The organism is Snodgrassella sp. B3882, assembly GCF_026535915.1.
GTDB lineage: Bacteria > Pseudomonadota > Gammaproteobacteria > Burkholderiales > Neisseriaceae > Snodgrassella.
This window is the reverse complement of the sequence record NZ_JAFNPF010000001.1, coordinates 1,418,309-1,475,979: the sequence shown is the minus strand read 5'-3', so window position 1 is coordinate 1,475,979 and position 57,671 is coordinate 1,418,309. Positions and strand designations below refer to the sequence as shown.

Annotated in this window: 49 protein-coding genes, 1 tRNA gene and 3 pseudogenes (2 of these 53 running past the window's edge); 27 read left to right on the top strand and 26 right to left on the bottom strand. The window is 39.3% G+C overall.

Features of this window, described 5'->3' with window-relative positions:
- The 14 genes from J3U68_RS06280 to hfq form a co-directional block, all read left to right on the top strand.
- Positions 1–607, top strand: partial view of a hypothetical protein gene (locus J3U68_RS06280; protein ID WP_267375544.1) — the 3' portion only. The gene continues 113 nt to the left of window position 1, outside the view; the window shows 607 of its 720 coding nt (coding positions 114–720); its start codon lies beyond the left edge, outside the window; the stop codon is at positions 605–607.
- 523 nt (positions 608–1,130) lie between these two features.
- The gene (locus J3U68_RS06275) at positions 1,131–1,742 is read left to right on the top strand and encodes a hypothetical protein (protein ID WP_267375542.1); all 612 of its coding nucleotides are present in this window, start codon (positions 1,131–1,133) and stop codon (positions 1,740–1,742) included.
- 742 nt (positions 1,743–2,484) lie between these two features.
- Positions 2,485–3,207, top strand: coding sequence for a PepSY domain-containing protein (locus J3U68_RS06270; protein WP_267375541.1), 723 nt, complete (start codon positions 2,485–2,487; stop codon positions 3,205–3,207).
- 1,146 nt (positions 3,208–4,353) lie between these two features.
- Positions 4,354–5,034: a (d)CMP kinase gene (gene cmk / locus J3U68_RS06265; protein WP_267375540.1), complete on the top strand. Its 681-nt coding sequence runs from the start codon at positions 4,354–4,356 to the stop codon at positions 5,032–5,034.
- 189 nt (positions 5,035–5,223) lie between these two features.
- Positions 5,224–6,906, top strand: a complete 1,683-nt coding sequence (gene rpsA, locus J3U68_RS06260) for a 30S ribosomal protein S1 (protein WP_267375539.1) — start codon at positions 5,224–5,226, stop codon at positions 6,904–6,906.
- Positions 6,907–6,912: 6 nt separating this feature from the next.
- A complete protein-coding gene (locus tag J3U68_RS06255) occupies positions 6,913–7,230 on the top strand; it encodes an integration host factor subunit beta (RefSeq protein ID WP_267375538.1) in 318 nt (105 codons plus the stop codon).
- Positions 7,231–8,877: 1,647 nt separating this feature from the next.
- Positions 8,878–9,966 (top strand): 23S rRNA (adenine(2503)-C(2))-methyltransferase RlmN, encoded by a 1,089-nt coding sequence (rlmN, locus tag J3U68_RS06250; RefSeq protein ID WP_267375536.1) that lies wholly within the window; start codon positions 8,878–8,880, stop codon positions 9,964–9,966.
- Complete coding sequence (pilW, locus tag J3U68_RS06245) at positions 9,966–10,730, top strand: type IV pilus biogenesis/stability protein PilW (RefSeq protein ID WP_267375535.1); 765 nt, start codon at positions 9,966–9,968, stop codon at positions 10,728–10,730. The genes rlmN and pilW overlap by 1 nt, the downstream gene beginning before the upstream one ends.
- Positions 10,730–11,617, top strand: coding sequence for a helix-turn-helix domain-containing protein (locus J3U68_RS06240; RefSeq protein WP_267375534.1), 888 nt, complete (start codon positions 10,730–10,732; stop codon positions 11,615–11,617). Before pilW ends, J3U68_RS06240 begins: the two co-directional genes overlap by 1 nt.
- A gap of 1 nt (position 11,618) precedes the next feature.
- Entirely contained in the window at positions 11,619–12,887 is a 1,269-nt protein-coding gene (gene ispG, locus J3U68_RS06235; protein ID WP_267375533.1) for a flavodoxin-dependent (E)-4-hydroxy-3-methylbut-2-enyl-diphosphate synthase, read from the top strand.
- A gap of 64 nt (positions 12,888–12,951) precedes the next feature.
- Positions 12,952–14,244, top strand: coding sequence for a histidine--tRNA ligase (hisS, locus tag J3U68_RS06230; RefSeq protein ID WP_267375532.1), 1,293 nt, complete (start codon positions 12,952–12,954; stop codon positions 14,242–14,244).
- A complete protein-coding gene (locus J3U68_RS06225; protein ID WP_267375531.1) occupies positions 14,244–14,870 on the top strand; it encodes a YfgM family protein in 627 nt (208 codons plus the stop codon). The genes hisS and J3U68_RS06225 overlap by 1 nt, the downstream gene beginning before the upstream one ends.
- A gap of 131 nt (positions 14,871–15,001) precedes the next feature.
- A complete protein-coding gene (gene der, locus J3U68_RS06220) occupies positions 15,002–16,453 on the top strand; it encodes a ribosome biogenesis GTPase Der (protein WP_267376224.1) in 1,452 nt (483 codons plus the stop codon).
- An 84-nt stretch (positions 16,454–16,537) separates the two neighbouring features.
- Positions 16,538–16,786 carry an RNA chaperone Hfq gene (gene hfq, locus J3U68_RS06215; protein ID WP_267375530.1) on the top strand — a complete coding sequence of 83 codons (249 nt, stop codon included), beginning with the start codon at positions 16,538–16,540 and terminating at the stop codon, positions 16,784–16,786.
- A gap of 52 nt (positions 16,787–16,838) precedes the next feature.
- Here the strand turns inward: hfq and J3U68_RS06210 are convergent, their stop codons facing one another.
- The 4 genes from J3U68_RS06210 to rnr form a co-directional block, all read right to left on the bottom strand.
- The gene (locus tag J3U68_RS06210) at positions 16,839–17,171 is read right to left on the bottom strand and encodes a DMT family transporter (protein ID WP_267375529.1); all 333 of its coding nucleotides are present in this window, start codon (positions 17,169–17,171) and stop codon (positions 16,839–16,841) included.
- 269 nt (positions 17,172–17,440) lie between these two features.
- On the bottom strand, positions 17,441–18,364 hold the full coding sequence (locus J3U68_RS06205) for an AEC family transporter (RefSeq protein ID WP_267375528.1): 924 nt from the start codon (positions 18,362–18,364) through the stop codon (positions 17,441–17,443).
- Positions 18,365–18,679: 315 nt separating this feature from the next.
- Complete coding sequence (locus tag J3U68_RS06200; protein ID WP_267375527.1) at positions 18,680–19,354, bottom strand: epoxyqueuosine reductase QueH; 675 nt, start codon at positions 19,352–19,354, stop codon at positions 18,680–18,682.
- Positions 19,355–19,648: 294 nt separating this feature from the next.
- A complete protein-coding gene (rnr, locus tag J3U68_RS06195; protein ID WP_267375526.1) occupies positions 19,649–21,910 on the bottom strand; it encodes a ribonuclease R in 2,262 nt (753 codons plus the stop codon).
- Positions 21,911–21,996: 86 nt separating this feature from the next.
- On the opposite strand from rnr, the gene J3U68_RS06190 reads away from it, so the two are divergent.
- A tRNA-Leu gene (locus J3U68_RS06190) sits at positions 21,997–22,084 on the top strand.
- A gap of 389 nt (positions 22,085–22,473) precedes the next feature.
- Here the strand turns inward: J3U68_RS06190 and J3U68_RS06185 are convergent.
- On the bottom strand, positions 22,474–22,629 hold the full coding sequence (locus tag J3U68_RS06185) for a hypothetical protein (RefSeq protein WP_267375524.1): 156 nt from the start codon (positions 22,627–22,629) through the stop codon (positions 22,474–22,476).
- A gap of 807 nt (positions 22,630–23,436) precedes the next feature.
- On the opposite strand from J3U68_RS06185, the gene J3U68_RS06180 reads away from it, so the two are divergent.
- Positions 23,437–24,048, top strand: coding sequence for a hypothetical protein (locus tag J3U68_RS06180; protein WP_267375523.1), 612 nt, complete (start codon positions 23,437–23,439; stop codon positions 24,046–24,048).
- A gap of 778 nt (positions 24,049–24,826) precedes the next feature.
- On the opposite strand, the gene J3U68_RS06175 is transcribed toward J3U68_RS06180, so the two are convergent.
- From J3U68_RS06175 to J3U68_RS06145, 7 genes are all read right to left on the bottom strand, one after another.
- A complete protein-coding gene (locus tag J3U68_RS06175) occupies positions 24,827–26,425 on the bottom strand; it encodes a peptide chain release factor 3 (protein ID WP_267375522.1) in 1,599 nt (532 codons plus the stop codon).
- A 265-nt stretch (positions 26,426–26,690) separates the two neighbouring features.
- Positions 26,691–27,539 (bottom strand): YgfZ/GcvT domain-containing protein, encoded by an 849-nt coding sequence (locus tag J3U68_RS06170; protein WP_267375521.1) that lies wholly within the window; start codon positions 27,537–27,539, stop codon positions 26,691–26,693.
- A 112-nt stretch (positions 27,540–27,651) separates the two neighbouring features.
- Positions 27,652–27,936, bottom strand: a complete 285-nt coding sequence (locus J3U68_RS06165) for a helix-turn-helix domain-containing protein (protein WP_267375520.1) — start codon at positions 27,934–27,936, stop codon at positions 27,652–27,654.
- 357 nt (positions 27,937–28,293) lie between these two features.
- Positions 28,294–29,073 carry a type I methionyl aminopeptidase gene (gene map, locus J3U68_RS06160; RefSeq protein ID WP_267376223.1) on the bottom strand — a complete coding sequence of 260 codons (780 nt, stop codon included), beginning with the start codon at positions 29,071–29,073 and terminating at the stop codon, positions 28,294–28,296.
- Between the two features lie 48 nt (positions 29,074–29,121).
- The gene (trpC, locus tag J3U68_RS06155; RefSeq protein WP_267375519.1) at positions 29,122–29,910 is read right to left on the bottom strand and encodes an indole-3-glycerol phosphate synthase TrpC; all 789 of its coding nucleotides are present in this window, start codon (positions 29,908–29,910) and stop codon (positions 29,122–29,124) included.
- Between the two features lie 112 nt (positions 29,911–30,022).
- The gene (gene yjgA, locus J3U68_RS06150) at positions 30,023–30,547 is read right to left on the bottom strand and encodes a ribosome biogenesis factor YjgA (protein ID WP_267375518.1); all 525 of its coding nucleotides are present in this window, start codon (positions 30,545–30,547) and stop codon (positions 30,023–30,025) included.
- Between the two features lie 484 nt (positions 30,548–31,031).
- A complete protein-coding gene (locus tag J3U68_RS06145) occupies positions 31,032–31,778 on the bottom strand; it encodes a hypothetical protein (RefSeq protein ID WP_267375517.1) in 747 nt (248 codons plus the stop codon).
- A 286-nt stretch (positions 31,779–32,064) separates the two neighbouring features.
- Here J3U68_RS06145 and pmbA point away from each other — a divergent pair, with 286 nt between their 5' ends.
- From pmbA to J3U68_RS06130, 3 genes are all read left to right on the top strand, one after another.
- Positions 32,065–33,393, top strand: a complete 1,329-nt coding sequence (gene pmbA, locus J3U68_RS06140; RefSeq protein ID WP_267375516.1) for a metalloprotease PmbA — start codon at positions 32,065–32,067, stop codon at positions 33,391–33,393.
- Positions 33,394–33,919: 526 nt separating this feature from the next.
- Positions 33,920–34,414, top strand: a complete 495-nt coding sequence (locus J3U68_RS06135) for a disulfide bond formation protein B (RefSeq protein ID WP_267375515.1) — start codon at positions 33,920–33,922, stop codon at positions 34,412–34,414.
- A gap of 422 nt (positions 34,415–34,836) precedes the next feature.
- On the top strand, positions 34,837–36,075 hold the full coding sequence (locus J3U68_RS06130; protein ID WP_267375514.1) for a DUF1615 domain-containing protein: 1,239 nt from the start codon (positions 34,837–34,839) through the stop codon (positions 36,073–36,075).
- A gap of 58 nt (positions 36,076–36,133) precedes the next feature.
- Here the strand turns inward: J3U68_RS06130 and J3U68_RS10680 are convergent.
- The 5 genes and pseudogenes from J3U68_RS10680 to J3U68_RS06115 form a co-directional block, all read right to left on the bottom strand.
- Positions 36,134–36,340: pseudogene (locus tag J3U68_RS10680) on the bottom strand (ABC transporter C-terminal domain-containing protein); the annotation flags it as partial.
- A 348-nt stretch (positions 36,341–36,688) separates the two neighbouring features.
- Positions 36,689–37,000, bottom strand: a pseudogene (locus tag J3U68_RS10675) (ATP-binding cassette domain-containing protein); the annotation flags it as partial.
- A gap of 198 nt (positions 37,001–37,198) precedes the next feature.
- Positions 37,199–38,026 (bottom strand): annotated as a pseudogene (locus tag J3U68_RS10670) (ABC-F family ATP-binding cassette domain-containing protein); the annotation flags it as partial.
- 69 nt (positions 38,027–38,095) lie between these two features.
- A complete protein-coding gene (locus J3U68_RS06120) occupies positions 38,096–38,578 on the bottom strand; it encodes a pilin (protein ID WP_267375512.1) in 483 nt (160 codons plus the stop codon).
- 282 nt (positions 38,579–38,860) lie between these two features.
- Entirely contained in the window at positions 38,861–40,174 is a 1,314-nt protein-coding gene (locus tag J3U68_RS06115; protein WP_267375511.1) for a homoserine dehydrogenase, read from the bottom strand.
- Positions 40,175–40,262: 88 nt separating this feature from the next.
- Here J3U68_RS06115 and J3U68_RS06110 point away from each other — a divergent pair, with 88 nt between their 5' ends.
- Positions 40,263–40,688 (top strand): Mth938-like domain-containing protein, encoded by a 426-nt coding sequence (locus J3U68_RS06110; RefSeq protein WP_267375510.1) that lies wholly within the window; start codon positions 40,263–40,265, stop codon positions 40,686–40,688.
- Positions 40,689–40,817: 129 nt separating this feature from the next.
- Here J3U68_RS06110 and J3U68_RS06105 read toward each other — a convergent pair whose 3' ends face one another.
- Genes J3U68_RS06105 through rlmB form a run of 3 tightly spaced genes read right to left on the bottom strand, consistent with a single transcriptional unit; the run spans position 40,818 to position 43,005 of the window.
- The gene (locus J3U68_RS06105; protein WP_267375508.1) at positions 40,818–41,780 is read right to left on the bottom strand and encodes an SPFH domain-containing protein; all 963 of its coding nucleotides are present in this window, start codon (positions 41,778–41,780) and stop codon (positions 40,818–40,820) included.
- Positions 41,777–42,217 carry an NfeD family protein gene (locus J3U68_RS06100; RefSeq protein ID WP_267375506.1) on the bottom strand — a complete coding sequence of 147 codons (441 nt, stop codon included), beginning with the start codon at positions 42,215–42,217 and terminating at the stop codon, positions 41,777–41,779. The genes J3U68_RS06105 and J3U68_RS06100 overlap by 4 nt, the downstream gene beginning before the upstream one ends.
- 47 nt (positions 42,218–42,264) lie before the next feature.
- Positions 42,265–43,005 (bottom strand): 23S rRNA (guanosine(2251)-2'-O)-methyltransferase RlmB, encoded by a 741-nt coding sequence (gene rlmB, locus J3U68_RS06095; protein WP_267375504.1) that lies wholly within the window; start codon positions 43,003–43,005, stop codon positions 42,265–42,267.
- A gap of 331 nt (positions 43,006–43,336) precedes the next feature.
- On the opposite strand from rlmB, the gene J3U68_RS06090 reads away from it, so the two are divergent.
- A complete protein-coding gene (locus tag J3U68_RS06090; protein WP_267375503.1) occupies positions 43,337–43,990 on the top strand; it encodes a DUF421 domain-containing protein in 654 nt (217 codons plus the stop codon).
- Between the two features lie 14 nt (positions 43,991–44,004).
- Here J3U68_RS06090 and J3U68_RS06085 read toward each other — a convergent pair whose 3' ends face one another.
- Positions 44,005–44,202 carry a hypothetical protein gene (locus tag J3U68_RS06085; protein ID WP_267375501.1) on the bottom strand — a complete coding sequence of 66 codons (198 nt, stop codon included), beginning with the start codon at positions 44,200–44,202 and terminating at the stop codon, positions 44,005–44,007.
- Positions 44,203–44,601: 399 nt separating this feature from the next.
- Between J3U68_RS06085 and J3U68_RS06080 the strand changes: the two genes are divergently transcribed.
- From J3U68_RS06080 to J3U68_RS06060, 5 genes are all read left to right on the top strand, one after another.
- Positions 44,602–45,462, top strand: coding sequence for a YcxB family protein (locus tag J3U68_RS06080; protein WP_267375499.1), 861 nt, complete (start codon positions 44,602–44,604; stop codon positions 45,460–45,462).
- Positions 45,463–46,586: 1,124 nt separating this feature from the next.
- Positions 46,587–47,585 (top strand): ABC transporter substrate-binding protein, encoded by a 999-nt coding sequence (locus tag J3U68_RS06075; RefSeq protein ID WP_416384632.1) that lies wholly within the window; start codon positions 46,587–46,589, stop codon positions 47,583–47,585.
- A 103-nt stretch (positions 47,586–47,688) separates the two neighbouring features.
- The gene (locus tag J3U68_RS06070) at positions 47,689–48,591 is read left to right on the top strand and encodes an ABC transporter permease (RefSeq protein WP_267375497.1); all 903 of its coding nucleotides are present in this window, start codon (positions 47,689–47,691) and stop codon (positions 48,589–48,591) included.
- Positions 48,588–49,382, top strand: coding sequence for an ABC transporter ATP-binding protein (locus J3U68_RS06065; protein WP_267375496.1), 795 nt, complete (start codon positions 48,588–48,590; stop codon positions 49,380–49,382). Before J3U68_RS06070 ends, J3U68_RS06065 begins: the two co-directional genes overlap by 4 nt.
- A gap of 42 nt (positions 49,383–49,424) precedes the next feature.
- Positions 49,425–49,997 carry a pseudouridine synthase gene (locus J3U68_RS06060; RefSeq protein ID WP_267375495.1) on the top strand — a complete coding sequence of 191 codons (573 nt, stop codon included), beginning with the start codon at positions 49,425–49,427 and terminating at the stop codon, positions 49,995–49,997.
- Between the two features lie 488 nt (positions 49,998–50,485).
- Here J3U68_RS06060 and J3U68_RS06055 read toward each other — a convergent pair whose 3' ends face one another.
- From J3U68_RS06055 to J3U68_RS06035, 5 genes are all read right to left on the bottom strand, one after another.
- On the bottom strand, positions 50,486–51,334 hold the full coding sequence (locus J3U68_RS06055) for a MetQ/NlpA family ABC transporter substrate-binding protein (RefSeq protein ID WP_267375494.1): 849 nt from the start codon (positions 51,332–51,334) through the stop codon (positions 50,486–50,488).
- A 489-nt stretch (positions 51,335–51,823) separates the two neighbouring features.
- Entirely contained in the window at positions 51,824–52,276 is a 453-nt protein-coding gene (locus J3U68_RS06050; RefSeq protein ID WP_267375492.1) for a hypothetical protein, read from the bottom strand.
- A 119-nt stretch (positions 52,277–52,395) separates the two neighbouring features.
- Positions 52,396–55,227 (bottom strand): excinuclease ABC subunit UvrA, encoded by a 2,832-nt coding sequence (gene uvrA, locus J3U68_RS06045; protein ID WP_267375491.1) that lies wholly within the window; start codon positions 55,225–55,227, stop codon positions 52,396–52,398.
- A 120-nt stretch (positions 55,228–55,347) separates the two neighbouring features.
- Positions 55,348–56,676, bottom strand: a complete 1,329-nt coding sequence (locus tag J3U68_RS06040; RefSeq protein ID WP_267375490.1) for an MFS transporter — start codon at positions 56,674–56,676, stop codon at positions 55,348–55,350.
- Between the two features lie 35 nt (positions 56,677–56,711).
- Complete coding sequence (locus tag J3U68_RS06035) at positions 56,712–57,038, bottom strand: HLGFF motif protein (protein ID WP_267375488.1); 327 nt, start codon at positions 57,036–57,038, stop codon at positions 56,712–56,714.
- 586 nt (positions 57,039–57,624) lie between these two features.
- Between J3U68_RS06035 and J3U68_RS06030 the strand changes: the two genes are divergently transcribed.
- Positions 57,625–57,671: the beginning of a DMT family transporter gene (locus J3U68_RS06030; protein WP_267375486.1), read on the top strand. Its footprint extends 823 nt past the window's final position; 47 of the gene's 870 nt are visible here — the first part of the coding sequence; it begins with the start codon at positions 57,625–57,627; its stop codon lies off the right edge, out of view.

Here is a 57,671-nt window from a genome sequence, read left to right as displayed (position 1 = left end):
ATTCAATGAAGAAGCGAATGGAAAAAGTGATTATACAATAACCGATGATGAGGGAAATCAAATACAGCAATTTAGAGCTTCTTCCGGCGGCTATGTAAGACGAGTGACTCCAGCAAATTCTAATATAACTTACATTACCACTTTTTACCCAAATGGTAATTTACGATCTAAAGCTAAAGAACTGTTCAGTATGTTTTATGGTCAATCGCCAAACTATGATATTAACGGAAAACTGATTTCAACGGACAACTACGACGAAGGTTATAAGGTAATGATTGAAGAGATCCGGCAAAGAGTACTCAATGAGTTTGGACTGGATATTTTATTAAAAGATTCCAAAACAGATGTTCATAGAAGCAAAAATACTTTTACTTATTTAAAAGTATCCGGTAGAAATTATAATTTATACTGGATAACAGTTCCGGCAGATGAACCGGAGTATTTTTATAGAATAGAAATCGACGCTGATACAGGAGAAGAATTAGGTAGAATACGTTATTGGAGTAATGGAATGGGAGGAAGAGAAGAATATCTAAAACAACTTAATTTATATCGGGAACAGCAAATTAAACAGCAAGGATTGTCTATTTCTAAAGCCGGAGACTAATCATCTTCATTGATGTTTAAAAACATATCAGAGCTGGGCGGCGAACTTACCGGAATGAAAGAACTGCCGAAAGACAGGTAGCAGATATATCAGGGCAAGCCTAGACCAAAGGGGTGTATTCCATCCATGGCTGAAATGGCTCAGCACTTCCTTAGCCGACTGAGAAAAAACTCAACTAATATGAGTAAACTAGGGTTAAGATGATTGAGGATACAATTTGTTCTCATCAATTTCTTATTCAGCTGCCATGAACTAAAAGAATTGAGATTTATCATGATGTCACGTTGACCAGTATAGAGAAGCAAAAATTTGATATTTATGATTAAAGACCTGTGGCTGAATACCGTATTTTCCTCTTTTTTTGTTCGAAAACTGTTTGGCTAATGCACTTGAGGGTCTTATCTTGCAAATAAATCGCCCAGCCTATTTGCAAAGATAGTGTTAATTTTAATGATTTGATGAAGTAAATGATAGTTAGGTTAGCTATAATCAAAAAGTTTGAATATTTTGTTGTAAAGTAAACATGAAACTTAACTTAGAGTGGCGTTGGTCTGTTCGTAGTAGCCTATTTTTACTGATCATCATTGTCGTGCCATTCGTACAAGCATTACATATCGATACCAAATGGGAAAAAATAGTCGAACAAGCACAAACCATTTTTTTATTTGGCAGCTTTGTTTTCACTTTGGTATTGACATTGAAATACCCATTTAACGCGAAGCAGCGCGCATTCTGGTTATGGGCTGCGCTGTGGTGGTTGGTGCTATTAGGGCGCGATCAAAATTGGGGACGACAAATGTGGCCTGGTTATTCTATCGCCGTTTACCATAGCATAGCCGCAGTATTGATATTGGGTTTGGTATTGATGTTGTCATGGCCACAATTACGCCAGGGTATTGGATATTATTCTCGTCGCCCATTTCCAGTGTGGGATTTCATTCTGGCTACAGTGGCCTTTTTATTGGCTGATGCTGTTGAACGTGGGCGTTGGATTGCACAATTTATTTTATATTATCCGCAGTATGATGATTTACTGGAAGAATTATATGAATGTCCGTTTATGTTGGCTCTATTCTCAGTGTCTTGCTATATGCAATGGCAAACAATTAAAGAATTGAAACAAAAAAGAGCTTAATCAGCAGTACCATGGTTGATGAGATTAAGCATGATCTAAACAGACATATTCATGCTAACTCAATATTACAACCACAATTAATATATAGTATGCCAACTTGTATAGTTGGCTTTATTTATGGTTATCACCACTCTTCGATATTCAATCAGTATCTATCATTGATTAAAATCTTTTGAAATTTGTTGGTTGCACAATGTCTGTATTAGTCTATTTATAACGCGACAAAATTTCTATTTCATCATCTATGTCTTTGTACTCAAATTCAACTCTAGAATAATAGACATCATCGTTATCGAAGAAATGGACTAAATCAATATTTAAAACAATACATATACTGCTAAGCTTCCTAACCAGTGGGCAGTAAATAGGTTTGTCGTTGGAAAAAATTAACTGATTGATTTGATGTAATCATGACAGCCCTTAGGTAACAGAACAATACAATATCGGACAGCATTAAACTAATTTTGAAAGCATTTATTACTGCTGAAGTACTATTTGCCCAAAAATTCTTCTTCAATCATCAATGTGCCTTCTCATGAATAATTTAAGGGCTTAGAATTACCCGCTATAGTAATAGTTTTGATGGATAACCGAATGGTGATAAGTTATATATAAGAGAAAAGAGAAATATGATTACAATCCCGATAACACAAATAAAAGTAATATAATTGTAATCAATAGACTAAGTGGCGCTGGTAGATAAAAAATTATTCACCCCAACAGTAATAAGAAGGGCAATAACATGAAACAGATACTTATTATTGGCGTTTTTTGCAGTATATTTTCCTGCAATGCCCAGCTCACCGATTCAACCTTCTTAGATACTGACCGAATAGAATATTTCGATATAAAAAAATTCAATGAAGAAGCGAAGGGAAAAAGTGCTTATACAATAACCGATAATGAGGGAAATCAAATTCAGCAATTTAGAGGTTCTTCTGGCGGCTATGTAAGACGAGTGATTCCAGCAAATTCTAATATAACTTACATTACCACTTTTTACCCGAATGGCAATTTACGATCTAAAGCTAAAGAATTATCCAGTATGTTTTATGGTCAATCACCAAATTATGATATTAACGGAAAACTGATTTCAACGGACAACTATGACAAAGGCTATAAGGTAACGATTGAAGAGATCCGGCAAAGAGTATTAAATGAGTTTGGAGTAGATATTTATGCTAAAAATAATCAACATATCGATGTTAGCCGAAATATAAATATTCCCAGTATACTGAAAATATCCGATAAAACGTATAACTTATACAAAGTAACTATTCCGGCAGATGAGCCGGAGTATTATTACGAAATAGAAATAGATGCCGATACAGGAAAAGAACTGGGTCGGATACGCTATTGGAATTTAGGTATGGCCGGTGCAAATGATTATTTTGAGCAGCTTGATTTATATCATGAACAGCAACGTAAAGAGCAAGGCTTACCAACTTCAAAAGCCGGAGACTAATCATCTTCATTGATGTTTAAAAACCTACCAGAGCTGGGTGGCGAACTTACCGGAATGAAAGAACTGCCGAAAGACACCTAGCAGATTTATCAGGGCAAGCCTAGACCAAAGAAGAGTGGGAACGCTTTAAAATAGTCTATCGTGGTGGAAACGCTGGATTTTAATACAGAGATAAAAAGTTGAATGAATAAAATAAATAACAATGACAAAGCCGATTACCAAAGATGCACTATCACAATACAATATGGGTACAGCATCTACTGACTTAATCCATGCTAGCAAACAATTCATTTCTATCAAAAAATTAATTGCATTAGACGAAACCATTTAGAACTGAATATAAAACCCTGCGGGCAAGATAGCTTTCGATCCCATCCTAGCGAAATTCTGCCTGATATACCCAGTTTTGTTCAAAACAAGGTTTTGCGCTAAAAAATAAAATTAAAGACAAATCAATATCAACATGACGAGGCATTTAAGTTTGTCTTTGCTCGATTGGTGAACTGATTCACCTAAAAGAAAAGGAATAGGGTGGAAAAATCCTTCCAATTGATTTAAAGCTATGGCAAATAACACCTGTATCCTAGATTTTCGCCATTACCTTGTAGCCTATCTACAAGAATAGGGAACTTTTTTCCTCCCTTGTGTAGACTCAACACCAAAGCGAATTCGTGCTATGCAAATACATCAAAGTTGATCTGAGCAAGAAAACTGAGACAATAAAGCATTTATATTTAAATCAAAGCTGTGATGTTAACCAGCAAAACTCGATCGATACATCTTAATTGTCGACTATATAGTGATAATTTAATTACGACGACATGAATATAAAAAAGAAAAACAGCCGGATTAGCTGAATTTATCTATCCTCCGATCACATTGCTGCATGACAAAGATTGGACATTTCATTAATATGTAAAACTTTGTCAGATCGGATTGTACATGACGAATCCATGACAATATTAGGGGCAAATGCCATTTATGATCAATACATTATTCAATTTGATTATTGGCCAAATGAGTACATATGCTAACTGGTCAAACGACGCATTGACGGCATCAATGCATCTAATTTGACTATTGTCTGTTAACAGAATATCGTTTTATTACTTATTGATAATCAACTATTTATAGATAAGGTTAATTATGAATTCTTCACTCTCTCATCAAAGCTCAAAAGTGATTGCTATTGATGGACCGAGTGCTTCAGGTAAGGGAACCATTGCTGAGCGAGTAGCAGCCATACTACATCGTGACTATCTGGATTCAGGTGCGCTGTATCGTTTGACGGCTTTATATGCTCAGCAGTCGCAAATTGATTGGTCAAATGAGGCGGAAATAGCCAGTTTGGCCAGTGCCTTGCCTGTCCAGTTTAGTGAGGGGAAAATATTATTGCATCAGCAAGATGTCACTCAGGCCATACGCGATGAAAAAATTGGCATGGGTGCGTCGCAAATTGCGGCTTTCCCTTCAGTAAGAGTTGCTTTATTACAACGACAGCGCGACTTTTTGACTGAAAGAGGTTTGGTCGCCGATGGCCGCGATATGGCCTCGGTGGTTTTTCCAGATGCAGAGCTTAAAATATTTCTGACGGCGAGTGCTCAGGTACGAGCCAAGCGCAGAGCTTTACAACTTGGATTACCGACCCATGGTGCGTCCTTTGAAAAAATTCTCAATGACATTGAAAAACGTGATGCGGCTGATCAATCCAGAGCGGTCGCACCACTTAAACCTGTAGCTGATGCCTATACACTCGATACCTCGGCACTCAATATTCAGGAAAGTGTGCAAAAAATACTTAATTGGTATCGAATCATAAAAAAATAGGTTACAATACCTAGTTTTATAAAAATTCTTTGGCTTATGCGTATTGGCTGGATATTGGTGTATACAAGATATTCAGCTTCAATAAACATAAATTAATGAATCAGTTAGTATGTCGGCGCAGCCAAGGTGTGCTGACTTCGATAAACCAACCTTCGTATCCCTTGGCGGTACTTGTTTGAGAATATATATATGACTATGGAAAATTTTGCCCAGCTACTGGAAGAAAGCTTCACTTTACAAGAAATGAATCCTGGCGAAGTGATTACTGCAGAAGTTGTTGCCATTGACAACAACTTCGTTACTGTAAACGCTGGCCTGAAATCAGAATCCTTGATCGAAGTAGGCGAATTCAAAAACGTAGCGGGCGAGATTGAAGTAAAAGTTGGCGATTTTGTCACTGTAACCATTGAGTCTGTTGAAAATGGTTTCGGTGAAACAAAACTGTCACGTGAGAAAGCCAAACGTGCAGCTGACTGGATCAAGCTGGAAGAAGCCATGGAAAATGGTGAAATCCTGTCTGGTGTGATTAACGGTAAAGTCAAAGGTGGCTTGACTGTTATGATCAACAGTATTCGTGCCTTCCTGCCTGGTTCATTGGTAGATGTGCGTCCGGTTAAAGATACTTCTCACTTTGAAGGCAAAGAAATTGAATTCAAAGTGATTAAACTGGATAAACGTCGCAATAATGTTGTCGTTTCCCGTCGTGCCGTACTGGAAGAAACATTGGGCGAAGAACGTAAAGCATTGCTGGAAAACCTGCAAGAAGGTTCAGTAGTGAAAGGTATTGTGAAAAACATTACCGATTACGGTGCTTTCGTTGATCTAGGTGGTATCGATGGCTTGCTACATATTACTGATCTGGCATGGCGTCGTGTGAAACACCCAAGCGAAGTGCTGGAAGTGGGTCAGGAAGTTGAAGCAAAAGTTCTGAAATTCGATCAGGAACGCAGCCGCGTTTCTCTGGGTCTGAAACAATTAGGTGAAGATCCTTGGAATGGTCTGGCTCGTCGTTATCCGCAAGGTACTCGTCTGTTCGGTAAAGTAACTAACCTGACTGACTACGGTGCATTTGTAGAAATCGAACAGGGTATCGAAGGTTTGGTACACGTGTCCGAAATGGATTGGACTAATAAGAATGTTCACCCAAGCAAAGTAGTTCAAATGGGTGACGAAGTCGAAGTGATGATCCTTGAAATTGATGAAGATCGTCGTCGTATTTCTTTAGGCATGAAACAATGCCAAGCCAATCCATGGCAAGAGTTCGAGTCTAATCATGAAAAAGGCGAAAAAATCAAAGGTTTAGTGAAATCTATCACTGACTTTGGTGTATTTGTTGGCTTGCCTGGCGGTATTGATGGACTAGTACACTTGTCTGATCTTTCTTGGACAGATGGCGGCGAAGAAGCTGTGCGTCAGTTCAAAAAAGGTGAGGAAGTAGAAGCTGTTGTATTGGCTATTGATGTTGAAAAAGAACGTATTTCTCTAGGCGTAAAACAATTAGCAGGCGATCCGTTCAGCAATTATGTCAGCGTTAATGATAAAGGCAGCATTGTAACGGGTAAAGTTAAATCACTGGACGCCAAAGGTGCAGTAATTGCCTTGGCTGACGATGTGGAAGGTTATCTGCGCGCTTCTGAAGTTTCCAATGATCGCGTTGAAGACATTCGCAACGTCCTAAAAGAAGGTGATGATGTAGAAGCTGTGATTACCACAGTAGATCGTAAGAACCGCAATATTAACCTGTCTATCAAAGCTAAAGATGCACAGGAAAATAATGCAGCATTACGTTCTTTGTCTGCAAATAACTCATCTGCTGGTACAACCAGTTTGGGTGACTTGTTGAAAGCCAAATTATCTGGTGAAAGTGAATAAGTAGTTATGACGAAGTCAGAATTAATGATTCGTTTAGCAGAGATTTATACTGCTAATAACGATAGTACTATTTTGAATGCTAAAGATGTTGAACAGAGTGTTAAGATTATTGTTGATACAATGACTCGCGCTTTAGCTAAGGGGCAAAGAATTGAAATCCGTGGTTTCGGTAGTTTTGATTTGAATCATCGTCCCGCACGTCTTGGACGTAATCCTAAAACTGGTGAAAAAGTGGCTGTACCTGAAAAATATGTACCTCACTTCAAACCAGGTAAAGAATTACGTGAACGTGTAGATAAAACATTACTATCTCAGAATCGATAAAATAGTTTCATAGAAGTAATTCACGCCGCATTCACTGCGGCGTATTTTTATGCTTGAACCAGACAAAAAGTTACAGCTACTACAGTCAAGCTAAATCCTGCACAATTTCAAGTTGAGTGGTGGCATACATTTTGCGGCTTATCGTAATGCCATTAAAAGATTAATGATCACTAGTTTATTTTGCAAGCATAATCAAGCAGATAATTTTTTTGTGCAGATCTCGGCTTCAAAGTAACCATCAATACATGACCATTCAGTGTTGATTGACAAGTTGATTTGCTTTCGGCAAGCCGAAGTGAGAGGGAATTTTAGAGTTTGGATAAAAACTATATAACCCATCTTCTTGCGCTTCTATAGTCAAATTTAAGCTGCATGAATTCAACTTAATCTTGATATGGCAAATTCAGTATCTTTAAAAAGGTTCCAATGCATCTAAGATAAAATGATATGCTGCAACGTGGCCTTGAGTCATAACCTTATGGTAGTCATTAGAAAAACTCAAATAGTTACCGCATGATTTGATCATAGCCGTCTATAAGAGAGCATAAACGTAATCTTGAAGTAAACTTGCGTGACGATAAACAGCCAAGCATAGCCATTTTAGCCTGACTGAGAATAACCATGAATCTCAGCGTTTTATCTATACTATGCAATATCGATTTGCTCTCAATCATATAATCTATTTATATTAAAACCTGATTGGATTTCATGATAAAGCTAATACTGCGGCGGTTATATCGACCAAAAAGGCTGTAAAGTTCGACTTTATACAGTATAAGACAGAATTTGGCAGAATAGGGTAAGTGAATAGCTGATTGTCATTTTACAATTAGCCATAATAATCTATAAATTGATAAAAATTTAGTCTATGACTAATAAAAAATGCTTAAAATGGCATAAAATAGCGGTCTGGTGAAAAAAAGTGAATTTTTAAATCCTGATAATATATTAAAAGAAGTAGAAGTTTGCTAAAATAGTTGTACTAATTATGAGTATTTTATAGATTCATTCAAATTGGTTAACAATTGAAAGTTAAGGCTAGATCTGGTTTTTAGAATCGATACCTGCGATAAAAACAGATGCTGCTATAAAAAACTTGATTAGTAAGATGAACAAGTGATTCAAAAATGGCTTGATGAACATCATATCAAGATGAGGTGTTTATGGTTGGGTTGAAGATTTTATGCCGATTATGGATACCTTTGCTTATCAAGTTTTAGTTAAATTTCATAATGGTGATTGATCTAGCTTTTCCCTTGCCGTAAAAGAATCTCTGGATTAAGTGGAGGTCTGGAAAGCGGGGAAAATTTAACGAAGTGGCAAGCTGATAAAATGTTTGTGCATGCGTTAAATCATTAGATGTTGCTGTAGTATGACATGTTGAAAGCAGTAAAATTTTTTCATCAATTTGGTTTATTAAGGCTAAGGAAATTTATTCGTATGGATTTGTGCACTTTGTTAATTGAAGCTGGTGGTATGATGAATTAATTTTGAGCTAAGCTTTTTAATTGACTGAGTATTTTATTTTTCTGCAAATTAAAAATTTAAGAAAAGTATATATAGTTGTTTAAGTTTAAATTTCTTACTTAAAATCGGTTATTTCTATATAATCACCAATAAGAATGTTGTGAATATTGTGCTGTCTAGATGAAAACAAATCTTTTAAATTTTGATTTACCCAGTTTGACTGCTTATTTCGCAGAAATAAGTGAAAAGCCTTTTCGCGCCAAGCAGGTTATGCGGTGGATGCATCTTGGCGGGGTAGATAATTTTGCTCAGATGACTGATCTGGCAAAATCATTGCGAACTAAGCTTCTAGATAAAGCCGAAATTGTGGTTCCTGAATTAATTGTAGAGCAGAAATCTCATGACGGTACGCGCAAATGGTTACTCAATGTGGGTACTGGCAATGGTATCGAAACCGTTTTTATTCCAGAAGATAGCCGTGGAACGTTATGTATTTCTTCTCAAATTGGCTGTGCTTTAGAGTGTATGTTTTGCTCTACTGGTCGGCAAGGCTTCAATCGTAACCTCAGTGTAGCCGAAATAATTGGTCAGCTATGGTGGGCGAACAAAGCATTAGGTGTCACACCTAAAGACGAACGTGTAATCTCAAATGTAGTCATGATGGGCATGGGTGAACCTTTGGCTAATTTTGACAATGTGGTTACTGCTTTGCGCATCATGCTTGATGATCATGGTTATGGCTTATCGCGTCGTCGTGTGACTGTGTCCACTTCAGGAATGATTCCGCAAATGGATCGGTTAAAGGAAGAAGTACCCGTTGCATTAGCCATATCCTTACATGCCTCTAATGATCAAGTACGTGATCGCATTATTCCGTTAAATAAAAAATATCCGCTAAAAGATCTGATGGCTGCATGTCAGCGTTATCTGGTCAAGGCACCACGAGATTTTATTACTTTTGAATATATTATGCTTAAGGACGTTAATGATAAACCTGAGCATGCCCGAGAATTAATTCAATTGGTTAAGGATGTTCCTTGCAAGTTTAATCTCATTCCTTTCAACCCTTTTCCTCATGCTGGATTTGAGCGATCAGATAACAATAGGATCAGGGTTTTTCGTGAAATATTACAGGAAGCAGGTTTCGTCGTCACCGTCAGAAAAACCCGCGGTGATGATATCGACGCGGCATGCGGGCAGCTGGCGGGTAAAGTAAAAGATAAAACCCGACGTCAACAGAAATGGCAACTTGTTCAAGGGGTAAGTTAATGAAAAAATTGTGTTTATTAGTTTTGATGAGTGTTGTATTATCGGCTTGTTCATCTCATGAAAAAGTCAGAAAACCTACAGCAGCAGAGCGTGCTAACGAAATTGCGCAGATTAAAACGCAGCTGGCCATACAATATATGAGTACCAAAAATTATCGTCAGGCAGTAGATGCGATCGATGATGCACTCAAAGCGAACGCTCGATCTACTGACGCATGGATGATTCGGGCGCAAATCTGGCAGTTTCTAAAAGAACCTGCTAAAGCTGAGGAAAGTTTTCAGCGTGCTTTGTCGTTGAATTCAAGTAGCCCTGAAATCAACAATAATTATGGCTGGTTTATTTGTGATGTCAGAAAAAATCCCAATGCGGCGATGGCGTATTTTGACAAAGCCCTGTCAGACCCAACTTATCCTACGCCAGAAGTTGCGCAATTGAATAAAGGTATCTGCAGTCAGCGTATGGGGCAGTACCAGCTAGCTAATAGCTATTTCGAAAGAGCGTTGGCAGCTAATCCTAATTTTATCCCTGCGTTTAAAGAGATGGCGAGAACAGCACTGGAATCTGGTAATTCGGGTGATGCCTTGCATTATTTCAACCAATACCAGAGCCAGATAAATAATCTGTCTGCGGATGACCTATTACTGGGTTGGAGAATTGAGCGCTCGTTGGGTAATACGCAAGCAGCCTTTGAATATGAAGCCCAGTTACGGACTAATTTTCCTTATTCAGATGAATTAGGGAAAATTTCGACAGGAAACTTTTAATGAACGACCAAAGCAAAAATTCTGAAACTACCCAAAATCCAGCAGTTGCTTTAGGCATGTTGCTTAATCAGGCGCGGTTAAAAAAAGGGATGTCACTGGGTGAGGTAGCTGAATGTTTGAAATTGCCCGCACGGCAGATTGAGGCCATTGAAAAGGGTAGTTATGATGGTATGCCGGAAGCCGTTTTTGTTAGAGGGTTTTTGACTAGCTACGCTCGTCTACTGGATATCGATGAAGGTGAACTTAAGCAATATCTGAGTCAAATTTTCCCAATTAAAAAAAATGCATTCATTGATCAAAGTGCCAGTATTCCCGCAGGCGATTTAAATTTTCAGAACAAACCACAGCAAAGACGGTTTCCGCGTTGGATAATCGGCCTAATAGCCATCGCTGTGATTGCTGCCGGAATTTATGCTTGGCAGAGTAAGTCATTTTCAGAAAGTGCTAAGCAGACAGCAAACAGCTCACAAGATATTGCAAGTCAAGCGCCGATGGTTTCTGATGTTGCAGCCAGCAATATACGTATTGTGCCAATGAATGAGAACGATCAGGGAGAATCTACTCAACAACCGCGATCAGATAATCAAATTGCCGCAAGTGATGAAGCTTCTGCTATCAATCAGGTTACTACTGATTCCGCAACTTCTAATCACACCCTAGTCATTAAATTACGACATCAATCTTGGTTACAAGTCAGTGATAAAAATGCTAAAGTATTAATCAGCGACGTGGTTAATGCTGGGACAACACATCAGTTTAAAGGTGCTGCACCATATCGTGTCATTATTGGTTATACCCCCGGAGCTGTCATTCAGCTAGACGGCAAAGATATTCCTATCCCAGACAATAATAAACGAACAGCAGCCTTAACTGTAGGTAATAATTAATATGACTATGGCCGTATTGCGTAGAAAAACACATCTGGTACAAATCGAAAATATCACAGTTGGATCTAATGCACCTATCAGGGTGCAGTCAATGACGAATACTGACACTGCTGATGCTGAAAATACGGCTATTCAGGTTAAAGAACTCGCTGATGCGGGTTCTGAACTAGTTCGTATAACGGTTAATTCTCCCGAAGCAGCTGCTAAAGTGGCCGAGATTCGACAACGCCTCAATGATATGGGCTGCGATGTTCCATTAGTTGGCGACTTTCACTTTAACGGCGATCGTTTACTCAAAGATTATCCTGATTGTGCGCGAGCCCTTGCTAAATATCGGATTAATCCGGGCAATGTTGGTAAGGGGGTAAAAGGCGATGAGAAATTCGCCTTTATGATTTCCACTGCGGCAGAACATAATAAAGCCGTACGTATTGGTGTGAACTGGGGATCGCTGGATCAGGCACTAGCAAAACGCATGATGGATGCCAATCAGCATCTACCCAAGCCTTTAAGCGCCGATGCGGTTATGCAGGAAGCTTTGATTGTATCGGCGCTTGAGTCAGCCCAAAAAGCAGAACAATTAGGACTGCCAGCTGATAAAATTATTTTGTCATGCAAAGTTTCGAATGTACAAGATTTGGTTAAGGTTTATCAGGATTTGGCCGCGCGCTGTGCCTATCCATTACATTTGGGTTTAACTGAGGCCGGTATGGGTAGTAAAGGCATCGTTGCCTCGACTGCGGCTCTGGCTATTCTGCTGCAACAGGGTATTGGCGATACGATTCGTGTTTCTTTGACACCTGAACCTGGCAGCGCGCGCACTAAGGAAGTTGTGGTAGCGCAAGAAATTTTACAGACGATGGGGATGCGTTCATTTACCCCTCATGTCACTGCTTGTCCTGGTTGTGGTCGAACCACCAGTAACGTATTTCAAGAGTTGGCACGAGACATTCAGCAATATTTACGTGAAAAAATGCCCCTATGGCGTTCACAGTACCCTGGCGTGGAAAATTTAAATGTTGCCGTCATGGGTTGTGTGGTGAATGGACCAGGGGAAAGTAAGCTGGCTGATATTGGCATTTCCTTACCTGGAACAGGTGAAACGCCTGTTGCACCGGTATATGTTGACGGAGAGCGCCGCGTTACGCTTAAAGGAGAACATATGGCGCAAGAATTTCTGGCTTTAGTTGAAAACTATATTCATGAAAATTATGGTGAAAATGGTAAAAAACGTCAATCAGCTAAAGTAATTCCCATCACAGTGCAATAAATTCTAAATTGTCATGTTAATATATCAGGCTTAATTTGAAACAAGTATTCAGAATCTAAATTTTATGGGTCAAAAAATCCAAGCTGTAAAAGGCATGAATGATTTGCTGCCGGTTGCTCAGAAAGACTTTAAGTTGACCGCAGCTTTATGGCAAGCATTTGAAGAAGTGGTTGCCGCGTGGACAAAAAGTTACGGCTACAGTCAAATACGCACTCCAATTGTGGAACAAACTGGTTTGTTTGTACGATCAATTGGTGAGGAAACTGATGTGGTCGGAAAAGAGATGTATACCTTTGCTGATTCCAATGACAAACTCAGCTTGAGTTTGCGTCCTGAAGGTACTGCATCTTGCTTGCGCGCAGTGGTTGAACATAATTTGCTGTACAATAATGCGCAGAAATTATGGTATATGGGACCCATGTTTCGACGGGAACGTCCGCAAAAGGGGCGTTATCGGCAGTTTCATCAGGTTGGGGTTGAAGCCTTAGGTTTTGCCGGACCCGATGTGGATGCGGAACTCATCGCCATGAGTGCGGATTTATGGAATCGACTAGGTATTCGCCAATATTTAACTCTTGAAATAAATTCTTTAGGTAACAAAGAAGAACGTATTACTCATCGGGCGGCGTTAGTTGATTATTTACAGCAACATGTCGATATTTTGGATGAGGACAGTAAACGGCGCATGCACACCAATCCCTTACGTGTGCTAGATACCAAAAATCCTGCGCTACAAACCATGGCTGAGGGTGCACCACGTTTGGTTGATTTTCTTGGTGAAGAGTCGTTAAGTCATTATCGTACCTTAAAAGCAATGTTAGATGGACTTGGCATTGCCTATGTAGAAAATCCTCGTCTGGTTCGCGGATTAGATTACTATAATCTGACCGTATTTGAGTGGACTACCGAAAAATTAGGTGCCCAAGCCACAGTATGTGGCGGGGGAAGGTATAATGGACTGATAGAAGAACTAGGTGGTAAACCAACTCCGAGCATCGGATTTGCTTTGGGGATTGAGCGTTTGTTACTGTTAGTGCAGGAATTCGGGCAATTAGCTGTTAACGAAGTGCCAGATGTTTATGTGCTGCATCAAGGAGAAGGCACTAGTCTGACGGCAATGAAGCATGCGGCGAGTTTGCGTGCTAGCGGTCTCAATATCTATGTCCATTGTGGCGATCAGAGCTTAAAGGCACAACTTAAAAAGGCCGATAGCAGTGGAGCTGCAATTGCTATGATTATTGGTGAGCAAGAGCAGTCAGATGAGACGATTACGTTAAAAAATCTGCGTAGCCATGAACAAAAAACTGTTGAGGCTAAAATGGCCTTATCGTTAATTCAAGACTGGAAGAAAGCATAATGGTTGTACATATTCAAGATGAACAAGAAGTAGCCAATTTCAAATTTTTCTGGCAACGTTGGGGGCGCTGGCTTTTTGCAGTATTGGTAATTTTAGCTTTATCTTATCTGGGTTATATTCTTTATCAAGGACATTTGCGCAGTAATAATGAAAAAGCAGCAGGTGTGTTTGAAACTTTTGTTACTCAGGCACAAGAAAATAATCTCGAAGGCAGCAAAAAAGCTTTGATGCAATTGCAAAAAGAGTATCCAGATACCATGAATACCGTTCAAGCAACATTGATGATGGCGGGAACGGCTTTTGATAACGGCAAATATGATGAAGCGATTCAACATTTGCAATGGGTTAAATCCAGACAAGACAGCGAGTTGTTGCAAACTATCGTTGCCCAGCGTCTGGCTACGGTTTATTTACAGCAAAATAAATTTCCAGAGGCGCTAAAGGCACTTGATGTGCAAGTGGATAATCAATATAAACCAACCTTGCTGGAGACCAAAGGCGATATTTTGCAAGCACAAAAGAAAAATGCTGACGCCGTTGCTGCTTATCAGCAAGTACTAAACTTACTGCCAAAAGAAAACGTGCAGCGAGAAATTATTCAGATGAAAATCTATACTCTGAATTAATGCATGGAATTTAGCCTGAATGTTCCTGTCAATATTGTAAAGGACATTCAGGCTTGTGGAGATTTTGAACGGCTTGCCTTGAGCAAGCTCTTGCTGTTTATTGACAGCGTAAAATATTGAAAGTAAAGATGATGAAACCAACAATTGTTTTGGTTGGTCGACCTAATGTGGGTAAGTCTACCTTGTTTAATCGGTTGACTCGTACTAAAGATGCTCTGGTCGCAGACGTGCCAGGTTTGACTCGTGACCGTCACTATGGTCACGGCCGAGTAGGAACTAAGCCTTATTTAGTGGTTGACACTGGTGGTTTTGAACCGGTGGTGGATAGTGGCATTCTGTATGAGATGGCGCGGCATACTTTACAGGCTGTTGATGAAGCAGATGCGATTATTTTTCTGGTAGACGGACGTACCGGATTGACGCCACAAGATCAAATTATTGCCAATCATTTGCGCAAAAGCACTCGGCCGGTGTATCTGGTGGTGAATAAAGGTGAAGGGGCTAATCAATCAGTGTTAGCAGCGGAATTTTATGAGCTCAGTCTAGGTGAACCTATTGTTATTTCTGGTGCGCATGGAGATGGTGTTTACCATCTAATGGAATCAGTATTGGAAGATTTTCCTGATGAAGAAGAGGAAAAGACCAATCAACATCCCACTTTCGCCATCATCGGTCGTCCTAATGTAGGTAAATCTACTTTGGTGAATACGATTTTGGGTGAAGAACGCGTCATTGCCTTTGATATGGCTGGCACTACGCGCGATTCAATTCATATAGATTTTGTTCGTGATAACCATCCTTTTACTATTATTGATACAGCTGGGGTACGTCGTCGCGGTAAAGTAGATGATGCTATAGAAAAATTTTCAGTGATTAAAGCCATGCAGGCAATTGAGGCAGCGAATGTTGCCGTATTGGTGCTGGATGCGCAGCAGGATATAGCGGATCAGGATGCTACTATAGCTGGATTTGCCTTGGAGGCTGGAAGGGCACTAGTGGTGGCCGTCAATAAATGGGATGGTATTGATAATGAACGCAAGGAACAGGTGAAAAGGGACATTGCACGCAAACTTTATTTTCTAGACTTTGCGAAATTTCATTTTATTTCTGCCTTAAAAGAAAAGGGCATAGATGGATTATTTGCATCTATTCAGGCTGCTTATGATGCTGCAATGATCAAATTGTCTACGCCTAAACTGACTCGCGTGTTACAAACAGCCTTGGAACGTCAGCAACCACCAAGAGCTGGTTTAATCCGTCCTAAAATGCGATACGCACATCAGGGAGGTATGAATCCTCCTGTTATTGTCATTCATGGTAATGCATTGCAACATATCAGTGATGCATATACGCGGTATTTGACCCAAACATTCCGTAAGGCTTTTCATTTACAGGGTACACCTTTACGAATACAGTATAATGTTAATGCTAATCCTTACGATGAAAAGGAGTCCAAACCTAAGCAATCTCTGCGACGCGTAAAACTGAGCAACCGAATTGCTAAGCGTGAAGAGATTAAAAAATCGAAAAAGCAGGTAAAGCGTAAAAATAATGTCAAATCTAAGAAAACAAATGCACGGTAATGTGTTAGCATTGGACATGCTTAACTAAGAGCTTAACTCAAGAATAGTTTAGCGATCACATAATCAAAATAACGGAGTATTTAAATGAGCGCCAAAGGACAAATGTTACAAGATCCTTTCTTGAATGCACTACGTAAAGAGTATGTGCCAGTTTCTATTTATTTAGTTAATGGCATTAAACTTCAAGGACAGGTTGAATCTTTTGATCAATATGTTGTGTTACTGCGTAACACTTCTGTGACCCAAATGGTGTATAAACATGCCATTTCTACTATCGTCCCTGCCCGTGCAGTAAGTTTGCAACATGAACCAAAATCTGCCCCTACTGAGTAGTAAGATAATTGCAATTAATAAAAAAACCGTGTGAATCACGGTTTTTTTTTATTTAATGGGTCATCGATTTGGACAATAAGTTTATGACTAAAACACCTACCAATATAAACCCGATACCGATAATTGCTGCCAGATCCAATTTTTGTCCAAATTTAACCCAGGCAATTAAGGATACACAAACAATACCTATTCCTGACCAAACTGCATAAGCAATTCCTACCGGCATGGTTTTAAGCGTCTGAGACAAACAATAAAAGGAAACCATATAGCCGATAATCGAACAGGCGCTAGGTATGAGACGAGTAAAACCGTTACTGAGCTTAAGCATGCTGGTAGCAAAAACTTCCGCTAAAATGGCGATAGCAAGATATAACCATTGACTCATCGTTATTCCTTTGACTTAATTAATTTGCAATTTAAGTAAGCATTATAAATAAGTTTGCTAAGGTAACTTGAATTTTTACTTCCAGCTTACGCAAGCGGATAGTCAGTCGTCTTTTCATGTTACTGGCGATTGAAATAAACCGGATTTTTGATGACTTTTTTAATCTACTATTCAATCCAATAATCAATGCAACGAAGTCGCGCTTCTGTTTAAACAAGAATAGGTGGCGACTTAACTATGCTTAGCTGGTTTGGCTCTGTAGGAAATGATTAGCTGGGCACTGGCGTGCCAACCAGCCATAGCACAATCGGCAGGGTAACTAGACTGAGTAAAGTACTGAATAATGTTGCGCTGGAAACCAATTCGGGATGAGTATCAAACTGCACAGAAAGCAATGTGGTATTGGCTGCCGAAGGCATAGCGGCCAAAACGATGAGAATTTGCTTATAAACGCTAGGAATAGGCAAGAAATAGACCAGTATGGTTGCTATTAAAGGGGACGCGATCATTTTGGTGACTAAGGCAAAGCTGATTTTGCCATAGTCAAGCTGAGTGATTTTGATTTTTGCTAATTGCATACCCAAAATAATCATGATGATGACTATAGAAGAATCTCCGATCATGCTGATTGAGGTCATCACAGATTTAGACAAGGGAATGTGACACAGCTGAAATAAAATACCCAAAAAAGCACCATAAGCAACCGGCATACGGATGACTGTTTTCAATACGGCTTTTTGACCGGTTATGGATGTATCTGTGCTCCCCTTAACTGCATAGTAAACGCCTACTGTGCACATGACAAATTGCTGTAATACCATCATGATAACGCCCAAATCAAAGCCAATCTGACCGAAAAATACCAGTAATACAGGCATGCCGTAGTTTCCATTGTTCATAAAACAAGAACTTAAAATCATGGCACAACGTTCTGAAGTGGTGTATTTCCAGCATACTGACCAAATGGACACCACAATGACCAGAAAAAAACATAACCCAAATATGTAGAATAGGTAAAAGAGATAATCGAAGTTTAAGTTATGAGTATAAAAAGCTTTGAAGGCCAGAAATGGTGAAAGCACATATAACGACATTTTGGATAAATTGGCTACATCAAAACTTAAGGTTTTTTGAGCGATATAACCAACAATAAAGATACCAAATATCGGTAACAGAATCATGAAAAACTGCATAGCTCACCCCAAGGCTGGATGTTTGGTCATCATCCAATAATATCTAGTGTGTTGTTACGGCCAATCTGGCGTAAACATTGATCAAAGTGGTATTTTAGGTTAGAGCGCACTGAGTGTATACACAGCTGATAAATATTAATCTGTTTATATTAAGGGTTTTTACACCAGCAGCATGGGCATAATAAGTTTGAATTGCAGCAAACACCTAAATTTGTATGCCGTAAGATTGGTTGAAATTGAGGTAAACAGCCAGAAAATTCGATAGTATTCTAAACATCAATGCTTATACCTCAATTATTCGTTGAATATAATCAATTAAACTTCTTCAATGCCATAGAATTTGGTTCCAATTTTGATTGTTTCACGTCCATGTTCACGGCGCCAGTTATTGGAATCTCTTAAAGAGTAAATACAGCCGCAATATTCTTGCTGGTAAAACTGTTCACGTTTGCTAATTTCGACCATGCGTTGGCTGCCACCACCTTTGCGCCAGTTATAGTCCCAATAGGTGATTTCTGGATATTTTTCTGCGGCTCGCATACCACAAGAATTAACCTGCTGCATGTTTTTCCAGCGTGAAATACCCAACGAGGTGGTGAAGACAGGAAAGCCATTTTCGAAGGCATACAGTGCAGTTCTTTCAAGACGCATATCAAAACACATGGTACAACGGATACCGCGTTCGGGTTCAAATTCCATGCCTTTGGCACGCTCAAACCAGTTATCCATATCATAGTCGGCATCTACAAACGGGATGTTGAATTTTTCGGCGAAGGCTTTGTTTTCATCCTTGCGAATTTCATACTCTTTTTTGGGATGAATGTTGGGGTTATAGAAATAAATGGTGTAATCTATGCCGGCAGCCAGCATGGCTTCCATAACCTCACCAGAACAAGGTGCACAGCAGGAATGCAGCAGAACCTTATTGGCTTGGTTCGGGGGTATTAATTCGGGGCGCTGAATATCGGTAACCTGAACGGTTGGATTCATGATGTGTTTTCCTGATAAATTATTATAGACAGGTATTTTAACAAAGCTTGTTCGGTAAAAATACAGATTGTGGGTAAAAAAACGACCTTTAATTTCAAGGTTATGGAATAAATCAGTGACCTTGACCACAGCTTGTGGGTGAAACATGGTGTGCTGTTTATGCAGATTAATCCAAGATTTATGAAGCTATACCAGCTCGCTAGTAAACATAGCGAGCTGGTATATCTCAGCAGATCAAGCCCATATCAGATCTGACTTTAGTTTTCCAATATTGCATTGGTAATTAAAAAAACGCTATTTTCTCTCTTTTTTACGAGTTCGGGATTTGCCAGAACGTTTTTTGTTGCTGCTCTCTGTTTTGATTTGAGTGGATTTTTTAGTTTTATGGCGTTTCGTTTTGCTATTGCTACTGAGCAATGTTAGATCAATGCGACTGTGATCCAGATCTGCCCGAGCGACTCTTACGGTTACTTTGTCACCCAGTTTAAAACGTATTCCACTGCGCTCGCCAATGATGGCCATAAGCTCAGGATGATAGTTGAAATAGTCTTCGCCAAGATCACTAATGTGTACCATGCCGTCTATATAAATATCATCTAAGGTGACAAATAGTCCAAAATTGGCCATGCCAGAAATGGTACCTGAGAAAACTTCGCCAATTTTATCGCGCATGTAGTAGGTTTTGAGCCAATTATCTACATCACGGCTGGCATTATCCGCTTTGCGTTCTGCTTGTGAGCACCAAATACCCAAATCCTGCCAGGATTTTGGCTGATAGGTAGTATGGTTAAGGACTGCTTTGATGGCTCGATGGACGGTTAAATCCGGGTAACGGCGGATTGGTGAGGTAAAATGGGTGTAAGCGGGATAGGCCAAACCAAAGTGCCCGATATTATGCGGCTCATATACTGCCTGTTGCATAGAGCGTAACATCATGACTTCAATAATTTGCCGGTCTGGACGCGTTTTAATTTCTTCAAATAAATGGGCATAATCTTTTGGTGTGGGTTTATCTCCACCTTGCAGCTTTAAGCCCAATAAACCCAATTGTTCGCGTAAGTTATTTAGTCGGTCTGCAGTTGGACCGGCATGATTGCGATACAGAGCAGGGTGTTTATGCTTATGTAAAAATTCCGCTGCGCAAACATTGGCTGCAAGCATACATTCTTCAATTAGGCGATGCGCTTCATTCCGCTTCACAGGGATGATGCGTTCAATTTTGCCTAATTTGTTGAAGATCATTTGAGTTTCAACCGTATCAAATTCCATAGCGCCTCGTTGCTGGCGTTTTTTCAATAGAATCTGGTAAAGGTGATACAGATTTAAAACGTGTTGTTTAAGCGGGTCATCGAATTGATCATTGCTGATCCAATCCCATGTTTGGGTGTAAGTTAGACGCGCATGTGAACGCATTACAGCTGGGTAAAATAGATAGGACTTGATATTACCTGCATAGGTAATTTCCATATCGCAAACCATGCACAAGCGTTCAACATTGGGATTGAGTGAACAGATACCGTTGGATAGTTTTTCCGGTAGCATGGGGATCACCCGACGTGGGAAATACACACTGGTAGCGCGCTCAAGAGCATCCGTGTCAATGGCATCATCTGGTTTCACGTAATGGCTGACATCGGCAATGGCCACCACCAGACGATAATTACGACCTTTTTTCTCCGCATACACCGCATCATCAAAATCACGGGCAGTTTCGCCATCAATAGTGATTAAGGGTAAGTCGCGCAAATCCACTCGATTTTTATAATCCGCTGCCTTGACCTGATCAGGGATTTTTTGTGCTTGTTGCAGACAGGCAGGACTAAATTGATGTGGCAAGTGATGCTTGCGCACAGCAATTTCGATTTCCATGCCACTATCGGCATAGTCACCCAGAATTTCAGTGACACGAGCCACCGCTGCCTGGGTCGCATCGGGATAAGATTCGATTTTAGCAACCACAACCTGCCCAGCTTTTGCTTTTCCGACAGAATGAGGTTGCAGCACAATACTGGCACCGAGGCGTTTATCTTCCGGAATCAATAGCGCCACACCATGTTCCAATTTTAATCTGCCTACTACGTCTTTATTAGCTCGTTCGATGATGTCCAGCACCTGTCCTTCCCGACGACCTTTCCGATCCAGACCAATGGGGCGTACCGTGACAATATCACCATTCATTAAACCGAGCATTTGTCGAGCGTATAAGACGAAATCATGACCATCAGCCGGATTTAACGGAACGGCAAAACCAAAATCATCTTTATGTACTTCGACCCGACATTTCACCAAAGCCAATTTGTCAGCCACACACACAGCACCGCGGCGATTGATCAGTACCTGTCCATCTCTGGCCATCGCATTAAGTCGACGCTCGAAAAATGCTTTTTCTTCGGGAGTAATACTGAGTTTTTTTGCCAAAACGGATGTGTTAACCGGTATACCAATTTTTTCCAAAATCTTAAGAATCCATTCTCTACTGGGTAATGGATTGATATATCGTTGTAACTCACGTTCAAGATAAGGATCTTGATGGCGTAAATCTGATTTTTTCTTCATAAGGTGTTGACAATCTTTTTTGAGAATATATAATTCAGGTCTTCGGTAAACATCTACTTTAACCGAAAGCAGCAATAGTTGCAAAAGCCCAGATGGCGGAATTGGTAGACGCGCTAGGTTCAGGTCCTAGTGCCCGTTTAGGGTGTGGAAGTTCGAGTCTTCTTCTGGGCACCATCTCAACGCTATACAGTGATCAATATTTTTCCCATTTGAAAATTTTAAAGTTCAGAATTTTCATTTTCTAAATAGTCTTCTTTTCATCAAATCTATCAGTTAGCATAAGAATCTAAATTCACAGATATAATTATATCTAATTTGTTATTCTGTTCAATTATATGCCATTTGGAACAATCTGACTATATTAGCTTGGTTTAAACTGGTTTCGTGTTAATGACCTGAGCAATTTACGGCAAATCAACCAAGACCGAAAACTTGCGCATAAAGCAAGGTGTCTAAGCGTATTAAGTCCCTGCTTCAGGCTGGTGTTTGATTACATTATTTGTCAAATTAACAGTTAATTGATCAAACGCCCATTCTTTATCGGTGTCTACGCGGGCTAAAACTCATCCCATGGGGAAAGCGAGTACGCTTACCAGAGCCTGGGCTGCCCAATAAATTGCATTAATTTTATTATTTTGTTGCCGGATAGACATGGCTCGAAACATGAACATGTCTGGTGCCATGTTGTAGACTGCCAATACGGATAATGCAATACGCAAACAATGGCTGCGATTATTGCAGCAGAGGCTAAGCTACCGCCCGTAAATACTACGATCAATGCTATAGCTTGAAGAGCTAGGTTGATGCAATCGATGAGTTCTAAGCAAAAGGTATTCGCTAACATTTCTCTGGTGGCGGCAATGACAGCAGTGTTAGCGGGCTGTTAAATAATAACTAAAATTCCAGCACGCCAAAAAGAACTAGCGATTAATTTAAATACCCGCAGCCGCAATGGTTGAATATCCGCAAAAAGCATAGCGGGTGGTGTCAGCGTATGCCTGCTGCAATACCCCAAGTAGCAAAGTGGCACAGAAAATGATGGTAAGCGCACAGCTGACCGGTTAAATATTAGATGAATAATCTAAAAAATAAAGATGCGATAACTGATGACACCGGACAGGAAGTGATTAGATTTTCAATTTCTTGATTACTCATATGCCAAATATTATAAGTATTTATACGGAAAACAGAAAATATTAAAATAACTGGACTTTAATTGAGGTAAGATTAAAGACTTGGAAGTTCCAAAATCAAAATAGGATACGGATGTAAAAAAAGCAAAGTCAAAATTTTATATTTGATGTATAGATGCCTTTTAGAAAGAAAATTTCCATGGAAATAAAGCTTGTTTGCCATGCTTCAAGTTTAAATTGAATATTTGATGGAGTTGCATCAGTAGATAAGAATCTAAATTTATTTGCAGACAAGGATGGGTTTGATTAGTATCAAGAGTAATCCATGCAAATGAAACTATATCTAACGGATTTGAAAAAAATATACTAAATCATTAATAGAGATTATGGAGTATGAAAAAAATCATCAATAACATTGTTTTCTTAGTGTCCTTACTGGTATTAAGTTCTTGCTTTTTAAATAACAGTAGGGAATTAGAAAAACGAAATATTACTCATACTAGAAGAACTGATACATCAGAACTTCCAATAATTGATAACTATAATTGTGGACATGTAGAAACGACAGGTTTAGGTGAATATACGCTATCTTTCAAGAAAAAGGGGGATATGTATGGTTATTATTCTTTTAATATGGAAACCATACTTACTCACTTTAAAATAACTTTAGATAATAGCAGAATAAGGTTCAAAGAAAAGTATCAGTTTATTATCGGAAATTATGCAGGAAAAGATGATTTACAGTTTACTTTGAGAAAAATAGATTCTCAAAATTTAATTTTAGAGATAATTCAATTTACCAGGCATTCAACGACCGATAAAATATATTTTAGTAAAAATAATGAAAATGAATATGAGATTATAAAAATGGAACAATTACAACCAGGTAATGATAATGTTCAGATATGTCCATATAGTCATCTTCGTATACAACATTCAAAAGTAAATTTAATCTCCGAATCCATTAAAAATCCGGATTGTTATTATAAATATCGCATCAAATGATAAAAGATTATTCTTAGAAAAGAAGAAAATTATTTAAAGAAATTAAGTAAAGGGTACTCGTATCCATATCTATCCTTAAAAGAGATGGAAAGGAAAATCTGGAAGGATATTCTGGCTTATAAAGGTTTTAATAAAAGCAGGGTTAAATCTTTGATCAAGAAGCTTTATTCGTTTTAGGGAATAAAGTATCAGAGTATTGATCATATTTTAAAGTCAGCAAAGACAATACAGAAATGGAGAAATCAGATGTTTGGAGTTTAAAGTTAGTGTACAAAAAAACGTATCTAAATATACTTGAGATGGAAAATACCTAAAAAACCTATTTCAGCAGGGAATAAGCCTCTAAAAAAACAGGGATAAATTCTACATCAATAGTTAGCTGTCTTAGGAGCACGTTTACCTGCCGGAGGATTGATCTGGAAATGGAGGCATGCTTCCCAAAAAATGGTGCTAACTTTAGTTTTAAAGAATCGTCTACCCCGACAGGTGGAGTTGATTTCGGTTAAGGTAGCATGCGTCTGATTATTCGATGCCTAATATGTTGGCGATTTGTCGTATTGATTGTTTAGTGCGGTGGCTATCTGTTTCTGTTGCCAGACAAATTTTGCCCACACGTATAACCAGAGCTGATTTGATGATCAACTGAAGACTGTCTGATCCAAGCGGTATTTTCAACTATGGCTATGACTAAAATATTGATCCACTATAGGCTTAAAAAATAAAGCAGCCCAGTATTGATTTTGCCGGACTGCTTTATGCGGATGCGAGGTAAACGGGATTACTGGTTTACCGCAACGGTTAATTCACGCGTTTCGTGGAAACGAATTTCTGGCCAGCGTTCTTCTGTCAGAGACAGATTAACTCGATTCGGTGCCAGATAAGTTAAATTTCCTCCTGCATCTGTAGCCAGATTGAGGGTGTTGGCTTTTTCGAATTCAGCCATTTTTTTGTTATCAGCACAAGACACCCATCGAGCAGACCAGATATTGGCGGGTTCAAATACGGCATCGACGCCATATTCATTGGCTAATCGGGCTGTAACCACTTCAAACTGGAGCACACCCACTGCGCCGAGAATCAGATCACCACCATTATGCGGACGAAATACCTGAACCGCACCTTCTTCACCAAGCTGTTGCAAACCTTTTTGCAGTTGTTTCATTTTCAGCGGATTTTTAATTCGAACTGCGCGGAACAGTTCGGGGGCAAAAAATGGAATACCGGTAAAGGTCAGTTGTTCTCCTTCGGTGAAGCTGTCGCCGATCTGGATATTGCCATGGTTGGGGATACCAATAATGTCACCTGCATAGGCGTCTTCGACTAATTCGCGCGTGTGGGACATAAATGTCACGACGCTGGATGCGGCAATTTCACGATTAAGGCGTAGATGTTTTATTTTCATGCCTCGAGTGAATTCGCCAGAACAAACGCGTAAGAAGGCGATGCGATCTCGATGCTTAGCATCCATGTTGGCTTGAATTTTGAATACAAAACCAGAAAATTTGTTTTCCGTTGGTTCGACTACTCTTTCAAGCGCAGCTCGGGGTTGTGGTGCTGGCGCCCAATCGATCAGGGCATTGAGAATTTCCTGAATACCAAAATTATTGATGGCAGAACCAAAGAATACTGGTGTGAGCTCGCCCCGCAAAAATGCGTTAAGATCAAATTCGTTGGATGCTGCCTGTACTAATTCGATTTCTTCGCGTAATTGCTGGATTTCAATCGGAAATAATTCATCCAGTCGGCTATTATCCAATCCCTTAATCACATCGAACTCATGCGGTAGCTTTTCACCACCTGCTTCAAACAGATAAATTTCATCATTGAGGATATGGTATACCCCTTTGAAATTTTTACCCATGCCGATAGGCCAGGTGATCGGTGCACAACGTATATTAAGGATATTTTCTACTTCATCCAGTAGTTCTAAGGAATCTCGAACTTCCCGATCGTATTTATTCATGAAGGTAACGATAGGGGTATCACGCAATCGGCACACATTCAACAACTTGATGGTCTGAGCTTCGACACCTTTGGCCGCGTCGATCACCATCAAGGCACTGTCAACTGCGGTGAGCACACGATAGGTATCTTCTGAAAAATCTTCATGCCCAGGTGTATCCAGCAAGTTGACAACATGTTGCCGATAATCAAACTGCATCACTGAAGAAGCAACGGATATACCGCGTTGTTTTTCAATTTCCATCCAGTCTGAAGTGGCGAATTTACCGGACTTTTTGCCTTTAACTGTTCCGGCGGAAAGTATGGCACCTGAAAACAATAATAGCTTTTCAGTTAGGGTAGTCTTACCTGCGTCAGGGTGTGAAATAATCGCAAATGTGCGGCGACGTGCCGCTTCTTGGGCAATTTGGCTCATGTTGTTTGCTAATGTGAAAACAATAAAAACAAGACGGCTCAGGCCGTCTTGAAGGTAGGCTAATTGTAGCACAAGTTAATATAAAATCTGAGGGTTAAATGCGGTCACCAAAGATATTTTTTTCTGTCTGTGTGGCAGATCATGATAATGGTATTGAAAATAGGTGCTTAGCTGACATTTTAGTCTTAATCTGCGTAATCAAATTTGCCTAGGTTGGCTTAGCAGTCTATACCATGGCATGGTTGCAACATCTCTATGAGAGCGATCAGAAAAACTGTGTAACCAGATTCAGTTCGGCTGATTCAGTATGCAATGGTTCTGCGACGGCATCATGCTTGATCACTGCTAAAACGAGGTAGGCATGCAGATCCGATACTTGGTTGATGATTAAACCGACTTCGTCATCATGACAATAGATGAGTTCACCTTCTTTAACTGGCGCTGTGGCCTGTAATTTGACTAAACCACGTTTTACTTGTCCGCGATATTGAGCTCGGGCAATGATTTCTTGTCCGGGATAACAGCCTTTTTTAAAATTAACTGCACCAACTAGCTGCATGTTCAACATTTGTGCCACGCAAGTTTCGCTGGTAGCAGCACAAATCCAGGCTAAGCCATGATTTATTTCATAGATCTGCCAGTTGGTCACAATACTGGCATCATAGGGCGGTAAATGTTCTGTTTTGCTCAGTTCAATGACAGAGCCATCCGGTAGGGTAATACTCCATTGGTTGTTGTCATGAGTTGTTGGCAAAACATATTGCGGTTCAGATGGTAAGTCAAAGTGAGTAGACGGGGCACTCGCTGCCACGCCCCATTCAGGCATAGCTTCAAGTTTTACTTTACTGCGCATAACATACATTTGTAGTTTTTTCAGCAAAGCTGTAATTTGATCGGTGGCTGCCATCAGCAGTAGGTCATTTTCCCGCTTTAAAACTAGCAGAGTCGCTATTACACGTCCTTTAGCGGTATTGTAAGTGGCTAAACACGCCTGACCAATAGGTAGATTGTTAATATCATTTGAAAGCTGATTATTTAAAAACGTAGTACGGTCTTCGCCACTCACGCGTATCAGACTAAAAAAAGGCATTAGAGACGATGTCATTTGAGTCATATTTTTTTATCCTCTCATTTTATATCTTCACATAAGATATTTTCTGAGATTCAACAAAGTAAAAGCCCCGACCATTTGATGGGTAGGGGCGAATAAGCTAACAAAAGTCAGTTTATTTGTGATCTATTTTAGATTTGAGCTGCTGATAGATTTCTGGATGATCATTTTTCAACAATTCAGCAATTTCCATATTGGTGCGGTTTAATTTGCTCAATTCCAATTGCTCAACATGCACCAATCGTACCAGTTCGCGAACTGGTTTAGGAATATTGCGACCAGCTTCATAACGTGAACCGCCTGACTGAGTTACCCCAACCTGACTCCAGAACTCAATCTGATTCAAACCAAGTTTTTTACGGATTTCGCGTACGTTATTAATGGGTTTAAATGCTTTCATAATTTTTATACCTTAAAAACGAGTTTGTCTATGTTTAACTAGCATTACTTTATTTAATATGATCATTCATAAACAATCAATTATTTTGGTAAATTCCGACTAAAGTCAACGTTATAGCCAGAAGTTACCAATATGCATAATTATCTATTGAGTTCTATCTTATCACAATAGTTTTTACATTAGCTTAGAAAAGGTATAAAGCATATATTTACGCAATAGGGGTAATTAGACCTATATTGTTAATTTTTATGATGTAATATAGATAATTACCTATATTTGTCATAAAATTTTTAACTAAAATATAATAAAGTTTAAGAATAATAATTTTATGTTTTGGTTTGGTAAATTTACGCTATTTTAAGGTTTACCTGTCATAGGACTGATGGTTAGGATTTCATAACCTGTATCTGTAACAAGGACTTCATGCTCCCATTGAGCGGATAATTTATGGTCTTTGGTTACAACAGTCCAGCCATCGTTCAAAATCTTTAAATGACGTTTACCTTGGTTAATCATTGGTTCAATAGTGAAGATCATGCCTGGTTGCAGTTTTAAACCGGTATGGCGCCTTCCATAATGTAACACCTGTGGCTCTTCATGAAAGCCACGTCCGACACCATGTCCACAGAATTCTTGGACAACGGAATAGCCAGCATTTTCGGCAACTTGTTGACAGGCATAGCCAATATCGCCCAGTGTTGCTCCAGGGCGGACAACTTCAATACCCGCCATCATGCTTTGATGGGTGACATTGATTAATCTGCGGGCTTGAGGGCTGATTTCGCCTACAGCATACATACGGCTGGAATCGCCATGAAACCCATCTTTGACGATGGTGACATCGATATTCAAGATATCGCCATTTTTTAATGGTTTGTCGTCGGGGATTCCATGACAAATAACATGGTTGACCGATGTGCAGCAAGACTTAGGAAAAGGGGGCGTACCATAACCTAATGGTGCCGGATATCCACCTTGTACATTGATGTGATAGTCATGAATCAGTTTATCCAGCTCATTAGTGGTCACACCAGGTTTAACAAATTGACCAATATAATCTAATGCTTCTGCGGCCAAACGACCTACAGCTCGCATCGCTGCAATTTCTTCGGGGGTTTTAATGATCACTGACATAATTTAATCCTTTAGATTGGTTCTTTATTCAGGTATTCAGATTGTGGCTGATCAAGCATTGACCAATGTAGATAGTTCCTGACTGATATTATCCGCACGCATTAAGCTTTCACCTATTAAAAAGGTATTAATCTGATGTTGTTGCATCAGGCGGATATCATTGGCAGTAAAAATACCACTCTCAGTCACCACAGTTTTACCGTGTAAATAAGGGAGCAATTTTAAGGTTTGATTTAAATCTACTTCAAAAGTACGTAAATTACGATTGTTTACCCCCCACAATGGGGTTTGCATGTCGCGACATTTTTCCAACTCTTCTTGGTTGTGCACCTCTAGTAACACAGTCAAATTCAATTCATGAGCGATATGCTCATATTCCAGCAATTGTGACTGTTCTAAGGCTGCGGCAATAAGAAGAATGGCATCGGCGTTTTCGGCGCGAGATTGATAAATCTGATATGGATCGATAATAAAATCTTTTCGCAAAACCGGTAAGGTGCAGGCATTGCGTGCTTGGTTCAAATAGGCAAAACTTCCTTGAAAATACTGCTCATCAGTGAGAACAGACAAACAGGCTGCACCGCCTTCTTCATAGGCTTGGGCAATGGCTGCCGGTTGAAAGTCTGCACGTATCAGCCCTTTAGACGGGCTGGCTTTTTTTATTTCGGCAATAATGGCCGCTTGCGCATTTTGGTGTTTTTGGCTAATGGCATGAAGAAAGGAGCGTACCGTGGTCTGTTGTTCCGCTTGTGCTCTGACCTCATTAAATGGGATGGTTGCTTGTGCTTTGCTCACCTCGATTTTTTTGGTAGCCAAGATTTTATTTAGTATGTCACTCATTATGATCGATCCAAAACAGGTCTAAAAGACTGTTAACCAGATTATGGTTTAATTTTGCTGATGGCTCTCTAAAATAAATTTAGAGCATACTGGGTTCTCATTCTGCACTTTTTTAGACAATATTATCTTCACTGATTGCAGATTTCAGCAGCTGAAATAAAGCGCGAAAAGCTTTAGGCGGTTTATTTTCAGCCTGTTCTTTACGCGCATTGCGGATGAGGGTACGCAGATTATTCACCTCAATGTCGGGATAGTGGCTAATTAATTCAGTCAATGCTTTATCATCCGCAATCAGGGCTGAACGTAAATTTTCCAGCCGTTGCAGATAAGCATTATGTGCCGTGTTTTCACCTTTAAGCCGAGCCAGATAATGACTAATCGGAGTATGATCTATTTCGCGCATTAAACGCCCAATATATTGAGCTTGTCGTTTGAGTGCACTATTGGAGGTAATTTTCTGATAAGTTAACACTGCCTCAAGTAAATCTTCCGGCAAATCCATTTTTTTCAGCGTATCAGAAGACAATCGGGTCAGTTCCATTCCCAGCGCTTGCAAATCATTCATTTGCTTTTTCATTTGGGTTTTACTGATCCATTCTTCGTTGGAGTTGATCTGGCTGACAAAATTAGATTTCATAAAATTGACTTCTTAACATGGTGTTCATTCACATCTATCTATTCTATCAAAAATTTATCGTCTGCATTGCTTTTCCTGCTGAAACAGACAAGCTTAAAGCATTTAGTTAGATCAATTAAAATATTACTTTAATTAAACTCCTAAAAATTTTATAAAAAAATAACCTGTTCATTCAATTAGATATGATTGTTTGCACGAGCCAACTTATGTTTTTGCATGAATAATCTAAATTAAAGCTCTACTTGAGCTTAGATAAGCTAATCTGATTTTATTTTAATCATTAAATAGCTGGGACTAGGTTTGTTTGGAGCAACTATTGGTCTATTGCTTTGAATTTATTGATATAAATAAGCCAATAGATACGCTACATGATATTGCTAAACTAAAGTAGCGTAAATAGATTACTGCGATTTTGCAGCATCAATACGTGTTTTCAGAGTAGGCACTTTTTTTCGATGCAAAATCTATTTACATAGTTGGTTTGCTAGTTGGTGTACTTTATGGCAAGGCAAAATGTCACTACCGTTAAGAAAAGAAAACCCAAGCTGGTGAAGTGGAAAAAGCCATTTAGTTTCGTGCAATACCATGTCAGTAAACCACTGATTCCTATGATGGTGCTTAAAGTCCATGACATGATTGAATTAAGGATGCGTCTATATTTGGTCTGTTGTTGGTTTTGTTCTGGGTACTGTGCCAAGTCATTTTGCTCAGTTGCAGGTAAGTCAAAAAATTGCTCATTGCAATAACCAAGCATTTCATGAGGTTGATGGATAGTTTGAGCTGTGCCGGAATGGATAGGAGCGATGCTACTAAATAAGAAATTGACAGTCTCATCCGCTCGCATTGTGTCCTGAAAAAAGTCGAATATATTAAGATAGATATATTCTTCAGAATTTGCAGGCCTGATATAGTCGATAAATTGTTGATACAGAGATAAATATTCTGGATAAAATTGCTGAATATATTCGAATCCTTGAGCAGTACAGGTATTGAACGTTTCCAATGTGATCATTAGACTGAAATCATCTGCATGATTTTCATCTTCGAAGTATTTTTCAAATTGTTGTTCAGATAATTTTTCAATGTGGTTTAATTTGGGGTACAGATTGCGTATGCATTGTTCATCAAAAAGTGTTGTCCAAAATATAGGTAGATTAGCATCTCCTTCAAACTCAAAGTAATGATCTGAATCTATATTTCTACTTGAATATAATACGGGTCGATAACTCATAAAATTATTTTTATCTGCTGTAATCGCCTTTATTTTATCTGAGTAGAGTATGTTTGACCATTTTCAATCTTCCTATAAAACCCAGCGAAATAACGTTAAACTTTCTATCCGCCTTTATTCATAGACAGCGCAAATCAATATATGCTCCATAAATAATCAAGTTATTCCTACTAAAAGCGCCAAATCAAGCTCATATTTTAGGTTTATGTTTTAAGGTGTTGAATGCATCTCACCTGAGCTGAAAACAGCATGTTAGAATATATCTTCACTTGTAAAAGAGAAAAATATGTTTCATCACGATGCGGAACAATTAAAACGACTAAGTCATCAAGCGTTAGAGCAGGCTAAAAAATTAGGTGCTACAGCAGCTGAAATAGATATCAGTGAATCGATTGGTCAAAATGTCCAGGTAAGGCAGCAAGATGTAGAGCACATTGAGTACCAACAAGATAAATCTCTGGATGTCACGGTTTACTTGGGTCAAGCTAAAGGCAGAGCCAGTACTGGCGATTTTAGTGATGATGCCATTAAAGATGCGGTTAGTGCCGCCGTGAATATTGCCCGATATACGGCACAGGATAGCTGTGCCGGTTTAGCCGATCCAGCTTTACTGGCGACTGAATTTGGCGATATTGAATCCTTTTTTCCCTGGGCTTTAACCACAGATGAAGCCATTCAGATTGGTAAGCGTACGGAGAAGGCAGCCATGGAGGCGGATCAACGTATTATCAATACGGATGGTGCCGAAGTGCAGAATGATCATTATCAGTATGTTTATGCTAATACCAATGATTTTTGTGCCTATCAAAAAGGTAGTCGTCATAGTATATCTTGTAGTGTGGTGGCAGAAGATGTTGCTGGGATGCAGCGTGATTATTGGTATTCGTTGGCGCGTGATCCAAGAGATTTAGCTTTGCCAGAAGAAATCGGTTCCATGGCGGCGCAGCGCACAGTGCGTAGGCTGTCTGGACGGAGTATTCCAACCGGTCAATATCCAGTCATTTTTGATCGAACTTTGTCTGGCAGTTTGATTAGTCATCTGGTTGGTGCTTTGAGTGGTGGGGCATTGTATCGTCAGACTAGTTTTCTGGCTGATAGCTTGGGCCAGCAGATATTGGCACCTTGGGTGAATTTAACGGAAAATCCACATGTGAAAAAAGCGCTTGCCAGTACCTATTTTGATGCCGAAGGTGTGGCAACCCACCCACGTACTGTGATTGAGTCAGGGCGTGTTTGTGGCTATTTTTTAAGTAGCTACAGTGCACGAAAGCTCGGTATGACCACCACCGGCAATGCTGGCGGTGTACACAATCTGTTTTTAAATCATACTCATGCTTCTCAAACCGAGCTTTTACAAGCTATGGGTACGGGATTGTTGGTGACGGAATTAATGGGGCAGGGTGTGAATACCATTACCGGCGATTACTCACGTGGAGCCGCTGGATTTTGGGTGGAAAATGGAGTCATCTCTTATCCCGTTGAAGGAATAACCATTGCTTCGCGCTTACAGGACATGTATGCCGGTATGGTTGGTGCAGCCAATGATGCATTGCCCTCACAAACACATAAAATCGGTTCAATCTGGATCGATAGCATGACCGTTGCCGGTGACTAAGCTGGATTCGCTGAATTTCAGCTTTGACTTACTTTTTTAATTGTACAAATAATGTTTAGTTTTGATTAAACCATATTGCTGGGTTAAACAATTTTTTGCAAAATGTTTTAAAGCAAAATGGGCGAATTCAATAATTATTCTGCGTGTTTTTATTGAAAAGATTCGCTGTGTACACAAAAAAATGCTAAGTCGAATTCATATTTCAGATCATTACTACGCTCAGGTCATTCTCATTACAAAGATTCTAAGTTTTGTATCTGACCAAGAAATCCTTAATGACCATGGTTGGTATTTTGAATAATATTGGTCCTGATAGAGACTTGTTTTTTTACTTTTATTGCCATTGAGTATGGATCAAATTTTTTGGGTGGATATCTTTTATATCTGCACAATCAATCTTAACTGATGAAATGCTTTTCTTTAAGGCACTTTTGGGGCAATGCTGGTTATCAAGATATTTTTCGTTTTATAATGTTTTTTTAAGCTATCACGAATAAGCAGCATTCTTCGATAAGGTATGAAAAGTATGAGTTTTCGTAAAGCGTTATGGTCTGTTTTTTTTCTGGCAGTATTGTGTGCGGGTTTCTCTTTTTTTGCTCAATATGTTTTAGGAAAAAATCCTTGTGTATTATGCATCAGTCAAAGATTAGCAGTCATGCTGACTGCAGTGGTGGCTTTGATTTGTGCTTTGCTACCTAATCGTAAGTTGATTGGGCGGTTGTTCAGCACTCTTTTAGTCAGTGTGGTGGCGATAGGCGGGTTGGGCATAGCGATTTACCAAATTTATATCCAACAATTGCCTATTATGGATCAGCCTTCCTGCGGGGCACCTTGGACATTTCGCTTAAGAGATGCGCCATTGTTTAATTGGTATGAACCAATAATTCGTGGTACCGGAAATTGTGGTGAAGTGCAAACTTTTATGTATGTTTCTTTACCTATCTGGAGTGTGTTGTTTTTTTCAGCGGTACTGATTTGGATCTGGGCGTGGCTGGTGCGTAACGGTCGTCGTGTTGGCTAGTGCCATAGATTGATCAAAAATGTAGATTTGCTTAGATTGATCAAGATTTTTTGCTTACTTTTGTCAGGCTGGGATAGAAACAAGGTTAAATCGGATACGATGGTATCGCCTTGGTGTGTATCCCAGTTATTTTTATTCTTATTCTTTCTTCAAGTGCTGAAAAGTTTTTTCTATATAAAATTAGATAGGGTTTGCCTGGTTTAAATCCATCTGATCAATTTTGAATTCTTTAAGTTTAAGACCTAGGAAGGTTTAAACCAGAAACTCATTTGCAGCGCAAATAAACGTTCATGATAAATACGATGTCGCAACGCTCCCCCTTTATCTACTCTTTTTTGATATGATATATTTTTCTGGATTAATCCAGAAACATCAATCAAAATCAGCATATTTGCAGGTCGATATCATTTAAGCCTTCCGGAATGAATAAAAAATTCTTACTTGTTTCTGTATACAAAGTCAGCTTGGCATGCATGCTGTTCTTTTTTTTGTCAGCCTGTCAGGAAAAGGAAAACAGTGAAGAGCACCATTCTGCGGATGTGACACATAATGTGCCTGTATTGAATGATCCAGCTCAAATCAGTCGATTAATTCCTAGTCGGGTAAAAGATCGAGAAGTTTGGGCACAAGATATCAGCCGCATTATGGATGAGCTGCGAATTAGCAAAACTCAAGAAAATGTATGCGCGATTGTCGCTGTGATTGATCAGGAATCTAATTTTGTTGCCAATCCGACTGTGCCGGGCTTAGGGAAAAAAGCGATTAATGCATTCCAAACAGAGGTGCCACAGAAGTTTGTTAAACAGTTCGGACCTGCATTGGGACCAGCCATTGCCAGATATTTTAATTATGTCTTGTCGAATGAACCCAGTCAGAAAAACAGTTTTCTCAAGCAAATAGCGCAGGTAAAAACTGAACAACAGCTGGATTTAATTTATCGCCAACTATTTAATTATGTGTCTAAACAATTTTACGCTGACGGCATTGCTAATGCCGCAGCCAAATTAATCGGTAAGGATATTGGAGAACAAAACAATCCGATTACTACCATTGGTTCGATGCAGGTATCTGTGCGCTATGCGCGCGAACAGCAACGAGACAATCGGTCTGTTAATGAATTAAGAGATTATCTGTATACCCGTGAGGGCGGTTTGTATTATGGTATTCTTCGCCTGATGAAATATCCGGCAGCTTATAGTCAGCCTTTATTTCGTTTTGCTGATTATAATTCGGGGATGTATTCCAGTCGCAATGCAGCATTTCAGCAGAATATTAATAAATTATTAAAACACGATATGGCGTTAGATGGCGACCTATTACTTTATGATAAGGATGGCAAAGCTCAGCCACAAATTAGTCAAACGGAAATGTTAATTAATCAATTATTTGCAGATTATGGTGTTAGTTTAACTGCTGACCAGATTCGCTCTGATTTATTGAAAGAAAAACAACCACAGTTTGAAAAAACCATCACTTATGAACAGGTTAAAAGGTTATATCAACAGCAATTTGGACAAGCTGCTCCTTATGCCATTATGCCGCAGGTGGTGATTAGTGGTCCTAAATTGAGCAAGGATTACAATACCAATTGGTATGCTTCAAATGTGAATCGTCGCTATACGCTGTGTATGCGAACGGCTAAAGGCTCTCGGCGTCGTTAATCAATCATTAGCCCAGCTAAGCTGGGCTAAGTGATGTCTTGCTTTAGCTGGGTTATGCTTACTGTCTGGCTTCCAATGCTTCCCAGCGCTCAAGTTTTTGCAGTAATAATTCTTCAATGGTACTGATCCGCATCTGCCATTCAGCTGCCAGTTTATAGTCATTTTTGAAAATTTCTGGATCGGACAGTTTCAGATTTAGTTCCATTTGCTCTTGTTCTAACGCCGAAATTTCATCTGGTAAGGCATTTAATTCTCGTTGTTCATTGAATGAAAGTTTATCACTGCGACGATTTTTATTTTTGGATTTATCGTCTGTTTGGTTAGGTTTTGTGCTGGCTTTCGGCGGAGTGTGCAAAGCCTCTTCGCGTCTTTTCGCATCCATATAATCCTGATAGCCACCAATGTATTCTTTTAGATGACCGTTACCTTGAAATACAATTGATTGGGTAACCACATTATCTAAAAATGTACGATCATGGCTGACGAGAAATACCGTGCCGGTGTAATCGCGTAATAGCTCTTCCAAAAGTTCTTGAGTATCGATATCCAGATCATTAGTGGGTTCATCCAACACCAATATATTGGCAGGTCGGGTAAACAGTTTAGCCAGCAACAAACGATTACGCTCGCCGCCAGACAGTGATTTCACCGGACTATGTGCCCGCTGAGGCGAAAATAAAAATTCTTCCAAATAGCCGATTACATGTTTGCGTTGTTGCCCAATTTGCACATAATCATTGCCTTGACCAATGGTGTCAAACACGCTGTCGTTTTCATTTAGTGAACGACGAAACTGATCAAAATAGGCAACTTCCTGACGGGAGCCTAAATGAATTTTGCCAGATGTAGGCTGTAGTTCACCCAATATCAATTTTAAGAATGTGCTTTTGCCCACGCCGTTTGGTCCGATCAGACCGATTTTATCACCACGTTGGATGATGGCAGAAAAGTCCTGCATTATCTGTTTATGCCCGTAGGAGAAGCTGGCATGTTCCAATTCAGCAATGATTTTTCCGCTGGCTTCGCCACGGTTGAGACTGAAGCTGATCTGACCTTGTACCTCACGTCTGGCAGCACGATCACGGCGTAATTGTTCCAGTCGTTTTACTCGACCTTGATTACGAGTTCGGCGAGCTTCAATGCCTTTGCGAATCCATGCTTCTTCCTGCGCATGAAACTTGTCAAATAATCGGTTGTGTTCTGCTTCAACCGCAAGTTCCTGACTTTTCTTTTCACTATAGGCCGAGAAGCTGCCGGGATAGCTGCGTAAGTGTCCGCGGTCTAATTCGATGATGCGAGTGGCAATTTGATCCAAAAAACGACGATCATGTGTCACCACGATCAAACTACCAGCAAAATTTTTAAGCAGATTTTCCATCCATTCGATGGCGTCAATGTCTAAATGGTTCGTCGGCTCATCTAACAACAATATATCCGGTTTTTGTACCCATGCTTGCGCTAATGCAACACGTTTTTTTTGACCACCACTTAAATTACCGATCAGTTCATTTTCTGGCAGGCTTAATTCGCCCAATGTCTGGCGGATGAGCGCATCAAACTGCCAGCCATTGCGACTTTCCAGCTCATTTTGTAATTCATTTAGGCGTTGTAAACTTTTGTCATCATTGATGTGAAGGCTGAGATTATGGTATTCAGCCAATATACTTTTTAGCTCACCTAATCCTTCGGCAATGGTATCGAAAACTGTGGCTTGATCATTAAACTGTGATTCTTGCGGAACATACACCACTTTCAAGTCATTCTGAATGGTTAATAAACCATCATCCAGCTTCTGAACTTTAGCAAGAATTTTAAGTAATGTTGATTTGCCAGCGCCATTGCGACCGATAAAACCGATTTTTTCTCCTGCCTCAACTTGCAGTGATGCATGATCTAATAAGGGATGGTGTCCGACAGCATAGCTGGCATTATCCAGCGATAAAATGCTCATAATTGATAGAATAAAGAAGTCATTTTTTAAGCTCGTATTGTAGCAGTAACCGAGAAGAATTGCTGATGATCAGCGATTAAAAATTGTGCAATGTTTATCGACATTGATATCACCAGAAAAAAAGGGCAACTTTTCTTCACAAGTACTTTCGCTGCTTTGGCATAACAATATGGTGCCGTGGCGATTTAGTTTCAGGATGCGAGGCTCACGCTTTTTATCTAAAGATACCGCTTTTAAAGCATAGCTGTTTCCATCATGATAAAGAGGATTACCCAAAATACGTACGCAGAAATGTTGATTTTGTGGTGAATAAAGCTTGATCCATGTGGTTGAGTTTTGTTTAAAACTGGCATGATGCTGATAATTTTTTTCCAGATGTTGGCTATTTACTAGCAACAGTGCTTGAGCTTGCTGTAGAGCAGTAAATCTTTGGAAACGGTGGATAAAAAAAAAGGAAATGGAGGCTAAAATGATGATTATCGACACTGTAATCAATATTTGTATCAGTGTAAATCCGCGGGTTGAATTTGGATTATTAGAGATATTAAACATGAAATAAACATAGAATAATATTTCATAATACTATAACATAAATTTTGAACGTATCAATGGATAATTGTTAATTATTGTTTATTTATTAATGATTTAATGTTATTTTGGGATAGGGTATTGCGATATAAATTAGACTTATTGTTTAAGCAGTTTTACGCTAATTTTTTTGAACAAATAGAACATCAGTGATCACAAAAACACAGCAGATGATAGAAATATCATCTGCTGAATGAAAAATAATCTGATTTTGTGCTGAGTGAATCGCAATATCGTTTTGCTTAACTAGCGTCGATGGAGACTTTCCATGCGGATCATGGTAACGGGGGATAACACTCGTGGCAGAGCTTGGATGCGCTGCATCGACTGTTTAATAAACCGCTCTTGTGTGGAGTGGGTAAGAATAACTATTTCTGTAGATTTTTGATCGATCACCCCTTTTTGGATTAATGCTTCAATAGAAATACTTTCTGATGCCAAAATATTAGCAATTTCCCCCAAAACACCGGGTTCGTCTTGCACGGACACGCGCAGATAATAACTGCTGATAATGTCGTCCATTGGCAGTATGGAGATGTCTTCCAATGATTCAGATTGAAATGCCAAATAGGGCACTCGATAGCTTGCTTCAGCATTTTGTAATCTGGTGACATCCATGATATCGGCAACCACTGCACTGGCAGTGGGATCTGCCCCAGCTCCTGCGCCATAATACATGGTTTGCCCAATCATATCCGCTTGAACAGATACCGCATTCATTACGCCTTCCACTTTTGCCAGCAATCGACTCTCGGGCAATAGGGTTGGATGAACTCGCAGCTCAATTCCTTTCGGGGTTTTACGGGTAATGCCTAACAGCTTTATGCGGTATCCCAATTCTTCAGCATAGCCGATATCGATGCTTTTAAGCTGGCTGATGCCTTCAAGATAACAATGTTGAAAGTTGATTGGTGTACCAAAAGCCAGAGCAGAAATAATACTTAGCTTATGTCCGGCATCCTGTCCTTCAATATCAAAAGTTGGGTCAGCTTCGGCATAGCCGAGAGTTTGAGCCTGGGCTAAAGCTTCCTGGAAGGTGCTGCCATTGGCACGCATTTCGCTCAAGATAAAGTTGCTGGTGCCGTTGATGATGCCGGCAATGGATTCAATATGATTGGCGGCCAGACCTTCTCGCAGTGCTTTGATAATGGGGATGCCACCAGCTACCGCGGCTTCAAACATCACCATAACATTGTGTTTGGCGGCTAATTGGAAAATTTCGTTACCATATTCAGCTAAGAGTTTTTTATTCGCGGTGACGATATGCTTACCATTCTTAATAGCTTGTATGATTGCATCCTTGGCAATCGTGGTACCGCCAATTAATTCGACCACTACATCAACATCGTCTGCATTGACTACATCAAACACATCTTTGGTGATTTTAATCGAAGGATCACAGATTTTTTTAGCTCTCTCGATATTTCGATTAGCTGCATGCGTGATAATGAGTTGACGTCCCAAACGACGAGTAATTTCGCTGCTATTGTTCTGTAATAAGTTGATGGTTCCACCACCCACTGTGCCCACGCCCAGCAAACCGATACGAAGAGGCTGCATACTCACTCCTTGATTTAGACAATCTTAATTTGTATATTAGGGTCAAACTTCATAGAGAAGCTAACTATGCTAACGGAAATATGTTTTTTTGACTACTGTTAGTTTAAGTTGGGTCATGACTTGGGCACAAGGACAATTTATGCAGATGTATGAAACCTTAAATTCACAAGGGATGTGGCTTGATCAGGTCGAGGCGGGCGGTATCAGTATTAATGGTCAGCTATATAATCAACCTGTATGTATCACCAACAATGAGGTGATACCACTGAGTCAGGCTTCGATTGCTGAACTGAATTCAGCGGATTTTCACACGGCAATCCGCCATAAGCCTGAAATAATTTTAATTGGTACGGGCAGTCAGCATGTTTTTATTCATCCTCGTTTAACAGTAGAGCTGATAAATCATGGTATTGGGGTGGAAAGCATGAATACTGAGGCGGCTTGTCGCACCTATATGGTATTAAAGGGGGAAGGCAGGGATGTTTGGGCTTGGCTGTGGCCAATCACAGATTAATTTTATTGTCATTATTCAAAAGAATTTTATGTGATTGTAATTTATTGAGACGCGAATCAATTCTCTGAGTTTATATAAAAAAGCTGCTCAAGTAGTTTGAGCAGCTTTTTAATTCGTCATAAAAAATTTTTATTTAACAGCAGTTGTTGTTGATTGTCCTTTTACAATGCTCATACCGGCGCTGACCAAACTGCCAATATCAGCCACATTAGCCGGCATGATTAAGGTGTTATTGGTTTTGGCTAATTTGGCGAAGGCTTCAACATATTGTTCAGCTACTTTTAGGTTAACGGCTTCATTACCGCCTGGTTCGGTAATGGCTGCTGCAACCTGACGGATTGCATCGGCGGAAGCCTGAGCAACCAGACGCAACGCTTGCGCTTCACCCTCGGCTCGATTGATCTGGGCAATTTTAGCACCCTGAGATTCATTGATGGCTGCTTGAGATTCACCTTGAGATTTTTGAATTTCAGCTTCACGTTGACCAGACGCCAAATTGATCTGTTCCTGTTTCACACCTTCTGACTGAGCAATACGAGCTCGTTTTTCACGCTCTGCAGTAATTTGTGCTTGCATCGCGCGCAAAATTTCTTGAGGTGGCACTAAGTCTTTAATCTCGTAGCGTAATACTTTAACCCCCCAAGATACTGCAGCTTCATCTAAGGAGTTGACAACAGTGTGATTGATGTCATCGCGTTCTTCGAAAGTTTTATCGAGTTCCATGCGGCCGATAACGGAACGCAGCGTGGTTTGCGCCAGTTGGGTAATCGCAATAACAAAATTGCTTGAACCATATGATGCTAATTTGGGATCAGTTACTTGAAAATAAATAATACCATCTACTGTTAGCTGGGTATTATCTCGAGTAATACACACCTGACTGGGTACATCTAAAGGAATTTCTTTTAAGGTATGTTTATAGGCAACTTTGTCGATTATTGGAATAATGAAATTCAAACCTGCAGTAAGTGTTGAATGGTAGCGACCTAAGCGTTCAACAACAAACACTTCTTGCTGAGGAACAACTTTGAAAGCCATGGATATAAAAAATACGATGGCCACAAGTAAGGTTATCGTTATATAAAAATTCATGAATTATTCCCTTTTAAAAAATGAGCTGAAGATGTCAATATTAGTATATTTCCTTGGTGACCAATGATTTGAGCCGTGTCCCCAGACTCCATTTTTTCAGATTGTTCAAAACAAGCTTGCCAAATGGTACCTCGGTAGCTTACTTGCCACAAATCAGCACTGATCGGTTTAATTAAGCGCACTATCTTTCCATAATCCGTATCATCTGTGGGAGATGAAGCATTCGAATGGGGATGTTTCCGTTGCCAAAGGCGGACAATTAAAATTCCAATGATAGAAAGAGTAGCAGCAATCAGATTATTGGTTATTGTTGAAGTATGAAATAACCACTCTGATAAACTTGCACTAAACATAGAAGCACTGATAATCAATAGATAAAAAGTGCCTGTAAACATTTCTAGCACAAACAAAACTAAAGCGATGATGCACCAAACCATAATTTATCCTTATTCTTATCAGTTCAAATTTCAAGACAATTAGTTTTTCATTTCAAAGTACGCTGTCGACGCGTCTCGCTGAGAACCATTCCGGCACAAACCGAAACGTTCATGCTCTCAACTGTACCAAACATGGGTATAGATATGAGCATATCACATAAATCACGGGTTAGGCGACGCATTCCGTTGCCTTCGGCTCCCATAATCCAAGCTATGGCTTCAGGTGCATCGAAATGATATAAATCTGTGGCGCCATCCATATCCGTACCCAAAATCCAAATGCCACGTTCTTTTAAATTTCTAATGGTTCGTGCCAAATTGGTTACCGTAATATAAGGAACCGTTTCAGCCGCACCACAGGCTACCTTGCTCACGGTTGCATTCAAACCAGCACTTTTATCTTTGGGTGCAATAACAGCATGAACACCCATTGCGTCGGCGACACGTAAACAAGCACCTAGATTATGTGGATCGGTAATTCCGTCCAAAATGAGCAATAAAGGAGGCTCATTCAAATTATCCAGTACATCATCCAAATCTACATGGTTTTTGGAAGCATCAATAAAACCTACTACACCTTGATGACGGGCGTGTTTGCTTAAGTTATCCAAACGGGCTGCATCAGCAAAAATAACCCGAATATTTTCCGCTGCGGCTTTATCCAAAACATCTCGCATTCTGGCATCATGTTTGCCTTCCAGAACATAAAGTTCAATGATACTGGACGGATTTTGCCAAAGGCGGGCATTGATTGCATGAAAGCCAATTATGAGACGTTGATTTGCCATTACTATTTTATATAGAAAAAAATAAATTATAACTCATTGTTGAGCTAGATCTATATTATAGCAAAGGAATATTTTGCTACTAAAATTTCTTTAAATTTGCATAATTGTGTTAATTATTATAACTAAATCATGTATTTGTATATAATATTCAAAAGAGTATATTTTTTTCAACTTATTAAGGTGAAGAGTAAAAATATGCATGAGTGAGTCATTGGCTCTAACTAAAATTCAATTTTAGCTGATGTAGCATTTCAAATTATTACTTAAGGGGATCGTGGTTCTGTTGGGTCAGATCCATGATTTTTAACATTTAACAAAATGGAGTCCTCTTATGGAATATTATGTAATGGTATTGGTGAAATTTTTAATTGGTTTTTTGATTGTTATTTTACATCTGAATTTCTCTGGAAAAACGCAAATGAATCAGATGTCACCAGTAGATTTTATTGGTAATTTTGTTTTAGGTGGAATTATCGGAGGTGTGATTTACAATCAAGATATCCCTTTGTTGCAATACATCATCGTTTTACTTATTGGTGTTTTATTGATTTCTCTGCTTAACTGGGTGTGCAAGCATGTCTGGTTTTTCCGTTCATTTGCAATCGGTGAACCCATCACGATTATAAAAGACGGAAGATTTGTGATGAAAAATATTCTGGAAAAAAACAACAAAGTTGATATTTTAAATATCGCATCGATTTTGCATTCTCAAGGCATTACATCTTTTCAGGAAGTGAGCTATGCTCAAATCGAGCCAAGTGGTTCCTTAACGGCCATTACAGAAAAAGGTAAATACCCTTCGCTCATTCTATTCAAGAATGGTGAATATCGCGTTCCAGATTTGCACAAAATCGATAAAGATACCGATTGGCTTAAACAGCAATTGCAAGAGCAGGGATTAGCAGAAGAAGACGTCTATTTAGTGGAGTATTGGGATGGCAAGCTGAATTTTATTCAGCACAATGGCGAAGTGAAAAGATGCTAGTTCTGGTGACCTATTCAATGATTGTCTGAATTTTGGCGTAAGTAATGACAGGCTGTAGCGAGCCAATGCTTTTTTGCATCACCAAGTGCTTGTTCAATTGCTTCACGTACAGTTTGCTTAGCATCAAATTTAGGTTCTTGAGATAAAGAACCTTTTTTTATTTCCGTTTGTTGACGAGCTTCACCTTCGTTTATGCTATCTATCCTAGCCATCATGCATAATGCTGAAGATTGACTTGCTATATTTACACTGGCTACACCATTTTTTTTCACCGGAGAAAATTTAATAAGAAATCTAGTAACATAAAACGTTTAGGAAGAACAGATTTACCAACATAATAGATGGTGCAAACATATAGCACCATATAACATCATCCATTTAGTAAATTACTTATAGCCAAGTTAACTTTACTGAGTATAAAAGGCGTGCCTTATAGATTTATAGTTATGATAATGGGGTAAGATTATTGGGGCTGAACAAATATATACCCTCTCTTGTAACATTTCACATAATTTCACAATTTAATCGGTTTCATATACAATCAACAATTCTTTAAATATCCTGTATTTAAATTGACAGTATTACTGATAAAGATCATTCCAGGAGTAAAGATGAGTCACCAAAACGTCACTGTTGATTGCCATATTGATCGGCAATATTTAGTCGATACATTTGAAGCATTGCAAGGCTGTTTAGATGATGAGTTTACTCAACAATTAGATAATTCAATCGTTGCTAATATGCGTAATTTTAGCTTCACTTTCGATAATGAAAAAATTGTGAGGCTAAATAAAGATAAAAATGAAGTGAGTACTTTCTATTACTCAGATCTGTATCAAATACAAGAAACCACAACTGGGTTGATTTTATTTATAAATAAGATTGTTTTTGAATTTGTTCGTTATGACCTGTTTCAACCTGATGAATTAGTGCTTGTTAAAAAATATTTGGCTCCTTATATGAGCAAAAACCAAGAACCCAAAATAGCAACGATAAATTTTCAAATTGACTATCAACGAGTATATGAATTAGCTTGTCATGTATCTCGCAATCAAATAAAAATTGCTACGATGTTATATATTCTATTTTTCGTTGTAGGTTTGTTGGAGGTCATTGCAAAAAATCTTCTTGCGTCTGTTTTAGCTTTCATATTATCTATTATTTTTTATTCTATGACTCGATCTAATCTGAAAGAATTAGCAAAAAAACAGGTTTTAACATTAAATGAACACTTTCGCAGTTTGACCTGTATTTTTTATAATGATTATTTAACATTCAATTACCAAAAAAAAGAGGGATCGACTAATATTAACTATGAAGAATTTTATAAAATTGAAAAAACATCAAAAGGTTATGTCTTTTTCATCCACAAAAATTCGAGTTATTACTTTTTTTATGAAGAGTTCACTTTAGATCAGCAACATGCGCTGGAAGAGAGACTGAAACAATATAACAATTATTCAGAGAAGTAATATAATTTTCTATCATCTTATCCCCCAATGCGAGGTGGGATAAGTTAAACAAACCATTAAAATTTGAAAATGTGCTTTTTCAGTCTTGGATCGGCACTGGCTTGCTGAGATAAAAAAGACGAAAACCTATGACCGGTTGGTCAATCATCTAAGATGACTTTCAAGTTAATTCTTTTCTGATATTTCAGCGACGCCATACTTTAACTTTCAGGATTTTATCTAAGGTTACTAGCCCCATTCGATTAAAGTTAGAAACAATCAGTCATGGCTAAAAGCTATGGCTATTCTTGAAGTTTTTTACCGCAAAATAATTGTTGAATAGATTTATTCTGCTTGCTTTGAAACAAGATTAGTGCTAGTTGTAATGGAGAATTTGGATTTTTAACTAGGGTTTCAAGGGATTGGCTATTAATAACCACAAAAGCTTAAATAGTTGATTGATTTTTGGTGATTTCGGCTCAGAATGCTGGAAGCAGCAATAAACTTACTTTTGGCGTGCTTGCGTGTAACCATGCCAGTCTGAACATTAAATGTTTTTGCTGGATACTTTGCAGCACTTTACTGTTCGGGGACAATTATTATTAAGTAGACCCATTAGTATACAACTGAATCATTGCTGAATATATAATTACCCAGATTAAATAGGTGGTTTTCCAACGGTGAACACTTGGTTGCTTAAAATTTGTCTATTTAATTCGGTGGCTAGTCATTATTTGTGCAAATAGGTGTATGGCGATTGGTGATTTACAGAGTGGTGTAGAAAAGTTGGTTAAGTCATGGTGTTCACCTCTAGAAAGTTAAATTAAGGCTATAAGATTGATGGTGTGGTGTGGTTTTAATTCTAAAACAAGGCAATTAAACCCTCGATTGAATAAAAGTGAGATATAGCAATTTTTGATGTGGAATGAAATTGAGTTCTAATAGTTGGGTTATATTGATATATTATTGCTTAAAAATTGTATTTTATTGTATTTTATTTCAATTAAAATGCCTGATAATGGCTATATTAAATCTATTGCCGGCGCGAAATTTTGTATAATTCGCAATATCCATCATCGTATGGTGCTGGAGAGGGCAATTTAATTGCAGAATTTTGCCATAACTGTATTCTGAGGAATCAATATATGCTCAAAGCAAAAAATAATTTATTGGCTTTAGGTTTGGCTGCTGCCTGTATGCTATCAGCTTGCTCACCAGCTGATAATAAACAGTCAACCGCAGACAGCAATATTAAAAAGGTAGCGATTACCGCCATTGTTGAACATCCGGCTTTGGATGCCGTGCGCAAAGGTGTGATCGAAGAGCTGAAAGCAGAAGGTTATGAAGAAGGTAAAAACCTGCAACTGGATTTTCAAAGTGCTCAGGGCAATACAGCTACAGCTGGGCAGATTGCTAAGAAATTTGCTGGCAGTAATCCAGATGTGATTGTTACAATCGGTACCCCCAGCGCACAATCCATGGTGGCATCGAGCCGAACTATTCCGATCGTTTATGCCGCGGTTACTGATCCGGTTTCGGCCAAATTGGTGCCTAGCTGGGAAGCCAGTAAAACCAATGTGACCGGTGTATCGGATGAATTGCCATTACCGGCACAGATTGAAATTATGAAAAAAACCGTGCCTAATTTGAAATCGGTTGGTTATGTTTACAGTCCAGGTGAAATTAATTCAACTGTGGTGATGAAACAATTACAAACCTTGCTGGCAAAGGATGGTATTGCTCTGGTTTCTGTACCAGCTCAGCGCACTACAGATGTACCGCAAGCGGCCAAAAGTCTGCAAGGCAAAGTTGATTTGATCTATACCTCGCTGGATAATAACGTGGTTTCGGCATATGAATCCATGTATAAAGTGGCTAAGGACATGAAAATGCCATTAGTCGCTTCTGATACTGGCTCAGTAAAACGAGGTGCTGCGATTGCGTTAGGCGTTAATTATCATGAGCTTGGCGTGGCTACCGGCAAGATTGTAGGTCGCATATTAAAAGGTGAAAAGCCTAGTGATATTCCGTCTCAACGCATGAGTGCTGATCAATTGGAATTACTGGTGAGTAAGTCACATGCAGCGGAGCAAGGGATTACACTCTCCGAGGAGTTGTTAAAACAAAGTAAAGTGGTCGACTAGTTTTACTACTTTGCTATCCATACAGGATAAACATCGGCAGGCTGATAGTTGGCTTTGCCGATGTTGTTACTATGATTAATCCTATATTTATTTATTGGTGATTATGTCTTCAATTGCATTATTTGGTGCCTTAGAAAGTGGGCTAATTTATGCTCTCGTGGCTCTAGGGGTATTGATTTCTTTTCGTATTCTCGATTTTCCCGATCTGACTGCTGACGGTAGCTTTCCGCTGGGCGGAGCCGTGTTTGCCGTTTGTGTCACACACGGCATGAATCCATGGCTTGCTTGTGCTTTGGCGGGAATGGCCGGAGCTGTTGCTGGGTTGATGACAGGGTGGTTACATGTTTCATTAAAAATTATGCAATTACTCGCCAGCATTCTGGTTATGGTGGCGTTATATTCCATCAATTTGCGTATTATGGGGTCTCCTAATTTACCGTTATTGGGGCAGGAAAGTGTATTTTCTCCTTTGATCAATAGTGATAGCACCAATCAATATTGGGTACAACCATTGGTTATATTTGGATTTGTGATTGTAGCTAAACTTTTCATGGACTGGTTTTTTTCAACCGAAATAGGACTGTCCATTCGGGCTACAGGGGTGAATGCACGGATGACTCAAGCACAAGGTATTAACACTTCTCGCACCTTATTACTTGGACTCGCGCTATCAAATGCCTTAATCGGGTTGGCCGGTGCTTTATTTGTGCAAACACAGGGCGGGGCTGATATCTCAATTGGTATCGGCACCATCGTGGTTGGTTTGGCTGCGGTGATTATTGGAGAAACCTTAATTCCGGGCAAACGCTTTTTTGTGATTACGATGGCAGTCATCATCGGGGCAGTATTATATCGAGCCTTCATAGCCTTGGCATTGGGCAGTAACACTTTGCAAAGTATTGGATTTGGACCTCAGGATTTAAATTTAATTACCGCCATATTGGTTGTCTTGGCCTTGCGTTTACCTGCTATTAAAAGCTATTTCAGAAGGAAATTTAAAGCATGATGCACGCTGAAAATTTACAGCTAACCTTCAATCCGGGCACGCCGATAGAAAACCATGTATTGCGTGGATTAAGTCTGGATATTGCTGAGGGAGAATTTGTCACGGTTATCGGCAGTAATGGCGCGGGAAAATCAACCTTCCTTAATGCGATTAGTGGTGATGTCAATATTGATTCTGGTCATATCTATATCAACAATAAAGATGTAACCCGCGAACCTGCTTATAAGCGAGCTCCTTTAGTAGCGCGCGTCTTTCAAGACCCTTTAGCGGGAACTTGTGAAGCGTTAACTATTGAAGAAAATATGGCTTTAGCGTTAAAACGAGGGCAGCGTCGCGGGTTACAACTGGCCATTAATAAAGAACAACGAGAACTCTTCAGAGAAAAACTGGCGGTACTCAACCTTGGATTGGAAAATCGATTGACTGACCGGATTGGTTTGTTATCAGGTGGACAAAGACAAGCTGTGAGCTTGCTAATGGCCTCATTACACTCATCTAAAATTCTATTATTAGATGAGCATACTGCAGCACTGGATCCGAAGACCGCCGCTTTCGTCCTTGAGCTTACGGATAAAATCATTAATGAAAATAAACTCACTGCGATGATGGTAACTCATTCCATGCAACAAGCATTACAGCATGGCTCACGTACTGTCATGTTGCATCAAGGTCAGGTATTAATCGATGTAAGCGGTGAAAAAAGAGCCAATATGACTGTCAGTGATTTATTACAAATGTTCGAAATGAATCAGGGCGAAGAAGTTACTGATGATTCTTTATTGCTCGGCTAAAGTGCTGGCTGTGCTGCTATCTTTACTTATGGACGACTAGCAATGTCTGATACAGGGTTGATATTACTAAATAAACCTTATGGAGTGATTTGCCAGTTCAGTGCGCATGATAAATACCCATCATTACAGCAATATGTACCGGTGAAAAATGTTTATCCTGCTGGTCGTCTGGATACCGATAGTGAAGGATTGTTGCTGCTGACAGCAGATGGAAAGTTGCAGGCGAAAATCGCCCATCCTAAATATAAGCTGCTCAAAACTTATTGGGCTCAGGTTGAAGGTCAACCTGATGCAGAGAAGTTGCAGCAGTTAAGCCGCGGGGTAGATTTGGGGGATTTCAGGACCCAGCCAGCTAAAGTAAATCTGTTAGATTCTTCGCAATCTTCAGCATTATGGCCTCGTGTACCCCCGATCCGGGTGCGCCAGACTGTGCCTGATTTCTGGCTCCAAATCCAAATCAGTGAGGGAAAAAATCGTCAAGTTCGTCGAATGTGTGCCAAGGTTGGCTGGCCTTGTCTGCGTCTGGTAAGAGTGGGTATTGGTCGTCTGAATGTTTTTAATCGCCAATTGTCACTAGGTCAATGGCAATGGGTGAAGCAGCAAGATTTATTTTAAAATCAGATTCTTATTGCAACAGGCTTCAATTTGCTGCGGTATCAATAAAATCTTCGTTATTCATTATCATTTTAATATTTTTCTTGTTTATCTTCAGTTTTCTCCCGCATGCAAGCCAAATCTGCTGATTCGTCGCATTATTCCAAGTCAATATCTATTTCATATGCATTGTTGTAGCCACAGATTTTGTTCAAGCAAATCAGGTTTAGAATCCTTTATTCTGATGCAACAAAAAAATTAACTATATTTAGGCTAAAGGCGTATCAATATGAAACAATGGACAGCCATCTTCTTTCAATCTTTGCATTCTTATTACAATAATGTGTTTAGTCACCGATGAATCATGATGATCTATCTCTTATCCAGTCATCCATTGATCACTGTAAAAACATAACTAAATTGTGCGTCAAACTAGAACCAGAAGAAATATAACCCTGATAACTTTTATCAGGGTTATATGTTGGATAAATACTGAATTATTTAGCTCATTAAAACGCCGGTATAATTGCCCCTTTGTATTTTTCTCCGATAAATTTTTTCACTTCAGGAGAAGTTAGAGCTTGTTTCAATTTAACTATTTCTGGACGATTTTCATCTCCGCTGCGTACTACCAAAATATTGGCATAAGGAGAATCTTTTTGTTCAATAAACAAAGCGTCTTTGGTGGGTACCAAATTGGCTTCCATGGCAAAATTAGTGTTGATCACTGCTAGGGTAGCATCATTTAGAGTGCGGGGTAGTTGTGGTGCTTCTAAAGCAGTAATTTTCAGGTTTTTAGGATTATCAACGATATCGTTTACCGTGGCAGCAACACCAGCATTGTCTTTCAATTTTAATAAGCCGGCTTTTTGCAACAATAACAAGGCACGGCCACCGTTGGTGGCATCATTAGGAATGGTTACCGTTGCACCATCACCGACATCATTAAGAGAGGTGATTTTTTTGGAATAAATACCCATCGGTTCAACATGAACATTGGCTATGCTGGTTAATTTCAAACCACGTTTTTGGACAAAATCATCCAGATAAGGTTTGTGCTGCATATAGTTGGCATCGACATCTTTTTCATCTAAAGCAAGATTAGGGCGGACATAGTCAGTCATCTGCACAATCTCCAAATCAACACCTTCTTTTTCCAGTATAGGCTTAACCACAGCTAGAATTTCTGCATGAGGAACAGGAGTGGCAGCAACCTTGATGGTTGTTTTACTGACTACCGGTGTATTACTCGCAGCACTACTGGCTTGTGCTCCAGTTTCTTCAGTCTTTTGATTACATGCAGTGAGCAATGAAGCGACAGCAGTAAGGGAAAGTAAAGTTAGTAATAATTTTTTCATCATGAGCCTTTATGTTCATAGAGTGATACATATGTCAACAGTAACACAAATATGTTTATTTATGTGTTATTTTGCTTTTTATTGATAAATATTTCTAATCTATGTGTTGCTTAATAGAATATTTATTTCGACTGTTAATTATGCTCTTTTAACATGTTGATAAGAGGTTGCATTGCTTTTAAAAAAATCCGGTAAGTTAAAAATATTGTCGTTTAATACACCTAAGGCTATTTGGTGCAAACTCATATGAGAGATTAGAAATATGCGAACAATTTTTTAATTAATCTTAGTCCGATATTTCTTTCAAACCATGCAGTCATTTAAAGAGTAAACAGAATAATTAATACTACAGGAATCGTGGTTGCTGCGTTAAATTATGATTTTTCTTGGACTAAACGCAGCAGATTAAAACAGGCTGAATGTGCAAAGAGCTTAGAGCATCACGGCACATTCGATTGAAGCGATTAAAGTTTATTGAATTTCCAATATCTATTTTAATTTAAAGCTATTGGCAGGCATTTTTTGTTTTAATTGCCCAATACTAAAATCTTTCAGATATTTGACATCTTTTCTTTTAACTGTTGCTTGTGTTAGAAATTCATTTACATAATTCTCTTGATAAAATCCGTCCCAAGGGTGAAGTCCAAAAAATGTTTTTAACATATGATCAAAATCTTGGGATTGATTTCTATATAATCCTAATGATGGGGATATTTCATTTTTATAATTTGGAACATTCTGGTCATTGATTTCCCTTGCCCCGATTATATTAAGCCGATAATTTTTTACAGGATTGCCATTTATAGTCAAAATTATTATCGGCTTACTCAAATGCAAAATTGGTACTTCTTCTTTTAACTCTTCTTCTGATGAAAACAAGTAATTGAAAAAGCCAAAGTATATTGCTCGGCACCTTTTCCCTCTATCGTAAATAAGTTGCAAAGCTGTCCTATTGACCAAGCATTTTCATTTAATTCGATTGAGAATAACATTCTCTCTACTAAAAGAATTTTGATTTAGCCATAATGCACGTTTTAATGACAACCTGTTTTTACTTTAGTTTAAGAGGGTTTTAACAAGTTGCGCAAATATTTGCCAGTAAAGCTTTTGGAATTGGCCGCAACTTGTTCAGGCGTACCTTCTGCGACTATGGTGCCACCACCATCTCCTCCCTCCGGTCCCAAATCGATAATATAATCGGCAGTTTTGATCACATCCAAATTATGTTCGATGATGACAATACTGTTACCTTTGCCTTTAAGACGGTGAATGACATCCAATAACAGAGCAATATCAGCAAAGTGTAATCCAGTAGTGGGTTCATCCAGGATATAGAGGGTACGTCCGGTGTCACGTTTAGACAATTCCAAAGCCAGTTTGACCCTTTGCGCTTCGCCACCTGATAAGGTGGTTGCCGATTGACCCAAACGAACATAGCCTAAACCAACATCTTGCAGTGTTTGCAGTTTACGTTTAATTGTGGGCACGGCATCAAAGAAAGCACAAGCTTCTTCCACTGTCATTTCCAAAACTTCGCTGATATTTTTTCCTTTATACTGCACTTCCAATGTTTCGCGGTTATAGCGTTTGCCATGGCACACTTCACACGGCACATAGATATCTGGCAAAAAGTGCATTTCTACTTTAATTACCCCGTCGCCCTGACAAGCCTCACAGCGACCACCTTTTACGTTGAAAGAAAAACGGCCAACGCTATAACCACGTTCACGGGATAAAGGCACGCCGGCAAACAATTCACGAATCGGTGTAAACAAACCTGTATAAGTGGCAGGATTTGAACGAGGAGTCCGGCCGATAGGGGATTGATCAACATTAATCACTTTATCCAGATGATCTAAGCCCAAAATTTCTTCATAGGGAGCCGGCTCAGTGCTGGCTCGATTCAATTCACGGGCGGTGATTTTAGCTAAAGTATCATTGATTAAAGTTGACTTACCACTGCCTGAAACACCAGTGATACAGGTAATTAAACCCAAAGGTAAATTTAAGGTAACATGTTTCAGATTATTGCCACTGGCACCACGTAAGCTCAGCAAACGCTCTTTATCAACCGGAGTGCGCTCAGCGGGAACAGCAATGGCTTTTTTACCGCTAAGGTACTGACCAGTAATGGATTCAGGACAGGCGGCAATTTGTGCCGGTGGTGCAGCGATGATCACATTTCCACCATGTTCGCCCGCGCCGGGTCCCATATCGACGACAAAATCAGCCGCCCGAATGGCATCCTCATCATGTTCCACCACAATAACGCTGTTCCCCAGATCGCGCAAATGTTTTAGCGTGTCAAGTAAACGGTCATTGTCACGTTGATGTAGACCAATTGAAGGTTCATCCAATACATACATCACCCCTGTCAGTCCGGATCCTATTTGACTGGCTAAGCGAATACGTTGAGCTTCGCCACCTGATAAAGTTTCAGCACTTCGGGCCAAGCTCAGATAATTCAACCCAACATTGATTAAAAAGCCCAGCCGTTCAGTGATCTCTTTTAAAATCTTTTCTGCAATCTGTTTCTTATTACCCTCAAGATTTAAATCTTCAAAGAATTGTAAGGTAGCGGTCAGCGGCCAAGCGCTGATTTCATGAATCGGTTTTTCGCCCACATACACATAACGTGCTTCTGGGCGCAAGCGCGCACCACCGCATGCAGGACAGGCACGATGGCTTTGATACTGACTTAATTCTTCGCGTACCGTATTCGAATCTGTTTCGCGATAACGACGTTCTAAATTGGGGATAATGCCTTCAAATGGATGGCTGCGGGTGAAGCGAGTACCGCGTTCTGACAGGTAGGTAAACTCAATTTCTTCCTTACCAGAACCATACAAAATAATCTCTTTAACTTTGTCACTGAGTTGATTAAATGGGGTGTCTACATCAAAATCGTAATGTTGAGCTAATGATTGAATCATTTGAAAATAAAAGGTATTTCTTTTATCCCAGCCTTTGATGGCGCCACCGGATAAAGACAGATCAGGATGCATGACCACTCTTTCCGGATCAAAATAGTCCAGGCTACCTAGACCATCACAACTGGGGCAGGCGCCAACTGGATTATTAAAACTGAATAAGCGCGGTTCAAGCTCTTGTAAGCTGTATGAGCAAACCGGACAGGCAAAGCGGGCGGAAAACCAATGTTCTTGACCATTGTCCATTTCCACAGCTAAGGCACGTTCATTGCCATGGCGCAGGGCAGTCTCAAAGCTTTCGGCCAGACGTTGTTTGATGTCGGCACGTACCTTAACCCGATCAATAACCACATCGATGTCATGCTTAATATTTTTTTGCAGCTTAGGTACTTCTTCTATAGCATAAACTTCGCCATCTACCCGCACTCTGGCAAAGCCCTGAACCTGCAAATCGGCAAATAGATCAACAAATTCTCCTTTACGACCGCGTACAGCAGGAGCCAATATCATCACTCGTGAATCTTCAGGCAAAGCTAATACATGATCCACCATTTGCGAAACAGTCTGACTGGTTAAAGGCAAATTATGTTCCGGACAATACGGTGTCCCTATTCGTGCGTACAGCAAACGCAGATAATCATGAATTTCTGTAACTGTGCCTACAGTAGAACGAGGATTGTGACTGGTCGCTTTCTGTTCAATTGAAATAGCCGGTGATAAACCTTCAATCAGATCAACATCAGGTTTTTCCATCATTTGCAGAAACTGACGGGCATAAGCAGACAGGCTTTCAACGTAACGTCGCTGACCTTCCGCGTAAAGCGTATCAAAAGCCAACGATGATTTGCCACTTCCTGAAAGTCCGGTAATCACCACAAGTTCATGTCGAGGAATATCCAGATCGACATTTTTAAGATTGTGGGTGCGTGCGCCGCGTATACGAATAATATCGTTATCTGACATGATGCAATAGCCTGAAACAGAAATAAAAAAAGTTAAGCCATAACTTAATCACACAAAGTTAAAGCAAACATTGATTATACCAATTTCAATCTTTTATACCAATGTAGACAAGTAAACGTTTTAATGTTTGCGTAAAATAAATCTCATGAAATCAATACGTAACTCATTATTACGACATAAATAATACAACACCGGCAGATTGCCGATGGCGACAATAAAATAAAGAACATTGATATTGTCAAACAACCAAATTAAAACCACACTTAATATTGAAGCCAATACCATAAACAGACCATTAATAATATTATTGGCAGCGATCGCGTGGGAACGGAAATCATCAGTACTGGCTGTTTGTAACCATGTATATAATGGTAACGAGAAAAAGCCCCCAAAAAAACCGATCAGAATAATGCTAAACAGAATACACCAGGCATTTGGGCGTCCTAAAAAGCTACTGATGTTGGCCATATCAGTTACTGGCGAATTGGGGCTAAGCCATACCAGTAATAATCCGGCAAAGGTCAGACCGATAGCGCCGAAAACCAATAAACTCAGATGCAGCTTATGTTTACTTAAGCGTGCGCAAAGAATAGAACCAATACCGATGCCAATAGAAAAAAGGGTCAACAGCAGATTAAACACTTGATCATTACCGCCTAAATTGAGTCGCGTAAATGTCGGTAATTGCGTGATATAAACGGATCCTAAAAACCAGAACCAGGAAATACCCATAATCGACATCCAGACATTTTTTTGCTGATAAGTCTGTTTCAACAGTTGCGACGTACTGCGTACAATATTTATTTCGATCACTTGTTGCGGAAACTGAGCCGGCACTCGTGGCATTTGCACGCTGGACAATTGACCAAGCAGCGCAATAATAATCAAAATCGTTGCCAGCACATAGATATGTGCCCCGGCTAACAACGTGCCTAAAATTTGCCCAAACAAAATGGCTAGAAAAGTACCGCTTTCAATCAGACTATTACCATTGAGTAATTCATGACCTTCCAGATATTCCGGCAAAATAGAATATTTGAGCGGTCCGAATAGAGTAGAGTGTGTACCCATTAGAAATAATGAACACAATAAAATGAATAACGATTGATGCACAAAGCCGAACACAGCCAATAGCATAATAAAAATTTCTGCGAATTTGATCCAGCGGGCAACCATAGCCTTATCAAACTTATTGCAAATTTCACCGGATAATGCAGAAAACAGAAAAAAGGGCAGAATATACAGTAAGGCTCCAATGTTCAACATTTGGCTGCCAGATATCCACGAACTGTTACCTAAACCATAAAAGCTGATTAAGACAAACAAGGTGGTTTTGAATAGATTATCATTTAAAGCTCCGAAAAACTGAGTTCCAAATAATGGTAAAAACCTTTTGGTTGCTAAAAACGCAAATTGTTTTTTTGATGGCAGTAAATCGGGAGTAGACATGATTATCCTTGTAGGAAATGGAACTTCTCGGATTGTTATAATGTGCCAGTTAAGTCATTAAGCACAAAATGCTGACCTTGTAAGATCAAGTATTGTTGACGAAGCTGACCAATGATTTCATTGTTTGCATTGCATAATTGAACATAATCATGGTTTTTATGCCATTTTAATCCTGCTTGCTGCGATAAACCTGACAAAATTCGCCATTCAGCAGCACAAGCTATTTGATCGGCTTCGTCTGCCTGAGCCTTAATCGCATAATAACCCACTGCGCCATCGGCATAAGCAGAATCATCTTCATCCATCAACACCAAAAAACCCAGATGCAGATTGTTACTACTGTTAATACTAAAATAAAGCATAATGATAAATCTTATGGTTAAACAAGTTTGAGCAAATTTCAAGGTGATATAGTTCAATTTTAGCAGCTAAAAAAATAGAGTGCCATTTCCCATGGCTGTAAATATAACTATAAGATTATCAATACAAAATAATGATCAACTAAAAATCATTCAAAATGCAAATTAAAATAGAAATTTTAATCGTTATCAGCCAAGCTAAATTAGCAACACAAGATTGAAGGTTAACAAGAGTAGCTTCAGCAAAGAATATCGATTGTGGAAACGAACGTGATGAAACTAAAAAGAATGGCTAATTGGATCGCGTTAAATTACCTGCATACTGATGAGCTAATTGAAGGTTTAGCTTGTGGGTCATAGTTTAGTCATAGCAAATTAATGAGCAGAGGTTCTGACGAGTAGACGCAACTATATTTGTTATAGATAATGTGCGTGAATAAACACATTTGTTCAGCTAGACAACATGCGGGCAAAATGGTTTTGATGGATAGATCGATCCTTCAACAAGGTATGGATAATTAAGTGAACCTAGGAATTAAGCTTTATCCATATCGTATCATTTTAAATCAACATATATAGCAAATTATTTATGCACTATTTACTCATTGCATCATTTATGTGGGGAAGCTCATTTAT

What these genes read in the sequence shown, in the direction of transcription:
- J3U68_RS06090 (WP_267375503.1), top strand. Translation starts at nt 43,337, where the DNA reads ATGGAATATTATGTAATGGTATTGGTGAAATTTTTAATTGGTTTTTTG.
- J3U68_RS06105 (WP_267375508.1), bottom strand. Translation starts at nt 41,780, where the DNA reads ATGAATTTTTATATAACGATAACCTTACTTGTGGCCATCGTATTTTTT.
- J3U68_RS06225 (WP_267375531.1), top strand. Translation starts at nt 14,244, where the DNA reads ATGGTTGTACATATTCAAGATGAACAAGAAGTAGCCAATTTCAAATTT.
- J3U68_RS06275 (WP_267375542.1), top strand. Translation starts at nt 1,131, where the DNA reads ATGAAACTTAACTTAGAGTGGCGTTGGTCTGTTCGTAGTAGCCTATTT.
- J3U68_RS06130 (WP_267375514.1), top strand. Translation starts at nt 34,837, where the DNA reads ATGAATAAAAAATTCTTACTTGTTTCTGTATACAAAGTCAGCTTGGCA.
- rpsA (WP_267375539.1), top strand. Translation starts at nt 5,224, where the DNA reads ATGACTATGGAAAATTTTGCCCAGCTACTGGAAGAAAGCTTCACTTTA.
- J3U68_RS06200 (WP_267375527.1), bottom strand. Translation starts at nt 19,354, where the DNA reads ATGAATCCAACCGTTCAGGTTACCGATATTCAGCGCCCCGAATTAATA.
- J3U68_RS06085 (WP_267375501.1), bottom strand. Translation starts at nt 44,202, where the DNA reads ATGGCTAGGATAGATAGCATAAACGAAGGTGAAGCTCGTCAACAAACG.
- der (WP_267376224.1), top strand. Translation starts at nt 15,002, where the DNA reads ATGAAACCAACAATTGTTTTGGTTGGTCGACCTAATGTGGGTAAGTCT.
- J3U68_RS06135 (WP_267375515.1), top strand. Translation starts at nt 33,920, where the DNA reads ATGAGTTTTCGTAAAGCGTTATGGTCTGTTTTTTTTCTGGCAGTATTG.
- J3U68_RS06175 (WP_267375522.1), bottom strand. Translation starts at nt 26,425, where the DNA reads ATGAGCCAAATTGCCCAAGAAGCGGCACGTCGCCGCACATTTGCGATT.
- J3U68_RS06205 (WP_267375528.1), bottom strand. Translation starts at nt 18,364, where the DNA reads ATGCAGTTTTTCATGATTCTGTTACCGATATTTGGTATCTTTATTGTT.
- rlmB (WP_267375504.1), bottom strand. Translation starts at nt 43,005, where the DNA reads ATGGCAAATCAACGTCTCATAATTGGCTTTCATGCAATCAATGCCCGC.
- J3U68_RS06145 (WP_267375517.1), bottom strand. Translation starts at nt 31,778, where the DNA reads ATGAGTTATCGACCCGTATTATATTCAAGTAGAAATATAGATTCAGAT.
- trpC (WP_267375519.1), bottom strand. Translation starts at nt 29,910, where the DNA reads ATGAGTGACATACTAAATAAAATCTTGGCTACCAAAAAAATCGAGGTG.
- cmk (WP_267375540.1), top strand. Translation starts at nt 4,354, where the DNA reads ATGAATTCTTCACTCTCTCATCAAAGCTCAAAAGTGATTGCTATTGAT.
- J3U68_RS06080 (WP_267375499.1), top strand. Translation starts at nt 44,602, where the DNA reads ATGAGTCACCAAAACGTCACTGTTGATTGCCATATTGATCGGCAATAT.
- rnr (WP_267375526.1), bottom strand. Translation starts at nt 21,910, where the DNA reads ATGAAGAAAAAATCAGATTTACGCCATCAAGATCCTTATCTTGAACGT.
- hfq (WP_267375530.1), top strand. Translation starts at nt 16,538, where the DNA reads ATGAGCGCCAAAGGACAAATGTTACAAGATCCTTTCTTGAATGCACTA.
- rlmN (WP_267375536.1), top strand. Translation starts at nt 8,878, where the DNA reads ATGAAAACAAATCTTTTAAATTTTGATTTACCCAGTTTGACTGCTTAT.
- J3U68_RS06065 (WP_267375496.1), top strand. Translation starts at nt 48,588, where the DNA reads ATGATGCACGCTGAAAATTTACAGCTAACCTTCAATCCGGGCACGCCG.
- J3U68_RS06170 (WP_267375521.1), bottom strand. Translation starts at nt 27,539, where the DNA reads ATGACTCAAATGACATCGTCTCTAATGCCTTTTTTTAGTCTGATACGC.
- uvrA (WP_267375491.1), bottom strand. Translation starts at nt 55,227, where the DNA reads ATGTCAGATAACGATATTATTCGTATACGCGGCGCACGCACCCACAAT.
- ispG (WP_267375533.1), top strand. Translation starts at nt 11,619, where the DNA reads ATGACTATGGCCGTATTGCGTAGAAAAACACATCTGGTACAAATCGAA.
- J3U68_RS06100 (WP_267375506.1), bottom strand. Translation starts at nt 42,217, where the DNA reads ATGGTTTGGTGCATCATCGCTTTAGTTTTGTTTGTGCTAGAAATGTTT.
- J3U68_RS06115 (WP_267375511.1), bottom strand. Translation starts at nt 40,174, where the DNA reads ATGCAGCCTCTTCGTATCGGTTTGCTGGGCGTGGGCACAGTGGGTGGT.
- J3U68_RS06055 (WP_267375494.1), bottom strand. Translation starts at nt 51,334, where the DNA reads ATGAAAAAATTATTACTAACTTTACTTTCCCTTACTGCTGTCGCTTCA.
- J3U68_RS06165 (WP_267375520.1), bottom strand. Translation starts at nt 27,936, where the DNA reads ATGAAAGCATTTAAACCCATTAATAACGTACGCGAAATCCGTAAAAAA.
- J3U68_RS06210 (WP_267375529.1), bottom strand. Translation starts at nt 17,171, where the DNA reads ATGAGTCAATGGTTATATCTTGCTATCGCCATTTTAGCGGAAGTTTTT.
- hisS (WP_267375532.1), top strand. Translation starts at nt 12,952, where the DNA reads ATGGGTCAAAAAATCCAAGCTGTAAAAGGCATGAATGATTTGCTGCCG.
- J3U68_RS06070 (WP_267375497.1), top strand. Translation starts at nt 47,689, where the DNA reads ATGTCTTCAATTGCATTATTTGGTGCCTTAGAAAGTGGGCTAATTTAT.
- J3U68_RS06075 (WP_416384632.1), top strand. Translation starts at nt 46,587, where the DNA reads ATGCTCAAAGCAAAAAATAATTTATTGGCTTTAGGTTTGGCTGCTGCC.
- yjgA (WP_267375518.1), bottom strand. Translation starts at nt 30,547, where the DNA reads ATGAAATCTAATTTTGTCAGCCAGATCAACTCCAACGAAGAATGGATC.
- pmbA (WP_267375516.1), top strand. Translation starts at nt 32,065, where the DNA reads ATGTTTCATCACGATGCGGAACAATTAAAACGACTAAGTCATCAAGCG.
- J3U68_RS06270 (WP_267375541.1), top strand. Translation starts at nt 2,485, where the DNA reads ATGAAACAGATACTTATTATTGGCGTTTTTTGCAGTATATTTTCCTGC.
- J3U68_RS06180 (WP_267375523.1), top strand. Translation starts at nt 23,437, where the DNA reads ATGAAAAAAATCATCAATAACATTGTTTTCTTAGTGTCCTTACTGGTA.
- J3U68_RS06255 (WP_267375538.1), top strand. Translation starts at nt 6,913, where the DNA reads ATGACGAAGTCAGAATTAATGATTCGTTTAGCAGAGATTTATACTGCT.
- pilW (WP_267375535.1), top strand. Translation starts at nt 9,966, where the DNA reads ATGAAAAAATTGTGTTTATTAGTTTTGATGAGTGTTGTATTATCGGCT.
- J3U68_RS06040 (WP_267375490.1), bottom strand. Translation starts at nt 56,676, where the DNA reads ATGTCTACTCCCGATTTACTGCCATCAAAAAAACAATTTGCGTTTTTA.
- J3U68_RS06035 (WP_267375488.1), bottom strand. Translation starts at nt 57,038, where the DNA reads ATGCTTTATTTTAGTATTAACAGTAGTAACAATCTGCATCTGGGTTTT.
- J3U68_RS06120 (WP_267375512.1), bottom strand. Translation starts at nt 38,578, where the DNA reads ATGTTTAATATCTCTAATAATCCAAATTCAACCCGCGGATTTACACTG.
- J3U68_RS06060 (WP_267375495.1), top strand. Translation starts at nt 49,425, where the DNA reads ATGTCTGATACAGGGTTGATATTACTAAATAAACCTTATGGAGTGATT.
- J3U68_RS06240 (WP_267375534.1), top strand. Translation starts at nt 10,730, where the DNA reads ATGAACGACCAAAGCAAAAATTCTGAAACTACCCAAAATCCAGCAGTT.